This is a genomic window from Streptomyces sp. NPDC030021 (genome assembly GCF_055574035.1).
The window spans coordinates 56,759-114,429 of the sequence record NZ_JBVIAH010000025.1 but is presented as its reverse complement, the minus strand read 5'-3'; the positions used below and the strand labels follow the sequence as shown (position 1 = coordinate 114,429).

Sequence of the window (57,671 nt, the reverse complement as noted above, 5' to 3'; positions counted from 1 at the left end):
GGCGTGGAGAACGCCCGGCTGAGGTTCCGCGAGGACCTTCCGGAGGCACTGCGGGCGGGTTTCGCCCTGCCCGGAGCCGAGTACCCGGTCACGGTCCGGCTGTCCAACGCGAGCGGGGTCCGTCAGCCCGACTTCGCGCCCGATCTGCGCGGGGCGGCGCTGCGCGTCGAGGTGGGCCCCGGTGAGACCCACGATCTGCTGATGACGAGCTTCCCGGTCTCCCACGCCCGCGACGCGCGTGAGTTCGTCGCCTTCGCCAAGGCCATGGCAGGCGCCGACTCGCGGCTGCGCAAGGGGTACGCCCTGTTCCTCAAGCTGCCCCTGGCGGTCGGCTGGCCCACGGCCACCCGGATGCGGCGCAACATCGTCGCGGGAACCAGGCGCACGGTACGCAGTCTGGCGCTGGAGACGTACTGGAGCCGCGGCGCGATCCTGTGGGGCGACCGCGGACCGGTGCGTTACCAGCTGCGGCCCGCCGCGGACGCCCCGCCGGCCCCGGAGGCGTCGCGCACCGATCCCGACTACCTGCGGCGCGAACTCTCCCAGCGGCTGCGTCGGACGGACGTCGTCTTCGAGCTGTGCGTGCAGCGCTACGTGGACGCCCGGCGCACGCCCGTCGAGGACGGTGCGGCCGAGTGGAAGGAAGGTGACGCACCCCTCCTGCCGGTGGCCACGCTGACCGTCCCGCGCCAGGACATCCACACCGCCGAGGCCCGCGCCGGCGCGGCGCGGGTCGACCTGCTGGCGTTCAACCCGTGGCACACCTCGGAGGGGTTCCGCCCCCTGGGCAACCTCAACCGTGCCCGCAAGGCCGCCTACGAGGCCGGCAGCGCCCACCGGCTGGGCCGGCGCTTCCTGACCGTCGAGCCGCGGCGCAACACCCTGCTCGGTGCACCGCTGCGGGCCGGCTTCCGCACGGTCAACCGCTTCGTCCCGTGGCACCGGCTGCCCACCCCGCTCGGCCTGCTCAACCTGATGGCCTTCCGGCAGACGCTGCGGCGGCACAACCTCATCGACACCGAGGTCCACGAGGCGCCGCCCGAGGCCGGTCCGGTGGAGGCACCGCCCGACGAGGAGCTGCTGGTCAGGCGCAGTTACGACGGCTCGTACAACGATCTGTCGGCGCCGCGGATGGGCGCGGTCGGGGCGACGTTCGGCCGCACCATGCCGCCGGTCTACCGCCCGGACCGGTTCGACACGCCCAACCCGGTCACCGTGAGCCGGGAACTGCTCCGGCGTGAGGCGTTCATCCCCGCGACCTCGCTGAACATCATCGCCGCCGCGTGGATCCAGTTCCAGGTGCACGACTGGGTCAAGCACAAGAGGCTTCCGGTGGCCACCCGGAGCGTCGAGGTGCCGCTGCCACCCGGCGACACCTGGCAGAACACCCCGGGCGGACCGCGCGAGGCGGTGATGCGCTTCGGCGCGGACGAGGCGGTGCCCACGCCCGGCGACGGACGGCCGCCGATCGTGTTCGCCAGCGACGTGTCGCACTGGTGGGACGGTTCGGAGGTCTACGGCGGTGACCGGTCCGCCGCGATGGCGCTGCGTGAGCCCGACGGCGGCGCCGGCCTGCGGCTGGAGGAGGGACACCTGCCGAACGGCTCGAACGGCTTCCCGCGCACCGGGTTCACGGACAACTGGTGGCTCGGCCTCAGCGCCATGCACACCCTTTTCGCCCGTGAGCACAACGCGGTGTGCCAAGCCCTGCGGCACGAGTATCCGCGCATGGACGAGGACCGGGTCTACCACACGGCCCGGCTGGTCGTGTCCGCCCTGATCGCGAAGATCCACACGGTCGAGTGGACCCCCGCGATCCTCGCCACCAAGACGCTCGACATCGGCATGAAGACCAACTGGCAGGGACCGCCGAAGAACTGGCTCGACCAGCTGGGCGTCTGGCTGCTGGAGGCGAACGGGCGGCAGGGCATCCCGAAGACCCTGCCCGACCACCACGGCGCCCCGTACTCCCTCACGGAGGAGTTCGTCACCGTCTACCGGATGCACCCGCTGATGCCCGACGACTACGAGCTCGTGGACCACCGGTTCGGCCGCCGGCTCGACACCCTGGACTTCACCGCCCTCCAGGGCGCCGCGACGGAGCCGCTCATCCGCAAGACCGGGCTGGTGAACACCTTGTACTCGCTGGGCATCGCCCACCCGGGGGCGATCACCCTGCACAACTTCCCGCGCGCCCTGCAGGCGTTCCAGCGGGACGGGGAGGTGATCGACCTCTCCGTGGTCGACCTGGTGCGCACCCGGCGCCGCGGCGTCCCGCGCTACAACGACTTCCGGGCCGGCCTGCACAAGCCGCGGATCCGGCACTTCGAGGACCTCTCCTCCGATCCGGAGACGGTCGCACGGCTGCGGGACGTCTACCGCTCGGTGGACGACATCGACACCATGGTGGGGCTGTTCGCCGAGAATCCGCCCGCGGGCTTCGGCTTCAGCGACACCGCCTTCCGCGTGTTCATCCTGATGGCCAGCAGACGCCTGCAGAGCGACCGTTTCCTCACGGTCGACTTCCGGCCCGAGGTCTACACGCCGCTGGGCATGGACTGGATCGAGCGGGGCGGCATGTCGAGCGTCATCCTGCGGCACTGCCCCGAGCTGGCGGGCATCCTGCCGCGCGGGGCCAGCGCCTTCGCACCCTGGCGCCCGGTCGCGCCGGTCCGGAACGGCAGCGGCCGCGGCTGAGCGGGAGAGGGCCATGTCCACATCCGAGAACGCGGGCCACCCCGGCCTGGAGGACCTGCTGTCCCGTCCCCTGTGGCAGACGCTCTTCGAGCGGCGCACCCACCGGGTCAGCAGGGGCGCGTCCGTACCGGCCGGATCGATGAGCTACGACTCCCCGCACCGGCCGCAGCCGCTGGGCGAGCTGGAGGAGGCGGTGCTCATCGCCCTCACCGGCTCCTCGGGCCTCACCATGCCCGACCGGCCTTTCGAGGATCCCCGCGACCACCAGCCGATCATGGCCAAGCCGAACCTGAACATGACGGGCCGGACCGCGGGCAGCCCCGACAACGCGCAGGCCACCCACTTCTTCATGATCAACGACACGGGCACGTACTACCTGAGGAAGCTGCCGCCCGCCCCGGACCGTGCCTTCGGCCCCGACACGCTGATCGAACGCGCACGCCTGTCGAAGGTGCGGGTGCTGGACCACCGCCTGGACGTCGCCGCGGGGATGCGCGACTTCCCTGCGTACCTGGACTCCAACCGGTTCCTGTCCAACCTCCCGGGCACCACCCTCTTCCTGCCGGTGGTCGACCTCTCCCACCAGTACATCAACGCACTGATGTACCTGCTCACCCAGCCTGAGGGGGCCCGGCCCACCCTCGTCGACGACCGCAACTTCTACCGCCCGGCCGGGGTACGGAAGTGGGTGCGCAGCGGCTTCCTCAACCCCGCCGTCAAGCTGCCGCTCGGTTCCCTGGGGCCGATGCGCACCCAGATCGAGGCCGACCTGCTGCTGCAGAACATGATGCTGGCCGCGGACGCCATGGGACTCGGCGCCTGGATCCACGCGTCGATCAGCCCCCAGATCATGCTGGGCGACCCGAAGTTCTCGCGTGCGTACGGCCGCATGCTGGGCTTCGACTTCGCCACGCCGCGGTTCCGCCCCGCCGACATCCTGCGCTGGCAGGTACCGCTGCCGAAGTACGCCGGGCTGCGCTCCCACCCGGTGGGACTGCGGGCCGGCGGGGAACACCTCATCAAGAGCGCCTGCCCGCCCAACTACCCGTCGATGCACGAAGCCGTGGACGCCGTCGTCCGCGCCAAGTTCGGGGAGCGGGGCATCTACACCGACAAGGACCTCTTCGCCCGCATCTACAAGGACGACTACGCACAGCGGTACCTCACCGAGGCCAGTGAGTACGACCGCCAGGTGGTCGAATGCGCGCGGGACGTCTGCGTGTACATCCACGAGACCCACGGGCGCTTCCCGGCACACACCGACGCCATCCACGTACCGGGCATCTGGCTGCAGGCCCACCACGTCGAGTCCGAGTACTACGAGCGCTTCTTCCGGAACGGCCTGACCGACGCCCACCGCCGGCACGCCGTGCGCTGGGACGGACGAGGCGACGAGGCTACGGGGCCATGAGGGAGATCCGGTGAGAGTCTACGAGGCCATCGTCAAGGGGCTGGAAGGCATCGGCGTGCGGGCGGCCTTCGGCGGTGCCGGGGAGAACGCGGCCGGTCTGATGCTGGCGCTGAAGCATTCGCAGCTGATCCGGCCGATCATCACCCGGCACGAGCAGGCCGCGTCGTTCATGGCCTGCGGATACGCCATGTACACCGAACAACTGGGCTTCTGCTTCGCGACCGCCGGGCCGGGCGCGTTCAACCTGTTCTCGGGGCTGGCCGTGGCCATGTCCGATTCCTATCCGGTCCTCGCGGTCTCCGGGTACGCGAACATGCAGTGGCGCGGATGGGGCTCGCTCAACGAGACGTCGGGGCTGAACCGCACGCCCGATTCCCAGGCCATGTTCGCGGCCACGACCAAGAAGTCCTTCCTGCTCACCGACATCGCCGACACCTGCGACGTCCTCGAGGAAGCGGTCAACACCGCGTTCGAGGGAAGGCCCGGTCCCGTGCACATCCACGTGCCCGAGGACCTGACCCACCGCGGTGTCGAGGTGACGGACTTCCGCCCGCTCAGGCTCGACGTACGGCCGGTGCTGCCGGACCCGGCACGGGTGGCGGAGATCGCGGCGGTCCTGGCGGACGCCCTGGCGCGGCGCAAGCGGATCGTGGCGCTCGTCGGCTTCGGTGCGGTGCGCAGCGGGGCGGGCCCGGAGGTCCAGCGGCTGATCGAGCGGTTCCAGATCCCGCTGCTCACCACCTTGGACGGCAAGGGCATCGTGTCGGAGGGGCACCCGCTCGCGGTGGGCGTCTTCGCCGACAGCGGCCATTCCAGTGCGTGGAAGGCCTTCCGTGAGGCCGACGTCGTGCTGTGCGTGGGCAATTCCCTCAACCAGCACGCCACGTTCAACTACCGCGCGGACCTGTTCGAGAACAAGCTGCTCATCCATGTGAACATCTCCGAGGGCGAGTTCCACAAGGCCTACCGGCCCGACCACACCCTGTTGTCCGACGCGCGCCCCGCCGTCGCCGCCCTGGCCGACGAGCTGGAGCGGCTGGTCGGTGAGGTACCGGCGGTCGAGGTCGACGGCCGGGACTACGAGGCCCGCAGGATCCACCACCTTCCGGGGAAGATCCACCCCGGCGAACTCGCGCAGTCGATCGGGCGCATGCTGCCGCCCGGGGGTGTGCTGCTCGCGGACGCGGGCGCCCATCTCGCGTGGCTCGGGTACTACGTGGAGCTCGAACAGGGGCAGAACTTCCGCAAGGCGGGCTCCTTCGGGCCGATGGCCGGGCACGTCAACGGAGCCATCGGCCTGAAGGTCGCCCACCCGGACCGGACCGTCGTCGTCGGGTGCGGCGACGGATGCTACTCGCTGTCCGGGTTCGAGCTGATGACCGCCGTCGAGCACGAGATCCCCGTCATCTGGGTCATCTTCAACGACGGGGAGTTCAAGCTGATCAAGCTCTTCCAGCTGGTCACGTACGCCGAATCCGGTCTGGTCGAGTTCCGGAACCCGGACTTCGCCGCGTACGCCCGCGCGTGCGGCGCGGACGGGTACCGGGTGGAGACGCTGGAGGAGTTCGAGGAGGCGTTCCGCTCGGCCCTGGCCTCCGGCCGGCCCTCGCTCATCGACGCGAGGATCACGCGCTGGGCCGTGCCGCACTACAGCCCGTCGCCGGACGGCGTGATCGACGGTCTCGTCGAGACCGTCGAAGCACGTTTCCGGGACTGACGGCACGCCAGGGGTGTCCTGCCGGTCAGGCCGGGCTCGGGGGCGCCTACGATGCCGGTATGGATCAGCAGGCGAGGCGCGCGATGAGGCCCCTCGTGCTGCGCTCCCACCTCCTGCTGGTCCTGGCCGTGCTGGTGGGCCTCGTGGCCATGCACGGCCTGGGGCCAGGCACCGTTGCGGCCTCCGCCGCCGCACCCGGGTGCGCGGCCGCCCACGGGACGGCCGTCGCGCACGGCATGCCTGCCGCCGGCGAGCACGCGATGCGGCACGACCCCGCCGTGCGGGCCGGTGAACCGGGCGGCGACGGAAGCGGCGGACACACCCAGCACGCGGACGCGACCTGCGCCGCCACGGGTACGTCGGGCGCCCCCGTCCTGCCCTCCCCGGCCGCCGCCCCGAGCGGCGTCGCGGCCGTCCCGGTCCTCGGTGCCGGGATCGGCGTGAGCGGTGCGGTCGGCGGACGCGCGCCACCGTCCCTGAGTGAATTGCAACTCCTGCGCATATAGGGCGGCCCGAGCACTCGGACCGGTCCCTACCCCGGCACGCCCCGACGCGCGCGTGCCCTCACCGCAGGAGCAGCACCATGACCAGCAAGCGTTCCCTGATCCGCCGCGCCACGGCCGTGGCCGCGGCCGCCACCGCCGCACTCGTCCTCACCGCCTGCGGCGGCAACGGCGACGGCTCCGGCTCGGCCCACGACGAGCACGGTTCCTCCGCCTCGCCGTCCGCGTCCGCCCCGGCCCGGCAGGGCGACCACAATGCCGCCGACACGGTCTTCGCCCAGGGGATGATCCCCCACCACCGGCAGGCCGTCGAGATGGCCGGCCTCGCCGCGGCCCGCGCGGAGTCCGCCGAGGTGAAGAAGCTCGCGGAGGAGGTCAGGAAGGCCCAGGATCCGGAGATCAAGACCCTCTCCGGCTGGCTGGCCTCCTGGGGCGAGAAGATCCCGGCCGCGGGCGGGGACCACGGCGGACACGACATGTCCGGCATGATGGCCGCCGAGGAGATGCAGCAGCTCACGGCCTCCTCCGGCAAGGCGTTCGACACCGCCTTCCTCCAGATGATGGTCAAGCACCACGAAGGCGCCGTCGCCATGGCGAAGACCGAGCAGACCGACGGCGCGTACCGGCCCGCCCAGGACATGGCCGCAGCGATCATCACTTCCCAGAGCGCGGAGATCGCCCGTATGAACACCCTTCTCGGCAAGAGCTGACCGGCTCGGCCGCTCCGGTGCGGGCAGCCGGCCCCGGCTGCCCGCATCCCGCCCGTGCCGGCGCAGGCCTGTCAGGGCAGGGGATGATCATCGGGCGGGTACCGGTACGACCGGGGGCGCGGCTCCATCCGGGCCACCACCTCCGCGAGCCGCCCGCAGAGCTGCTTGATCTCCTCATGCGTCCTGTCGCGTTCGGTGATGACGGCCGCGAGAAGGAGGGCCGTCAGCGCGGTCGTGCCGTTGAAGGCCTGGAGCGTCACCATGTTGGTGAAGACGTCGCCGCCCACGAACGGGCCGCTGTCGCCGTCGGCGGCCAGGACCGCCAGCGTCACCACGGCGAGCGCACACGGCGCCGCGCCGGCCAGCCGGAAGCGGAAGGCCGCCGAGATCAGGAACGGGGAGACGAGGAAGAGCAGGTTCGAGTCGCGCGTGCGCGTGGCCAGGAGCGTGACGAGGACCGTACCGAGCGCCAGCGCCACCGCCTCGCACCATCGGCCGATTCCGGCATCCGACGGCCACCGGGCCTTGCGCAGCACGAGCAGGAAGGGGGTGACGACAAGGATTCCCATCGCGTCACCGGTCCACCACACCGACCACGTCGGCCAGAAGTCGGCCGCATCCAGTGCTCCGGAGAGGACCAGTACCCCGCTGCCGATGGTCGAGCTGACCGACATCCCGGCGAGCGCGCCGAGGAAGACCAGTGCCAGTACGTCCCGCAGGCGGTCCAGCTCGTTCCGGAACCCGGCTCTGCGCAGCAGCAGACAGGCGCAGACCGGCGCGAGGGTGTTGCCCGCGGTGATGGCCAGTACGGCGAGCAGTGACGGCCCGAGGAACACGTTGACCAGGAACGCGCCCAGCGCGATGCCCGGCCAGACGCGCAACCCCATCACGAGCAGGGCGGCCAGGGCGACGCCGGTCGGCGGCCACAAGGGGGTGACCTGGTCACGCACCAGCTGTTCGAGAAGGCCGATCTGTGCGGCCCCGTAGTAGACGGCCGCGACGGCGAGGATGCGCAGCACGGTGGACCCGAGACGACCCCTCTCCGTGCTGCCCACGACAGCAGTCTGCGCTCGGATCCCGCTACCGGCGACCCAGTGGCCCCTGCGGCTCCGTCGGTCAGGCCGGCTCCTGGGGGCCGTCGTAGCGGACGACGAGGACCGCGGCGTCGTCGCGGTGTCCCGTCAGGTCGGCCACTTTGACGACGGCGGAGGCCAGTACGTCGGGATCGGCGTCGAACCCCGCGCGCACGAGTCTGGCCACCTCGGCCAGACCGGACTCCATCGGGTATCGGGGGCCCTCCACCACTCCGTCGGTGAGCAGGACGAGCACTCCTGCCTCGGTCAGCCGCCGGTGGGTCACCGGGTACCGCTCACCCGACACGATGCCCAGCGGCGGCCCGCCGCGGTCGAGTGCGATGCCGTGACGGCCGCCGGCCGTGGCCCAGACCATCGGGACGTGGCCCGCCCTGGAGACGGTCAGATCGCGGCTGACCGGGTCGAAGCGAAGGAAACAGCACGTCGCGAAGAGGCCGCACCCCATGCCGATCAGCAGATCGTTGGCGCGGCCCAGTACCTCTCGGGTATCGCTCGTCGTCTGCGCGAGGGCGCGCAGGCTGGTGCGCACCTGTCCCATGAAGGCGATGGCCTCCACGTCGTGGCCCTGCACGTCGCCGACCGTGAGCCCCAGCGACCCGTCGTGCATGACGAAGGCGTCGTACCAGTCGCCGCCCACCTCCAGACCGCCCCGTGAGGGGGCGTACCTGGCGGCCAGCCGCAGCCCGGGCAGCTGTGGCAGCCCGGGCGGGAGCATGTGACGCTGCAGAGCCTCGGCCAGCTCTACCCTGGCCCGCTGGTACTCGATCCGGTCCAGGGCCTGATCGACGAGCTGCCCGAGAGCGACCAGCAGGTCCTGCACATTGTCGGGCTGCTCGGGACGGTGTCCGCGCATGACGGCTCCTGGCTCTCCCACAGCCTCCTCACCTCACCCTAGCCGCTGCCCCCGCACGCCTCCACAGGGGTGATCTCAGGACCCGATCTCGAACTCGGGCGCCCGCTGGCTCTTGAGACAGGCGGTGTTCGGCGCGGCCGGGTCGTCGAAGAACGAGACGGTGATCTCCTGGGCGCACTTCGAGGTCGCGAACACCACGTGCGGCTCGTACGGGACCGTGACGACCTTGGCCTTGGGCAGCGTCCGGGCGACGTACGGCCCGTTGTCCGCCCCGGTCTGGGAGTCGAACCCGCCCGACAGGGCGAGGGTGGGGATGTCACCGCGCGTGACGTCCCGGATCGAGGGCGACGCCGGGGGGACGTTCCAGGCGTCGCAGTCCGGGCGGAGGAAGGTGAGCTGCGGAGCCTGCGCCTGCACCGAGCGGGGGAACGTCGGGAAGGCTTCCTGTCCGCCCCGGAGCGCCTCCTCCTGGCTCTCGTACGGGGTCCACTCGCTGCAGAAGACGCCGTAGACGAGACCGTGCGCAACCCTTCCCATGGCCTGGGGGCTCAGCTTGCCGCCCGCCCACTGCTGCGCGATCCGCTGCGGCTTGCCGTGCGCCAGCTCGTCGAGCGCGGCGGGCACCTGGGGCGCCACGTGGGTTGCGGAGGTCATCCAGTTCACCAGGGCTCCGCCGTCCAGGACGACCTTCACCGGCTTGTCGCTGCCGGGGAGGGTGACGGTGGTGGTGACCGGCTTTGCTTCGAGTTCGCGGACGAGGCGGTCGAAGGTGGCCGACAGGTTCGGATAGCGCTTGTTGCACGCCGGCTGGTCCGCGCAGGCCTTGAACAGGCCGTCGAAGCCCTGCCGGGCGCTGCTCCAGGTCGATGCCGAACCGGACTTGGAGGGCGGCAGTATGCCGTCGATGCCCACCGAGCGGAGCCCCTCGGGGTGCAGGCGCATGTAGACCAGCGCGAGGTGGGTGCCGTAGGAGATCCCGAAGAGGTTCCACTGCTTGATGTCCAGCGCCTTGCGCAGGTCCTCGTAGTCGGCGGCGCTCTCGGTGTCGTTGTAGGCGCCGAGGTCGATCCCGCGGGCCGCCAGTCGGTCGCGGCAGGCCTTCGTGGCCTCGACGTGCAGGCGTTCGGTGGACGGAGCGTCGTAGACGAGGCCGACGGAGCGTGCGTTGAACTCGTCGATGTTGGGGCACAGGAGATCCGGGTCGGCCGAGTACGTACCGCGCTGGGACATGAAGATCACGTCACGGTCGCGGTTCAGGCCGCCGTCGATCGCCATCTTCGCCTCCCCCACGGCGTCGTCGCCGGGTCCGCCCGCGAGCCACACGATGGGGTCGGATTTCGGCTTGTCGGTCGCGGCGGGCACGATCGCGACACCGAGGTCGATGGTCCGGCCGTTCGGTTCGGCGCGGTTCTCGGGCACGGTGAGCGTTCCGCAGCGGGCCTCGTCGAGCGCCTCGATCGGTTCCGGCGTCCTCGGGCAGGGGCCCGGTTCGAAGCGGGCGTCACCCACCGTACGGGCGACCGTGCCGATGGGCGCGTCGGGGCCGGCGCTGGTGTCGGTGCGGGACTGCGCCTGGGCGGGTGCTGCGAGCAGGCCGGTGACGAGGAGACCGGTCACCATGCCGGCCGAGGTGGCCAGGAGCCGTCGTGCGGTGCGGCGCCGACAGGGCGCCAGGTGGAGTGCCATGTGCCCTCCCGGTCAGTTCGGGTGATCGTGAACGGTTCGGGCTCGCGGCCGGGTTTCCGTCGCCGAGTTCGCCGAGCGCCGCCGGGATGTTGCCGATCCCCGCCTTCAGCATGAGCTGTTGCGCCGGTCGTCGAACGTGTCGCCACCGGGGCCGCCCGCCATGAACACCCCAGGGTCCTGGGCCGGTTTCGCCGGTGCGACGGCCGGCTGACCGGCGGACGGGACGGTGTGCTGTGGCATGGGTTCTCGTTCCTGCGCCGCCTTGCGCGGCGGCTGCCCCGCCGGGCCGGGCGGCAGCGGTTCGGACGGAACGCTCGCTCTCGACGCTACCGGGTGGGCCGTACGCGCGCACGCGGAGCGATCAGCGGCCCGCGGTGGCCAGGGCGAAGGGCCCGCCGATGGGCTGCTCCGTCCAGATGGTCTTGCCGGTGCTGGTGAACCGGCAGCCCCAACGGTCGGTGAGCTGGGCCACGAGGAACAAGCCCCGCCCGCCCTCGTCCGTTTCCCGGGCACGACGCAGGCGTGGCTGGGTGCTGCTGGGGTCGGACACCTCGCAGACGAGCACCCGGTCGCGGATCAGCCGGAGCCCGACCGGCCCCCCGGCGTAGCGGATCGCATTCGTGACGAGCTCGCTGGCGACGAGTTCCGTCACGAAGCCCAGGTCGTCCAACTGCCAGTCGGACAGCTGGCCCACCACCAGCTCGCGCGCGTGCGCGACGAGCGAGAGGTCGGCTTCGAGTTCCCACTCGGCGACCTGGTCGGACGAGAGCGCGTGGATGCGGGCGAGCAGCAAGGCGGCGTCATCGACGGGCTCTTGAGGCCGCACCCCGTCGAAAACGGTCCGGCTGAGCTCGTCGAGCGGCAGCCTCGGATCGGCTCCGGCGAACGAGCCCCGCAACCTCTCCATCCCCTCGTCGATGTCGCCGCCCCGGCTCTCCACCAGTCCGTCCGTGAAGAACGCGAGCATGCTGCCGGGCCGTACGCCGAACTCCGTCACCTCGAACGGCACTCCGCCCACCCCCAGCGGCGGCCCCGGCGTCACCCCGAGGAAGACCGGTTCCCCGTCCGGCGGCAGCAGGACCGGCGGCGGATGTCCCGCGGCGGCAGCCGCGCACCGGCCCGCCACCGGGTCGTAGACGGCGTACAGGCACGTCGCTCCCAGCACCGCCGGCTCCGAGCGCTCCGTGCGCTCCGAGCGCTCCGTGCGCTCCGAGCGGGACTCGCCGGCCATCTGCTCCTCGGAGAAGCCGAGTACCAGGTCGTCGAGATGCGTGAGGAGCTCGCCCGGATCCAGATCGAGGTCGGCGAGGGTCTGCACCGCGGTCCGCAGTCGCGCCATGGCCGCGGTGGCGTCGAGGCCGTGGCCGACGACATCCCCGACGACGAACGCGACGCGCAACGACGGCAGGGGGATCACGTCGAACCAGTCTCCGCCGACGCCCAGGCCGCCGCCCGCCGGCTGGTAGACGCCGACCGTTTCGGCGGCGGCGGAGTCCAGGGCCGAGCGCGGCAGCAGGCTCCGCTGCAGGGCCACCACCGACCGGTGTTCCCTGGTGTAGCGGCGCGCGTTGTCCACGCCGAGTGCGGCCCTGGACACGACGTCCTGCAGCAGTGCGGCGTCCTCCTCGCCGAACGCGGAAGGCAGCTGACTGCGCCAGACCGTGACGCAGCCGAGGATCAGGCCTCGCGCGTAGAGCGGCATGGCCACGGAGGAGTGAGCTCCGCTCGGGACGAACAGCGGCAGGGCCTTCGGATCCACGCCGAGCTTCGCGCGCAGGACGGCGACGTCCGGCACCAGCACGGGCAGCCCCTTCATGAGGGGACGCATCAACGTACTGTCCGTCACGGGAGGAAGCGCCTCTCCCACCGCCAGGAGGTCCTCGGCGGATATCTCCGGGCTCTGCGCGGCGGCGGTCCGGCGCAGACGGACGTCGCCGCTGCTGTCGAAGCGCGGGGGCTCGTCGCCCACCAGCACGTTCTCGGCGATGTCCACGGTCGCCAGGTCGGCGAAATCGGGGACGAGCAGATCCACCAGGGTCTCGGCCATCTCGATCACGTCCAGGGAGGTGCCGATGCCCGCGGCGGCGGCCTGGGAGAGCGCCGTCCGGCGTCTGCGCGCGTCTCGCCCGGCGGCCTCCTCCGCCGTTTCCGCCGGGGTGACCAGGACGAGCCACTGCGTACCGGCGCCGGAGTCGCCTGGAGTGCGAGCGGCGAGGCGGACAACCGTGCAGACCAGCGGGACCTTCGGGCCCGCGTGATCGCCACCCGGAACGGTCATCGGGTGCCCGGCCGGTCCGGCATCCGTTCCGGCGCGCGGCAGCATCCCCAGCAGGGGCACACAGGTCCGGCCCGGCGAGCATTCCAGCAGCGTCGCGGCCCGCTCCGAACGGGCGATGACCACGCCTTCGTCGTCCAGGACGACCGCTGCCGTGTCGCTGGCGGAGGCCGAGGCCGGCCCTGGGCCGCGATGCTCCGGTTCACGCATGTCGCCTCCACGCACCGTGACCTTCAGTATCGTCCCCGAGCGGAGACCCGGCGACCCGCAGCACGCGTCTTCGCCGGGCAGGGAGCGAGGCCGGGGCCTGGAGGGGGTGTCCCTCCAGGCCTGCGTGTCAGGACGGGAGCCATGACCGCCAGGTGGCTTCGTTCTGCTTCACCCAGCGGCCGGCCGCTTCCTGCGGTGACAGCTTCTCCTCGGCGATCATCAGGGCGACGTCGTTCTGCATCTCGGTCGTCCACCGGAACTTCTTCAGGAAGGCGGCGGCGTCACCTCCGCCGTCCGCGAAGCGGGCGTTGAGGAACTTCTGCAGCGGCGTGTGCGGGTACGCGCAGGCCACCTTCTGCGGGTCGGCGTCACAGCCCTCCTCGTAGGCGGGCAGCTTCACCTCCGTCATCGGGACCTTCTCGAACAGCCACTGGGGCTTGTACCAGTAGCTCAGGAACGGCTTCTGCTCCTTGGCGAACTGCCTGATCTGGGTGATCTGAGCCGCCTCCGATCCCGCGAACACGACCTGGTAGTCGAGGTCCAGGTTCTTCACGAGGGCCTTGTCGTTCGTCACGTAGGACGGGGAGCCGTCCAGCAGCTGGCCCTTGCCGCCGCTCTCCGCGGTGCGGAACTCGGCTGCGTACTTGTTCAGGTTCTTCCAGTCGGTGACGTCCGGGTGTTCCTCGGCGAAGTACGTCGGCACGAACCAGCCGATGTGGCCGGTCACTCCGAGGTCGCCACCCCGCGCGATCGTCGCCTTGTCGCCGACGTACCGCTTCTCCTGCTCGGGGTGGCCCCAGTCCTCCAGGATGGCGTCCACCCGGCCCTGGCTGAGCGCGTCCCAGGCGGGTACCTCGTCGATCTGGACGGTGTCCACCCGGTAGCCGAGCTCGTGCTCCAGCAGGTACTGGGCGACGGCGACGTTGGCCTGGGCGCCCACCCACGACTGCACGGACAGTGTCACCGTGCGGGAGCCCTTCGCGTCGGCGTACGGGGAGGCCTGGCGGGTCATGTCGGCGGCGCCGCAGCCGGTGAGGGCCGTCAGGGCGACGGCGAGGCCGGCCGCGAGTGCGGCGCGGCGGGTGCGTCGTGCGTGAGCCATCTCAGGCCCCCTTTCCGGCGGGGTCGCGGCGTTCTGTCGGCTGGGTGACGCGGTCGAGCATCAGGCCGAGGCAGACGATCGCCGCGCCGGCCACCAGACCGGTCGCCAGGTCGCCCTGGGCGAGGCCGAAGACCGCGTCGTAGCCGAGCGCGCCACCCCCCACGAGGCCGCCGATGACGACCACGGCGAGGACCAGCACCACGCCCTGGTTGACGGCCAGCAGCAGCGCGGGCCGTGCCAGCGGCAGCTGGACCTGGAGCAGTTGCTGCCGTCCGGTCGCGCCCATCGAGCGCGCGGACTCCAGCGCGGCCGGGTCCACCGCGCGCACGCCCTGGGCCGTGATCCGCACCACCGCGGGCAGCGCGTAGACCACGGCGGCCGCGGCGGCCGGGGCGCGGCCCACGCCGAAGAGGGCGACGACGGGGATCAGGTACACGAACTGCGGCATCGTCTGGAAGACGTCGAGCACCGGACGCAGCGCGCGCCCCAGGCGGGTGCTGCGGGCCGCGGCGACGCCGAGGGCGAAGCCGATCAGCAGGGTCACGGTGACGGCGGCCAGGACCTGGGACAGGGTGTCGAGCGCCGGGTCCCAGACGCCGAGGACACCGATCGTGGCCATCGCGAGGACGGCGGTCGTGGCGGTGCGCCAGGTGCCGATGAGCAGGGCGAGTACGCCGACGGTCAGCAGGACCGCCCACCAGGGCAGCCACTGCAGTCCGTCGCGCAGGGGGTTGAGGACCCACGTGGTGAAGTGCCCCGCCCAGTCCGCGGTGCCGCCGACGAGGGGCACTCCGGAGTAGAGGTGGGCGGTCATCCAGTCGACCGTTTCGTTGACGGGCGCGGCGATGTCCACCGTCCACGCAGCGGGCCAGGAGAGCCCGTCGACGAGGCGGCCGCCGACGACGACCGCGGCCGTCAGCAGGGCGGCGACGGACCGGACGAGCCCGCTCCGGGGGGTCGCAGGGGCGCCGATCCGCTCCCCCGCCGCGGCGGTGACCCGGTCCAGCACGATGGCGAGCAGCACGATCGGCACACCGGCGGCGAGCGCGGCGCCGACGTCGACGGAGGCCAGCGCCTGGTAGACGCGGTCGCCGAGACCGCCCGCGCCGATGACGGACGCGATCACGGCCATTCCCAGCGCCATCATGATCGACTGGTTGACGCCGAGCAGCAGTTCCTTGCGGGCCAGCGGCAGCCGGGCCGTCAGCAGCCGCTGCCTGCCGGTGGCGCCGAGCGAGGTGGCGGCCTCCACGACGCCGGCGTCGGCGTCGCGCAGCCCGAGCGCGGTGAGGCGGGCCATGGGCGGGGCGGCGTAGACGACGGTCGCGAGGACGGCCGCAGGCACGCCGATGCCGAAGACGAGGACGACGGGCAGGAGGTACGCGAAGGCCGGCAGCACCTGCATGGTGTCCAGCACGGGCCGCAGGATCCGGTGCATACGGTCCGACAGGCCGGCGGCCAGCCCGAGGAGACCTCCGAGCAGCACGGATGCGGCGACGGCGACCACCATCAGGGCGAGCGTCTGCATGGTGGGCACCCACATGCCGAGCAGTCCGCACACGGAGAAGGCGGCGCCGGAGGTCAGCGCGAGCCGGACTCCCGCCACCCGCCAGGCCAGCAGAGCGGCGGCGGCGGTGACGCCGGCCCAGCCGAGGGCGAGCAGCACCAGGTACACGGCGCGGACGGACACGACCACGATGTTGCTGACGTGCCCGAAGAAGTAGAGGAAGAGCGGGTGGCCGTCGCGGTTGTCGATGATCCAGTCACTGGCGTGCCCGAGCGGTGCGGACAGGTCGGCGGAGAGCGACGCCGGCCAGTTTCCGGCGCCCAGGAGTACGCAGCCGAGGACGAGCGCGAGCGCCGCGCAGACGCCGATGAGCCGAGCGCGGTGGTGCGCGAGCGTGCGCAGCACACCGGGTCCACCGTCGGTGGGGGTCGTGGTCGTGGTCGTGGTCGTTGGGGCCGGAGGAGCGGGGGTGGCGGTGGTGGTCATCGGCCCCACCGCCGGGCGTCGGCCGGCACCGCACCGGCGCCGGCACCGGCGCCGGTCGTAACGCACGGCGGCGGCCAGGTCGTATGGCCGTACATCAGGCCACCGCCTTCCCGGTCGTGGCCGGGACCCCGGCGACGACACCGAGGAGTCCCGCGTGGTCGACCACCCCGAGGCACCGGCCGTCCTCGACGACCCGCGCGTTCTCGCCGGTACGGGCGACGGCCTCGATGGCCTCGTGGACGGTGGCGCTCGGGGCGAGCGCCGGGCCGGCCTCGGAATCGTCGGCGCGTGCCGGGCGCATCGCCGAGCGCACGGTCAGCACCTGCTCGCGCGGCACGTCCCGGACGAAGTCCCTGACGTAGTCGTCGGCGGGGGCGCCGACGATCTCCTCCGGCGTGCCGAGCTGCACGATCCGGCCGTCGCGCATCAGCGCGATGCGGTCGCCGAGCTTCAGTGCCTCGCTCAGGTCGTGCGTGATGAAGACCATCGTGCGTCCCTCCTCGCGGTGCAGGCGTACGACCTCCTCCTGCATGTCCCGGCGGATGAGCGGGTCCAGCGCGCTGAACGGCTCGTCGAACAGCAGGACCTCGGGGTCCACGGCGAGTGCGCGGGCCAGACCCACGCGCTGCTGCTGGCCGCCGGACAACTGGCCCGGCCTGCGGTGCTCCAGGCCGTCCAGGCCGACCTTGGTCGCGAACTCGGCCGCCCGGTCCCGCCGTTCGCCGCGTCGCACGCCCTGGATCTCCAGCCCGTAGGCGATGTTGTCGAGCACCGTCCGGTGCGGGAGCAGCCCGAAGTGCTGGAAGACCATGGCCGCCCGGTGCCGGCGCAGCTCGCGGAGGCGGCCGGTGTCCATGGACAGCACGTCCTCGCCGTCGATGGAGATCGTGCCCGAGGTCGGTTCGATGAGCCGGGTGAGGCAGCGTACGAGCGTGGACTTGCCCGAGCCCGACAGGCCCATGACGACGAAGACCTCGCCCTTGCGGACGTCGAAGGAGACGTCGCGGACGGCGGCGGTGCAGCCGGTGCGCTCGCGCAGCTCGGCAGCGCCGAGTGCCCCGAGCTCCTTGTCGGCGGGCACGCGGTCCGCCTTCGGACCGAAGACCTTCCACAGGTCGCGTACGGAGAAGACGGGCTCGGCGGAGGGCTGCGGCCCGGTCGCGGTGCGCGGCTGAGTGTGCGGTGTCGCGTGCGGCGTTGCGTGCGGCGTTGCGTGCGGCGTTTTCATCGGGTGGTTCCTCCCAGCAGGTCGGCGCATTTCTCGCCGACCATGAGCACGCCGATCATGGGGTTGACGGCGGTCATGGTGGGGAAGACGGACGCGTCGGCTATCCGGACGCCGTCGAGGCCCCGGATCTTCAGATCGGGCGAGACGACGGCGAGTTCGTCGTCGTCGGCCCCCATCCGGCAGGTGCCGGCGGGGTGGTAGACGGTGTGCGCGACCTGGCGGGCGTACGCGCTGAGTTCCTCGTCGGAGGTCACCTCGGGGCCCGGGCACACCTCCCGCTTGAGCCAGCCGGCCAGGGGTTCGCTCGCCGCGATCCGCCGGGCGATGCGGATCCCGTCGACGAGGGTCCGGGCGTCGTAGTCGTCCTCGTCGGTGAAGTACCGGAAGTCGAGCGCGGGCTTGACCTGGGGGTCGGCGCTCGTCAGGTAGAGCCGGCCGCGGCTGCGCGGCTTGGGGATGTTCGGGGTCATCGACACGCCGTGCGCGGGCCGTTCATAGCCCAGGCGCTCCGGATTGTCGGTGAAGGGGATCTGGTAGAAGTGGAACATCAGGTCCGGGCCCTCGGCCCCGGGGTCCCGGCGGACGAACAGTCCGGCGTCGGAGTCCATCGCGGAGTTCTCCGGGATCGGCCCGTGCGTCTCCCACACGATGACCGACTCGGGGTGGTCGAGCAGGTTCTCCCCGACGCCCGGCAGGTCGTGCACGACGGGGATGCCAAGGTTCTCCAGGTCGGCGCGCGGCCCGATGCCGGAGTGCAGCAGCAGGCGCGGGGTGTCCACGGCCCCGGCGCACACCAGGACCTCGCGCCGGGCGCGTACGACGTGCTCCGCGCCCTCCTTGGTACGGATGTGCACGCCGGTGGCGCGGGTGCCCTCCAGTTCCAGCCGGAACGCCCAGGTCTCCAGAGCCATGTGCAGGTTCGGCCGGTCCAGGAAGGGGTGCAGATAGGCGACGGAGGCGGACGAGCGCTTGTTGTTCTCCGGGTGGTAGGCGAGGTCGAAGAAGCCGGCGCCTTCGTCGAAGGGCCGTCGGTTGAAGCCCTCGATCCGCGGCACGCCGAGCGCGGTCTGCGCCGCGTCGACGAAGTCCCGGGCGATCGCGTTCCGGTCGGCCTCGCCGACGGGGACGATGTTGTTGCGCAGCCGGGCGAAGTAGGGATCCATGGCCTTCGCGTCCCACCCGTCGGCGCCGGCCTCGGCCCACTCGTCCCAGTCGGAAGGGAGGGGTTTGAAGGCGATGAGGGTGTTGTGCGAGGAACAGCCGCCCAGCACCCGCGCACGGCTGTGGCGGATGTGCGAGTTGCCCCGGGGCTGCTCGGTCGTGGGGTAGTCGTAGTCGAGCTCACCGCCGAGCAGGCCCATCCAGCGGCGCAGGGTGAGGACGTCGTCGCGGCCGACGTCGCTGGGGCCGCCCTCGATGACGGCGACGCTGACGTCGGGGTCCTCGGTCAGCCGGGACGCGATGACGGATCCGGCGGTGCCGCCGCCGACGACGACGTAGTCGTACACGTGGTGGTCGTACACGTGGTGGTCGTTCATGCTCAGCCCTTCGCCGTCGTCGTGCCTGCGAACCAGCGCACGGGGCGCGGAGCGAGGTTCTGGTAGATGTGCTTGGCCTCGCGGTATTCGGCAAGACCGCCGGGGCCCAGCTCACGGCCGATGCCGGACTTCCCGAAGCCGCCCCATTCCGCCTGCGGCAGGTAGGGATGGAAGTCGTTGATCCAGACGGTGCCGTGCCGCAGCAGGCCGGCGACCCGCCGGGCCCGGTGTTCGTCGGAGGTCCACACCGCTCCGGCGAGGCCGTACTCGGTGTCGTTGGCGAGGGCGACGGCCTCTTCCTCCGTGCGGAAGGTCTCCACGGTGAGGACGGGGCCGAAGACCTCCTCGCGGACGACGCGCATGCCGCGGTGGCACCGGTCGAGGACCGTGGGCCGGAAGAAGTAGCCGGGGCCGGCCGGCCTCCCGCCGCCCGCGCGCAGGACCGCGCCCTCGGCGAGGGCGGAGGCCACGTACGCCTCGGTCCGCGCCACCTGGGCCGCGGAGACGAGCGGGCCGCACTCGACACCCGCGTCGGTGCCGCGTCCCAGCCGGATCAGTTCGGCCCGGCGGGAGAGCTCGGCGACGAAACGGTCGCGCAGCGGCTCCTCGACGATGAGGCGGGAGCCGGCGGAGCAGACCTGGCCGCTGTGGATGAAGGCGGCGTTGAGCGCCTGGTCGACGGCGGTGTCGAAGCTGTCGGGCGTCGAACAGGCGTCGGCGAAGACGACGTTGGGGTTCTTGCCGCCCAGTTCGAGTGCGACCTTCTTGACGCTGTCGGCTGCCGACCGGGCGACCTTGGTGCCGCTGACGAGACCGCCCGTGAACGAGACGAGGTCGACATCGGGGTGCTCGGCCAGCCGGGCGCCGACCGTGTCGCCGGGGCCGGTGACGACGTTGGCCGCGCCGAGCGGAAGTCCGGCCTCCAGGAGCAGTTCGATCAGTACGACGGTGGTCAGCGGGGTGATCTCGCTGGGCTTGATCACGAAGGTGTTGCCGGCGGCGAGCGCGGGCGCGATCTTCCAGCTGGCCTGGAGCAGCGGGTAGTTCCACGGCGTGATCAGGGCGCAGACACCGACCGGCTCGTGCACGACGACGCTGCGGATCTCGTCCGAACCGGCGTCGACGACCCGTCCGCCACCCTTTTCGTCCTCCACGAGGTCGGCGAAGTAGCGGAAGGCGTCGCGGACGCAGTCGACGTCGACGCGGCCTTCCTCCAGCGTCTTGCCCGCGTCCCGGCTCTCCAGGGCGCCGATCCGCTCGCGGTCGCGCTCCAGCAGTGCGGCGACCCGGCGCAGCAGGGCGGCCCGCTCGGCGACGGGCGTACGAGGCCAGGCACCGAAGTCGAACGCGGCGCGCGCCGCGGCCACGGCGTCGTCGGTGTCCAGGACACCGCCCTCCGCCACGACCTCGAAGGGGGTCGCGTCGACGGGGTCGATGATCTCGCGCGTGGCCCCGGACAGGGCTGCGCGCCACTCTCCGCCCACGTGGATGGTCTGCTGTGCTGCCGTCACGGTACGTATTGCCTTTCGTTCCTTTGAGTCCCCCTGTCGGTCAGACCGACTTGATCCGGCCGCCTGCCCCGACTCCCGAGACCCATGCGCAATGCATTGCGGAGAGTGTTCTGCTTCACTCGCAAAAACGCCCGAAAAAGGGACATAGGGCACGACTCTTCGGCGCGCGGACGTCGCACCGCAGCGGCTCAGGGCCGTGGAGGTTCCGGGCTCACCCGTTCGGAGTACGGCACCCGCAGGGCGGCGGGGCAGGAGTTTGCACAGGTCGGGATCGTCAGGAGCGGGGTGCGCAGGGGGTGGGGCGGATCCGCCCTCAGGCAGCGCGCCGGGGATGCCGTTTACCTGGCAGCACGTTTCCGTGCGAACAGGAGGAGGAGCTCATGGCCAAGCAAGGCAGGACGAAAACCGCCTCGCCCGGAGCGGCGAGGGCGAGGGCGAACCTGGAACGGGCCGTCGCCGACATCGACCGCGTGCTGGGGCTGCAAGAGATCCGGACCGGCCGGGGTGGCGGCGCCGTGATCGCCGGCTTCCAGAGCACCCAGTCGATCGGTTGCAGCACCTACAGCGTGGCCTGCAACCCGGTGTAGATGTGATTCCGGAAATTGAGCACGTTCGCCGGGGCCGCCTGCGGCGCCCCGGCGGATGAGCACCCGTGGAACAGCAGGCGGCCATGGCCGCCCACCACCTCTTCGGCCTCGTCGACAACCGGCACTACGAGCCGTTGTCCCGCCGGGCCATCACCCCGCAGTACCGCGACGCCCTTCAGCGGCTGCTGCCGGACACCTGGGCTCTGGAACGCGGTGACGTGTGGCTGCACGCCCGGATGGTGGCGGGAGTGCCGGGCGTGGCGGGTGTGCCGGGCGCCTCTCGGCGGACGACCCCACCGCCCACCCAGGGCTTCAAGATCCACGTCTCCTCCGCCCCCGCGCACACCCTGCGGCTGTTCGATCTGGTCGTACCCGTATGCGTGGAGAACGGCGTCGAGTTCAAGGCCGCCGCCGATCCGGTAATGCTGGGCGTGATCAACTCGAAGACCCAGGAACGCGGTTTCTCGGGCAAGTTCATGACGATCTACCCGCCCGACGAGGACGTCTTCGTCGGACTGATCGAGACCCTGTACCGACGGACGGCCGACGAGGAGGTCGAGGGCCCGTACATCCTCTCGGACCGCCGCTACCGGGACAGCAAGGTCCTCTTCTACCGGTACGGAGGGTTCCGGCCACCGCGGCGGCTCAACATCGACGGCACGCAGAGCACGTTCCTCGTCTCCCCCGACGGCACGTACGTGGCCGACGAGCGGCTGCCGTACTTCCGGCTGCCCCCTTGGGTCCGCGACCCCTTCGCCGGGGAACCGGCGGAGGATTCCACGGCGCGCCCCGCCGGTGAACCGGCCGCCACCCTCCTGAACGGCCGCTACCGCATCGAGGGCGCCCTGACGTTCTCCAACGCCGGCGGTGTCTACCACGGCACGGACGACGTCACCCGCAAGCCCGTCGTCGTGAAGGAGGCCCGGCGCCTCACCAACTGCTGGACGTCCGGGGAGCGCACGGTCGACTCGGTCGACATGCTGCGCCACGAGTACGACGTACTGCGCCGGCTGGAAGGCCTGGAGTTCGTTCCGCGGCCGGTCGACCTCTTCCGGGAGTGGGAGCACACCTTTCTGGTCGAGGAGCGCGTGGAAGGCATCGCGTTCCACGACTTCTGGGCACAGGACGACGTCATCCTCGCGCCGTACATCCGCCGGGAAGGCCGGGTGGAACGGTTCGTCCCGCGCTTCCGCGAGGTCGCCGGCCGCCTGATCCGCATGGTCGAGGAGGTGCACGCGCGCGGAGTGGTCCTCGGCGACCTGTCGCCGAACAACATCCTGATCGACACCGAGACGCTCCGGATGTGGTTCATCGACTTCGAGAGCGCGGTCCACGAGGACGACGAGGCGGCGCTGCTGACCTACGGCACGCGCTGGGGCACCCCCGGATTCCTCCACCCGGACCGTGCCTCCCGGGACAGGCTCCTTCCCTGCGACGACTGGTACGCGGCGGCCATGCTCCTCTACAGCAGCGTCGTGCCCGCCACCGCGTTCTTCGCCCTCAACCCCCTTGCGCAGGACCTCTTCCTCGACGAACTCGTCGCCCTGGGCGTCCCCGCCCAGGTGAGGTCCGTCGTGTCGTGCCTGACCGCCGGCCGGGTGGACGAGGCGAAATCCGTGCTCGCCGACTGGGAGGACGGGTGACGCCATGACACCTCTGACGAGCGACACCCTCGCGGCCGAGGGCGGTGCCCCGGCCCACCCGGACGCGGAAGTACGGCGCACCCTCGGCGGCATCGCCGACACCCTGCTCCGCACCTACGACGGCCGGCGCACCGACCGCCTCTGGCCCGCGGACTACACGGTGTTCACGACGAACCCGCTCAGCGTGGCCTACGGCGCCTGCGGGCCGGCCCTGTTGCTCCGTTCCCGGGCGGGCACCGAGGGGCCCGCCGCCGCCCTGCCCGCCGAGGTGACCGCCTGGATGCTGGGGCAGCCCCTCGGCACGGACACCTATCCGCCCGGGCTGTACGTCGGGCTGGCCGGGATCGCCTGGGCCTTCCACGATCTCGGCTGGGAGGACAGGGGCGAGGCGGTGATGGAGATGCTCTACGGATCGCCGCTGCTGTACGACGAACCGGGCATGTTCCTCGGGGTCGCCGGGTGGGGGCTGGCCTCCCTGCGCTTCCACGCGAGGACCGGGAAGCAGGTCTACCTCGACCGCGCCGTGCAGGCGGGGGAACACCTGCTCAGGACCGCGCGGCAGGAGGACGGCACCTGCCACTGGCGGTCCTCCCACGACAACAGCGTCCACTACGGGTACGGGTACGGGGCGAGCGGCATCGCGCTCTTCCTCCTCCACCTGCACCTGACAACGGGCGACGCCCGCTTCCGGTCGTACGCCGTCCGCGCCCTGGAGTTCGATCTGGCCCATGCGAGCGAGAGCGGTCTCGGCCTGCAGTGGCAGCGGGTCCAGGACGACCCCGTCGTGTACCCGTACTGGATCCACGGAGGCGCCGGCGTCGGCAGCGTGCTGGTCCGGTTCCACGACCTGCTCGGCATCGAGCGGTACGGCGATCTCGCGCGCCGGGTGGCGGACGACACCTTCGTCAAGTACTCCTACAGTCCCGGCCTCTTCGAGGGTCTGGCCGGAATCGGCGAGTTCATGCTGGACATGTACTCCTTCACCGGCGAGCGCGCATACCGGGACAGGGCTCGCGACATCGCCGGAACCATCCTGTGGTTCAGGGTCGAGAACGAGGACGGCATCGCGTTCCCCGGCCGCTGGCTCAACCGGATCGCCCACGACTACGCGACCGGCTCGGCCGGCATCGGCCTGTTCCTCTCCCGGCTCGTGTCCCCGGGCGAGCGCCCCTTCGTCGACCTCCGGCGGCCCTGAGTCCGGGGCCCGCCTGCCCGGCCCGGTGGGCGGCCGACGCGCCCCGCACCGTCGGGCCTCCGCCACTTGCCGACGATCGGCTCCAGCACCACGGAACCGGGCAGCGCGCCGCGGCCATGTCGTGGGCGTAGACCCCGGGCCGCACCCGGAAGAACCAGTTGCCGGCGGCGACGAAGGTGTGCCGGCAGGCCCGACGCCCCGGGCTCGGGGAGGGGGTGCCGGGCTCCGCGGGACCGGCTCCCGTTCCGGTGTGCGGCCCTCCGCCCTCATGGTGGATCGGGTCGACGGAGACGTGATGTCCGGCCACACCCGGATTGCCCCTGCGGCAGTCGCCCCTGACGGAATGTCACTCCTAGTGGGCTCATGTCTCCCGGAGCGGTGCGTACGCCTCGGGTTCGAGGCCGAACGTCCAGGCCACGCCCTGGCGGGCGGTCCGGGTCGTCGGCGGGACCCGCAGCCAGTAGGTGCGGCGGGTGCCGTCGGGCTCCGGCGTCGAGTTGACGACCTCCACCATCACGACGGCCTCGTCGTCCGGCATGGGTATGCGCCACAGGACACCCGTCTCGTCCCGGTGCACGGGGGCGGCACCCGACTCCCGCAGATAGCGGTCGTACCCGTAGAACTCCAGCATCACCCGGCGCAGTTCGGCATTCTCCTCCTCCCGGATCCGCTCCGGCGTCAGCGTGCCCAGTCCGGCGAGGAATTCGGCCGGGACGGGCATGCCCCGCCACGCGTACAGCGCGAACCCGTCGGGGAACGCCAGCGCCGGGCCGTCCCCTCGGTCCAGCCTGCCCGCCTCGTCGCGGTGCAGCTCCACCGGGCGCTCGCACAGCACGGCCAGCCGTTCGTAGGGCCACCACCAGCCGGCCGAGCGGGCCAGGACACCGAGTCCGTGCAGGGGTGTGCCCTCCCCCGTGTCGAAGGCGCACAGCCAGGCCGCGTCGTGCTGCCCGAGCACCGCGTCCAGGAGCAGCAGGCGCAGCGACCGCTCCGCGGCCGCGGGGGCGGTGGCCCCGGCCGTCAGCTCCTCGACGAGACCGCTGCGGACCCGTTCCGCCAGGCGTTCCGTGTTCTCCCACAGGCGGCCGCCCGTCGCGCTCCAGTGCCGCCCCCAGCCCTGCGGGCCGAGCCTGTGCTGCGCGCGGTCCCGTTCGGCGGCCCACGGCGCGCTGCGCACCGCCTCCCGTACGCCGCGCCCGCGCGCGGCCGGCCCGCACGGCCCGTCGTCCCCGCCGAGCAGGCGCACCGCCTCCCGGGGCGAGTCCGCCCAGACGATCCGCTCCGGCTCCGCCAGGCCCGCGGCCCGGTACGCCAGGCGCACCCCGGCCTCCGCGGCCACGCGGTCGGCCGGCCCGGTGGCCGCCGCGGCCGCCCTCCACACGTCGATGTCCGTCAACACGATCCCGCTCCCCCACTGTCCGACACGCTGTCAGTCCGCCACGATCCGTACCGCTCCGGGCAGGTACTCCCGCTGCCGCACGACCCGGTACCAGCCCTTGGGCAGAGGTATCGCGGCGTGCTCCTCGTGCACCACCCGCCCGCCGTCCGGGAGATGCAGCAGCAGCGGGCCGAAGACCCCCGGTTCGCGGACGAGCCGCCCGGGCCCGAGCACGGCGTGTGCGTGCCCGGTGACCTCGCCCAGCGCGAGGACCATCCGGCCCCGCCCGTCCCGCGGCTCCTGTTCCGCGTCGGCCGCGTGCGGCGGCACCGCCGACTCGTCGAGCGGCACGATGAGCACGTCCCCCTGCCGGTACATGGGTGTCCCCTTCCCCCACGCGCCGCCCGGTGCGCCGCGTTCTTCTCCGAAGGTAGGGGGCGGGTCTGACAACGGCCTTCCACCCGCCCCGCACCGTCCCCGCACCGGCCCTGCCTCGGCCCCTGTCAGTGCGCCTTGGTACAACTTGCAGCACATCGGACGCGACAGGCGAGGAACGGCGGGCACCCCATGAGTTACCCGAGACACCTGACGGAATCGTGCGGGCTGCCCGTCTTCGATTTCCCGAGCCCGGGGGACGCGGAGACGACCCCGCTGCCAGCGGCGGACGCCGTCGCGTGGCGGATCTCCAGCGACAGCTACGACAGCGAGGAGAGCTGGACCGAGGCGTTCGCCCGGTTCGCCGCCGCGGTCGACACCACCGTGGTTCGCGCGATCGTCGTCGGCTCCTGGGAGGAGGCCTACGAGAGCGGGCCCGAGGAGATCATCGGCGCCCTTCTCGACGCACGCCCCCGCCTGCCCGCCCTGCGGGGCCTGTTCCTCGGGGACATGGAGTCCGAGCAGTGCGAAATTTCGTGGATCAGCCAGAGCGACGTCGGCCCGCTCCTCGACGGCTTCCCGGAGCTGGAGGAGTTCGGCGTGCGCGGCGGCTCCGGGCTGGTCTTTCCCGCCGTCACGCACCACAGGCTCCGCTCCCTGACCGTCGAGACCGGCGGCATGCCCGCCGAGGCGGTCCGCGGCGTCGCCGCCAGTGACCTGCCCGCCCTGGTCCACCTCGACCTGTGGCTCGGCACGAGCAACTACGGCGGGGACGCGGCGATCACCGACATGGCGCCGATCCTCGACGGCGACCGGCTGCCGCGCCTGCGTCACCTGGGCCTGCGCAACAGCGACATCCAGGACGAGATCGCCACGGCCGTCGCGTCCGCTCCCGTCGTCGCCCGCCTGGAGACCTTCGACCTGTCCATGGGCGTCCTCACCGACCAGGGAGCCGCCGCCCTGCTCTCCGGACAGCCCCTGACGCACCTCAAGAAGCTGGACCTGCACCACAACTACCTCGGCGAGCCGCTGCGCGAGCGCCTCCAGGAGGTCCTGGGCGGCGCCGGCGTCACCCTCGACCTGAGCCGCGGCCACGCCGACGAGGACGAGTACGACGGCCGCACCTGGCGCTACGTCGCCGTCGGCGAGTAGCGCGCGGGTCATGACGGACCACGCACCACCGCCGCGCTGGGCGGTCGTCGGCAATCCGGAGAACCGGCGCGTCGCCCTGTTCTCCGGGGCGGTGCGCGACGCCGGGCTGCCCGCTCCGCGCGTCGTGCCCTGGACGGACGTCCTCGGCGCGGGCGGCGCCGCCTTCGCCGCCGACGAGATCGTGCGGATCGAGTCGCCGGGGGAGAACGCCGAGGTCGACCGGCTCCTGCGCGGCGCCGGGGACCTCACCCGCGTGGAGGGCGGGGCCCGCTGGTACGCCGCCTTCACGGCGGCCGTCCGGTCGCTGACCGGCGGCCTGCGCCTCGACGACCCCGACGAGCTGGCCGTCCTCTTCGACAAGCGGCTCTGCCACGAGGTCCTCGCCCGCGCCGGGGTGCCCGTTCCGCCGTCGCCGACCTCCGGCGGCGACGCCCCCGTACGCGGCTGGGACGACGTACGGGCCCTCATGGCCGCGCACGGCATGCCGCGGGTGTTCCTGAAGCCGGCCCACGGGTCCTCGGCCTCCGGTGTCGTCGCCGTCGAGACGGCCGTCGGGGGCCGGATCAGGGCGACCACCTCCGCGGAGAGCGCGGAGGGCGGCCGGCTGCACAACTCCCTGCGGGTACGGCGCCTCACGCGCGAGCCGGAGGTCGCCGCGCTGGTGGATGCCCTCGCCCCCGACGGACTCCACGTCGAACGCTGGTGGCCCAAGGCCTCCCTCGGGGACGGGGCGGCCGACCTGCGCGTGGTCGTCGTGGCCGGCCGGGCCACCCACGCCGTGGTCCGCACCAGCCGGACCCCCATGACCAACCTCCATCTCGGCGGCCGGCGCGGCGACCTGGCCGCCGCGGTCCGCGCGGCGGGCCCCGCCTGGGCCGAGGCCCTGCGGACCTGCGAGCGGGCCGCGGCCTGCTTCCCGGGCACCCTGTGCGTCGGTGTCGACCTGCTGCCCGCGGTCGGCTGGCGCCGGTTCGCCGTCGCCGAGGTCAACGCCTTCGGCGACCTCCTGCCGGGCCTGACCGGGCTGCCCGGCAGCGGCGCCGAGGGCCAGGACACCTATGCCGCGCAAGTGGCCGCCGCCATCCGAAGACACGTACAGCACCACCCCACGAGGAACCACCGTGCACCCGCCTGAGACCCCAGCGCTCCCCCTCCCGCTCCCGCTCCCCGACATGAACGAGGTCGTCGGCCGCGACGACGTGCTCCTGATCACCCTGGACACCCTGCGCCACGACGTCGCCGTCGAACTGGCCGCCGCCGGACGCATTCCGAACCTGGCCCGGCACCTGCCCGGGGGTGTCTGGGAGGAGCGGCACGCCCCGGGCAGCTTCACCTACGCCTCCCATCAGGCGATGTTCGCCGGCTTCCTGCCCACCCCCGCCCGGCCCGGCCCGCACCCCAGGCTGTTCGCCGCCCGCTTCGCCGGCAGCGAGAGCACCGCCGGCCGCACGTACGTCTTCGACACCCCCGACCTGGTGTCCGGTCTCGCCGCGGCCGGGTACCGCACGGTGTGCGTCGGCGGCGTCGGCTTCTTCAACAAGCAGGGCGCGCTGGGCGGCGTACTCCCCGGCATGTTCCAGGAGAGCCACTGGGAACCGGCCTTCGGTGTCGCGTCGCCCACCTCCTTCGAGGCACAGGTCGAGCGGGCCGAACAGGTCGTCGCCGCGCTCCCCGCCGACCGGCGGCTGTTCCTCTTCGTCAACGCCTCGGCGCTGCACCAGCCCAACTGGTTCCACCTCGCCGGCGCCACCGCCGAAGCGGGCGACACGCGTGCCACCCACGCCGCCGCCCTCGAATACATCGACCGGCACATCGGCCGGCTGTTCACCGCCATGAGCTCCCGCCGCCGCTGCTTCGCCATCGTCTGCTCCGACCACGGCACCACCTACGGCGACGCCGGCTACACCGGCCACCGCCTCGCCCACGAGGCCGTCTGGACCGTGCCGTACGCCCACTTCTTCCTGGAGCCGTCCGCATGACCGCCCCCGCCCCCGCGCCCGCCCCGCTCGCGCCCACCGCGCCGCCGCCGGGCAGCCCGTACAGCGCCTACGTGTACGCCTACCCCCACAAGACCGCCTACCGGCCGCTGCCCGAGCGGCCCGCCCTGCGGGACCTGTGGCACGGCGAACGCAAGGACGCCCTCTCCCTCTACCTCCACATACCGTTCTGCGAGGTCCGCTGCGGCTTCTGCAACCTCTTCACCCGCATCGGCGCCCCCGACGGGCTCACCGGCCGCTACCTCGACGCCCTGGAGCGCCAGGCCACCGCCGTCCGCGACGCCCTCGGCGACGACGGCCCGGTCTCCTTCGCCAACGCCGCCTTCGGCGGCGGGACGCCCACCTTCCTGACGGCTCTCGAACTGGAACGGCTCTGCGACATCGCCGAGCGGCGCATGGGCGCCGACCTGCGCGCCGTCCCGCTGTCCGTCGAGACGTCCCCGGCCACCGCCACCGCCGACCGGCTCGCCGTCCTCGCCGAGCGCGGCGCCACCCGTGTCAGCATCGGCGTCCAGAGCTTCGTCGCCGAGGAGGCCCGGGCGGCCGTACGCCCCCAGCGCCGCGCCGATGTCGAGGCGGCGCTCGGCCGGATCCGCGACGCCCGCGTCCCCGTCCTCAACATCGACCTCATCTACGGCATCGACGGCCAGACCCCCGCCACCTGGCGCACCTCCCTGGACGCCGCCCTCGCCTGGCGCCCCGAGGAGCTGTACCTGTACCCCCTGTACGTCCGCCCCCTCACCGGGCTCGCCCGGCGCACCGCGCTCACCGACCGGGCCTGGGACGAGCAGCGCCTGAGCCTCTACCGGCAGGGCCGCGACCACCTCCTCGCGCACGGCTACGAGCAGGTGTCGATGCGCATGTTCCGGCTCGCCGGTACGGCGCCCCAGGGCCCGGACGATCACGCCTGCCAGACCGACGGCATGATCGGCCTGGGCTGCGGCGCCCGTTCCTACACCTCCGCGCTGCACTACTCGTTCGACTACGCGGTCGACATGGGCGAGATCCGCGGGATCATCGACGACTACACCGCCACCGGCGACTTCACCCGCGCCGTCCACGGCCGTCCCACCAACGGCGACGAGGCGCGCCGCCGCCACCTCCTCCAGTCGCTGCTCCAGGCGCAGGGCATGCCGGTCGCCGACTACCGGGAGCGGTTCGGCGCCGGCCCGCACGAGGACTTCCCCGCCGAACTGGCCGCGTTCGCCGCCCGCGGCTGGCTCGACGAGGACGGCGCGGGCCCGCTCCTGCGCCTCAGCCCCGAGGGCCTGGCCCACTCCGACGCGCTCGGCCCCGAGCTGTTCTCACCGGCCGTACGGGCCGCGATGGCCGCCTACGAGGCCAAGTAGCCGCCGTGGACCTCACCCTGCTCTACCGCGGCCCGCTGGCCTCCTGCGACTATGACTGCCCGTACTGCCCCTTCGCCAAGCGGCGCGACACCACGGCCCAGCTGCGCGCCGACCGGGCCGCCCTCGAACGGTTCACCGGCTGGGCACGCTCCCGTACCGGGGAGGACCGGCTCTCCCTGCTGTTCACCCCGTGGGGCGAGGGGCTCGTCCGCTCCTGGTACCGCCGCGCCCTCGTCGACCTCTCGCACCAGCCGCACGTCGGCCGCGTCGCCATCCAGACCAACCTCAGCTGCCGCACGGACTGGCTCGCGGAGGCCGACCCGGCCACGCTCGCCCTCTGGTGCACCTACCACCCGGGGCAGACCCCGTACGACCGCTTCCTGGCCAAGCTGCGTGACCTCGCCGACCGGGGCATCCGCCACAGCGTCGGCATCGTCGGCCTCCCCGAGAACCTGGAACACGCCCGCAGGCTGCGCGCCGCCCTGCCCGCCCACGTCTACCTGTGGGTGAACGCGGCCGACGGCCACGGCTACACCGACGCCGAGGCCGGCCTGTGGACCGCCCTCGACCCGCTGTTCCCGTACAGCCGGCACCCGCACCGCTCGGCCGGACTGCCGTGCCGCACCGGCGAGTCGGTGATCTCGGTGGACGGCGACGGCACGGTCCGCCGCTGCCACTTCGTCCGCGCCGAGCTCGGCAACCTCTACGACGGCTCCTACCGGACGGCGCTCGGCCCCCGTCCGTGCCCGCTGACCACCTGCGACTGCCACATCGGCTACGTCCACCTGGAGACGCTGCCGCTCTACGACGTCTTCGCGGGCGGCGTCCTGGAACGCGTCCCGGCGGCCGGCCCACCCCTGATCCCCCTGCTCGGGCGGACCCCGGCTCCCGGCCCCACGGGAACGCGATAAACTTAGGCTCACCTAACTCTCGTCGCCGCTTGGAGACTTCATGCCCCTGGAGACCGTCTTCGCCGCATACGGGCTGCCTGGCGAGCCGGGGTCCGAGGAGTTCTGGGCGGCGGCCGCGGGGCCCGGGTCGCTGCCTGCCGAGGGCGGTGGCTGGACGACCCTGTTCCTGTGGCGGGGCGCCGCGGCCGACCTCGCCTTCGAGAGCTGGTCGGACGACGTGCCGTTGCGCCGCTGGCGCGCGACGGACTGCTGGTACGCCGAGGTCCGCATGCCCGCGCGGCTGTGGGTGACGTACCGGTTCCTCGTGGACGGCACGGCGTACGCCGACCCGTTCAACCCGGCCGGGGCGGGCGGGGACCGGTCCGTCGCCGCCACCCCGGACGCTCCGGCCCAGCCGCACTGGTCCGCCTTCGGGGCCGACGACGTGCTGCCCGTGCCGCGGACCCGGGTCCGCTGGGCGAGCGAGCGGCTCGGCGGGCGGCGGACCGTACGGGTCCATCCGGCGGGCGGCGGCGGACCCGTGGTGCTGCTGCTGGACGGGGACGACTGGCTGTACCTGCACCCGGCCATGACCGCCTTCGACTCCGCCGTCGCCGGTGGCGAGATGCCTCCCGTCACGCTCGTATTCCTGCCGACGAGGGACCGGGAGGCCGAGTTCGGGTGCCGGCCGGAGCTGTGGGAGGCGGTCCGGGACGAACTGCTGCCGCTGGTCGCGGAGTCCGGCGTACCCGCGGACGGGGACCGGCTGGTGGTCGCCGGGCAGAGCCTGGGCGGGCTGAGCGCGGTGTACGCGGCGCTGGAGTTCCCGGATCTGGTGTCCCGGGTCGCCTGCCAGTCGGCCTCGCTGTGGTGGACACCCGAGGCCGTGAAGTCGGCGGACCCGCTCGGCGGCCCGCTCGGCGGCTCCGTCGCCGCACGCCTGCGGGAGCGCCCCGACCTGTCCGGCCTGCGGATCGCCTTCGACGTGGGGGAACACGAGACGCGGATGCTGCCCCATTGCGAGCTGGTCGAGACCCTGGCCGAGCAGGCCGGAGCGACCGTGCGGGCCTCGCGGTCGGCGTCGGGCCACGACCGCGCGGGCTGGCGCCAGGCCCTGCTCCGGGACGTGGCCTGGGCGCTCGGCTAGGGCGTGTCTCCTGGATCGGGCCGGACCCCGCGAGCCCGGCCTGATCCGCGAGACACGCCCTGAGGGCCGTCCCGGGGGGTCAACGGGCCACCGCCAGGCAGTACTCCTCGTCTCCGGCGAGGAGGTTGCGGTGGGTGTCCTCGGCCGTGATGACCCCGTCGTCCAGGACGAGCACGCGGTCGGCGGCGTCCAGGAGGGCCGGGCTGCTGGTGATCACGACGGTGGTGCGGCCGCGGCGCAGCTTCGCGATGTTGCGTGCGATGAGCTGCTCGGTGACCGCGTCGACGGCCGTGGTCGGATCGTGCAGGACGAGGATGTCGGCGTCGGCGGCCAGGGCGCGGGCCAGGGAGAGCCGTTGGCGCTGTCCGCCGGAGAGGTTCGCGCCGCGGTCACGGACTCCGTGATCGAGTCCTTCGCGGTGGAGGGCGACGACGTCGGTCAGCATGGACGCCTCGACGGCCGCGTCGACCGTGCGGCTGGTGCCCGACGGGTCGATGTTCGTGCGGAGGGTGCCCGCGAAGATCTCCCCGTCGTACGGGTTCACCAGCATGTGCTCGCGGACCGCCTCGATCGACAGGGCGGCGAGCTCCTCCCCGCCGATCCGCACCGCTCCTTCGTACGCGTGTGGCGGAACCTTCACGGCCAGGATCGCGGCGAGGTCGGCCGCCGCACCTGGCTGGTAGACGGCGATCGCTACGAACTCGCCGGCCGGCACCTGGAACTTCAGGGCGCGCAAGGTCCCGTAGCGGACGCAGTCGACCTCCAGGCCACCGCCGGCGGCCGGGCGCTCCGGCCCGTGGGTGGCCACCGGGGGCGCGGCCAGCACCAGCGCCATGCGCTCGGCCGAAGCGCGCGCCATCATCACGTACTTGGGCATGTCCGAGAACAGCTTCAGCGGTTCCATGATGAACTGGGCGAGCCCCACGGCCATGACGAGCTCCCCGACGGTGATGTGGCCGTTGAAGGCGAGCCAGCCGGCCGTCAGGGTCACGCCGGCGGCGAGCGCCGCGTTCAGGGCCATGGCGGTGCCCGCGTACGCGCCGTTCACCCCGGCCACGGTGATCGCCTGGTGCTTGGCCTCCGTGCTGACCTTCCGGTAGGACCGGAAGGCCGCGTGGTTGCCGCCGAAGCCGTGCAGCGGGCGCAGGCCGGTGATCAGGTCGGCCACCTTCGCGCCCGCCCGGGCCACCCGGGCCTGCTGTTCGCGGGTGCTGGAGCCGATCCGCCGGGACATCACGCTCAGGACGGAGAGGATCAGGGCGGTGCCCATGATCACCAGCAGGCCGAGCCGGAGGTCGGCCAGTCCCAGCGCGACCGCCGCGACCAGCACGGCGACCAGTGAGCTGATCAGCAGCGGCACCACCTCGATGATGTCGGCCGTCTGGTCGGCGTCCTCGGTGGCGATGGTCAGCACCTCGCCGGACTTGAGGCCGGCGTCCCTGGCCACCGGCTCCAGCCCGCAGTCCGCGACCCGCACCCGCCAGCGGTGTGCCTCGGTCGTGTTGGCCTTCTGCAGGATGCGCATGCCGAACCGCCACGACAGCGACACGGTCGTGATGATCACGGCCAGGGCACCGATCGACAGGGCGAGCGCGCCGGGGCTGCGGTCCTGCATCGTGTGCTCGACGATCAGGCCGAGCGCGATGGGGAAGGCGGTCTCACCGGCCTGGTAGAGGCCCATGAGGACGGTGCCCCAGGTCATGGCGCCGATGTTGCGGCGCAGGGCGGTCTTGAGGATGTCGGACCCCGGTCGGGGCCGCTGCGTGTCAGGAGTTTTCATCGAGGTGGCGGGCAATCATTTCCGGGGTTCGCAGGGTGAACAGATCGCGGACCGTGATCACGGGACCGTACTCCCGGCGGAGGAGGCCGATCAGCCGCACCGCCAGCATGGAGTGCCCTCCCAGGGACACGAAATCACTCAACGCGCTCACCTCGTCGTCGTCCAGGTCGAGTGCTTCGGCGAAGAACTCGCACACGACGGTCTCGGTCCCGGTCTCCGGGCCGCGCTCCCCCGCCGTGGTCAGCGTGCCCAGTGGCCGGGCCTCCGGCAACGCCTTGGTGTCCGCCTTCCCGTTCACGGTCAGCGGGATGCGGTCGACCTGGGCGTAGTGCGTCGGGCGCAGGAAGTCCGGCAGCGCGGCCCCCACCTCGGCGGCGACCGCCGCCAGGTCGGAGCCGCCCGGGCCGCCGAGTACGAGGTAGGCGGCCAGCCGGTACGCGCCGTCGACCTGCGGGTCGGGCTGGGCGACCGCGGCGACGAACCGCACCGCCGGGTGTGCGGCGAACGCGGCCTCGACCTCGCCCGGTTCGACGCGGTGTCCGCGGATCTTGACCTGCTGGTCGGTGCGGCCCAGGTACAGCAGGTTCCCGTCGGGCCGCCGGGCCACCAGGTCCCCGGTGCGGTACATGCGTTCGCCGGGTGCGCCGAACGGGCAGGCGACGAACCGGTCGGCGGTCTGGGCGGGCTGCCCGAGGTAGCCGCGCGCGATGCCGATGCCCGCCACGTACAGCTCGCCGGGGACTCCGTCCGGCAGCGGTCGCAGCCACGGGTCCAGGACGTACACGTCCGTGTTGTCGATGGCCACGCCCACCACCGGGTCCTGGCATTCGAAGGTGCCGACGCCCAGGGTGTTGATGGTGTATTCGGTGGGGCCGTACAGGTTGTAGCCGGCCGTGCCTTCGGTGTCGGCGAGCCGCTGCCACAGGGCCGGGGTGACGGCCTCGCCGCCCAGCAGCACCAGGGCGGGCCGCCTCTCGGGGTGGTCGAGCAGTCCCTCGGCCACCAGCTGCTGCGCGTAGGTCGGGGTCACGTTGATGACGTCGATCCCGTGCTCCAGGCAGTACTCGACGAGGCGGGGGGCGTCGCGCCGCAGTTCCTCGTCGCAGATGTGCACCTCGTGGCCGTCGGCGAGCCAGAGCAGTTCCTCCCACGACATGTCGAAGGCGAAGGACACGGTGTGGGCGATGCGGAAGACCCGGTGGCCGTGGTCCGCCAGCACCGGCTCGAAGATCCGGCGCTGGTGGTTGATCAGCATGTTGGTGAGCCCGGCGTACTCGGTCACCACGCCCTTCGGCCTGCCGGTGGATCCGGAGGTGTAGATCGTGTACGCGGGGTGGCGCAGGCGGTCCGGGTCGTCGGGTGCGAAGGTCACGAACGGGTCGGCCTCGGGGAGGGGCCGGTCCAGTTCGATCAGGTCGCCGGTCAGCCGGGGCGAGACGGCGCTCACGGTGAGGGTCACGTCCGGGCGGGCGTCCGCGACGATGGCGGCGATCCGCTCGTCCGGGTGGTCCAGCTCCAGCGGCACGTACGCGGCGCCCACGCGCAGTACGGCGAAGAGCGCGACGATCGAGTCGAGGGAGCGCGGGACGGCGAGGGCCACCGTCGTCCCGGGTCCGATGCCGCGTGCGGCAAGCACGCCCGCCAGCTCCCGGCTGCGGTCGCGGAGCCGCTCGAAGGTCATGGTCCGGCCGTGGGCGACGAGCGCGACCCGCCGCGGATCGCGGTCGGCCGCCACGTCGAACCGGTCGACCACGGTGTCCGTGCCGACCTCCGTGCGCGCGGCGGGCACCGGCTCGGGGCCCGCGCCCGGCAGCGTGCCCACGGGCCCGGTGGAGCGGGCCAGGTCCCCGAGCAGGTCCAGGTAGTCGTCGAGGAGCTTACGGGCGGCCGCGGTGTCGTGGTCGCGGTACTCCAGCTTGACCGTGAGCCGGTCGCCGGGGGTGACGACCCAGGTGAACGGATAGTGCGTGGAGTCGTCGGCCCGGACCGCGGTGATGCCGTGCCGGGTGTTCATCTCGGCGAACGCGTCCATGTCCAGGAAGTTCTGGAGCACGAACAGGTTGTCGAACAGGGTGTCGTGGCCGCCGGCCCGCTGGATCTCGCCGAGTCCGAGGTGCTCGTGCTCCATCGCCTCGACCCGGGCCGCCTGTACGGCCGTCAGATAATCCCGGACGGAGTCGTCCGGCCGGGCCCTGGTCCACATGGGCACCGTGTTGAGCAGGACACCGACGACGTCGGAGAGGTCCTCGCCCTCGCGGCCGGAGACGGTCACACCGAACACGGCGTCGGCGCGGCCGGTGCGGGCGCCGAGCAGGAGCCCGAACGCGCCGGTCAGCACCGAGTTGAGGGTGACCCCGTACGTCCGGGCGACGTCCCGCAGCAGCTGCGACGCTTCGGCGGAGAGCGTGTGCACGAGTGTCCGCGGCAGGTCGTCGACCAGGGCCGGCGCCGGTCCGGCCAGCAGCGTGGGGCCGGGGAGACCGGCCAGGTGCTGCGCCCAGAAGCGTTCCGAGACGGCCGGGTCCCTGGCGTCGAGCGCCCGGGCGTAGTCCTCGAAGCTCGCGGTCGCCGGGGTCGCGGGCGTCAGCGTGCCCGCGAGGGCGTCCTCGTAGGCGTCGAACAGGTCCCGCAGCACGATCTTGCGGGACCAGCCGTCCCACAGCAGCAGGTGGTAGCTGAGGAGCAGGCCGTCGCGGTCGCCGGGCAGCCGCACCACGGTCAGGCGGATCAGTGGCGGCTCCCCCGGGTCGAATCCGGTGTCGCGGTCGCGGGCGAGCAGGGCGTCGACCTCCGCCTCCGTCGCGAGGCCGACCGTACGGACGCCGACCCGCCGGCCCGCGCCCAGGACCTGGACGGCCCTGCCGTCGTCGTCGGTGGTGAAGCCCGCGCCCACGACCGGGTGCCGGGCGATCACCCAGGCCATCGCCTCGGCCAGCGCGTCGGTGTCCAGGCGCCGGTCGAAGGTGAACCAGCTCTGCGCGACGTAGTGTCCGGCCGGGCCCGCCAGCTGCGCCTGGAAGAACAGGCCGCGCTGGAGCGGGGTGACCGGCGCGGTGCGCTCGGCGGTCGCGGAGGCGACCGCGATGTGCTCCAGGGCGGCGAGCCAGTGCTCGGCGATCTCGTCGGGTATGCCCTCGGCGAGGGTGAAGACCGCGTGCAGGCTTCCGGTGGCCGCGTCGGTCCAGGCGTTGACCTCGACGGCGTACGGGCTGCCCTCGTCGGCGCCGGTGAGGTGGAGGGCCTGCGACTCGCCGCCCCGGCCGAGGTAGTTGAACAGCACCTGAGGGCGGGCGGCGAGCAGCGGGGCCGTCTGCGGGTTGAGGTACCGGAGCCCGCCGTACGCAATGTGCGCGCGCTCGTCCGGCTGGCGTTCGGCGGCCTCGCGGGCCGCGGCGACGGGGTCGGTGTGCGCCGTGAGGCGTACCGGGGCGATGGCGGTGAACCAGCCGACCGTACGGGTGTAGTCGTGGTGTGCCGATGCCGGGACCCGGCCGTGCCGCTCCAGCTCGATCGCCAGATCGGTGGGCGAGGGCTGGATGCGGGTGAGCGCGGTGCGCAGCGCGCCGCACAGCAGCTCGGTGAGGCCGACGCCGAGTGCGGCGGGCGCGGTACGTGTCACCTGGTCGCTGATCTCGGGCGGGAGGACGACGGTGGCCTCGCGCGGCCGCTCGGCCACGGGCAGCAGCGGGGGTGCCTGGAGGGTGGTGATCCAGTGCCCGAGGTCGTCGGTCTCGTGGGCCGACCGGTCGGCCAGTGCCTGCGCGTACTCGGCGTAGGAGGTGGTCGGCGGCGCCATCGGGTTCCCGCGCAGGGCGGTGGCGATGTCGTCCAGCAGGATCAGCCAGGAGACGGCGTCGACGGCGAGGTGGTGCACGGTGACCACGAGGGTCCGGGTCGCCTCCAGCCAGGAGAACGCGATGACGTCCCCGGTCTCGGGGTCGAGCCGTCCGGCGGCTTCGTCCGCCGCGGCCGTCGCGTCGGGCGCCTCGCTGCGTACGACGGTGACCGTGCGGGCGGGTTCGGTGCGCAGGGCCCACACCCCGTGCTCGGTGCGCAGCCGCAGCCGCAGGGCCGGGTGTGCGGCGACGGCGGCGTTCGCGGCGCGCTCGGCGTCGGCGTGGCCGGTGCCCTCGGCCGCGACCAGGAACCGGGCCTGGGCGAACCGGGCGAGGGATCCGCCGAGTTCGCGCCGGCGCAGGATGATCGGGGTCGGGGTCAGCGGGCCGTCCTCGCGGGGCGCGGGTACGGGTGCGGATGCGCCGGGCGCCGCCGGGGGCGGGGTGCTCGTCGCCAGGTGCTCGGCGAGCGCGCGCGGGGTCCTGAGCAGGAACACGTCCCGGGGGGCGATCGCGAGGCCCAGGGCCCTGGCCCGGTTGACGACGGTGATGGCGAGGATGCTGTCGCCGCCGGCCCGGAAGAAGTCGCTGTCGCCGTCGACGGCGGTGCCGGGCAGGGTCTCGGTGAAGATGCCGGCCAATGCGGTGAGCGCGGAGCCGGTCGCGGCAGCCGGTGCGTCGTGCGACGCGGCGCGGGCGGTCAGGACCTTGCGGTCCAGTTTGCCGTTGACCGTCAGCGGCAGGGCGTCGACCGGCAGGACCAGGCCGGGCACCATGTGGACGGGCAGCTTCGAGGCCAGCAGGCCGGCGAGGTCGCCAGGCACCCGGCCCACGACGTGCGCGACCAGGTGGTCCGCGCTGTCGGCCACGGTGACGGCCACGTCGACCACACCGTCGAGTTCCCGGATGGCGGACTCCACCTCACCGAGCTCGATGCGGAAGCCCTTGAGCTGCACCTGGTCGTCGGCGCGGCCGGTGAACTCCAGCTCGCCGGCGAGCGTCCGGCGGGCGAGGTCGCCCGTGTGGTACATCCGGGAGCCGTCGGCCGCGAACGGGTCCGCAACGAACCGGCCCGCGGTGAGGGACGGGCGCCCCAGGTAGCCGAGGGAGACCTGGTCGCCGGCGACGTAGATGGCGCCCACCCGGCCCGGCGGGACCGGCCGGAGCCGGTCGTCGAGCAGGTAGGTGACCAGTCCGGGGATCGGGCCGCCGATCGGGCTGACGTCGTTGCCGGGGCGGAAGTCCTCGTCGGTCAGGACCCGGTGTGTGACGTGCACGGTGGTCTCGGTGATGCCGTACATGTTGACCAGCTCGGGCGAGGCCGTCCCGTACCGCTCGACCCAGCCGCGCAGCCGCCCGGGATCCAGTGCCTCGCCCCCGAAGATGATCCGGCGCAGGGTGGTGGCGGGCTCATCCGCGTGCCGGTCGGCCTCGATGAACTGGTAGAAGGCCGACGGGGTCTGGTTGAGGACGGTCACCCGGCGCTCGCGCACCAGGCGGTGGAAGTCGACGGGTGAGCGGGTCAGTCCGTACTCCGGCACGAGCAGCTCGGCGCCGTGCGCCAGCGCGCCCCACAGCTCCCACACCGCGAAGTCGAAGGAGTACGAGTGGAACTGGACCCACACGTCGTGCGGGCCGAAGTCCATGGCGGGCCGGGTGTTCGCGAGCAGGGTCACCACACTGGAGTGCGGGACGACGACGCCCTTGGGCCTGCCGGTCGACCCGGACGTGTAGATCACGTACGCGGGATCGTGCCAGTCGGCCCCGGGCCCGTCGGCATCCCGGGCGGCCTGGGCGTCCCGGGCCACCGGGTCGCCCTGCGGCGGCCGCTCCCCCTGTACGAGCACTCGGGCCGGTACGCCCGCCCGGGCCAGCAGCCGCGTGAAGCGGTCCCGGTGCTCCGGGTCCACGAGCACGACCTGCGGAGCCGCGTCGGTGAGGATGTACTCCAGGCGTCGGTCCGGGTGCGCGAGGTCCAGCGGTACGTACGCACCGCCCGCGGTGACGACGGCGACGAGGGCGACGACCTGTTCGAGGGAGCGCGGGACGGCGACGGCGACCCGTTCGCCCGGCCGGACACCGGCGGCGCGCAGGGCCCGGGCCAGCTCGTCCTTCGCGGCGGCCAGTTCACCGTAGGTCAGTGACCGGCTGCCGCCGTCGAGGGCGCACCGGGTGACGGCGGTGGCGGCCGGATCGCGGCGCGCGGCGGCGTCGAAGAGTGCGCCCAGCGTCGTCGGGGTGATCCGTGCGGGGGGCCGGGCGCCGGTGGGAGCCAGGTCGTCGACGAGGTCGTCCGGCCGGGTCAGCAGGCCGGTGAGGGTGCGGGTGAAGGTGTGCAGGATCGTCCGGGCGGTCGGCTCCCGCACCAGCGCGCCGTCGTGGATCAGGTTGAAGCGGGGGCGGCCGTCGAGCGCGCGCTCCACCACGAGGGTCAACGGGTAGTGCGGCGCGCCCTCGTTCACGATGTCGCCGATGACGAGCGTGTCCCCGGGTCCGCGCAGGCCCGCCACATCGGTCGCCACGTCGAACACCACCAGGGTGTCGAAGAGCGGGCCGGATCCGCTGAGGCGGCTGATGCGCGCCAGGGAGACGTACTGGTGTGCCAGCACCGCGCTCTGGTGGTCCCGAACCGAGGCGAGCAGGTCGCTCGCCGTGGTGGTGGCGGCCCACCGGGCGCGCACGGGGATCGTGTTGATGAACAGACCCACCATGTCCCCGATGCCGGGTACGTCGGCGTCGCGCCCGGACACCGTGGAGCCGAAGACGACGTCCCTGCCCTGCAGGAGGCCGCCGAGCGTCGCCGCCCAGGCGCTGTGCACGGCCACGCTGAGCGGGACGCCGGCGGACCGGGCGGCCTCGTCGATGTCCCCCTCCGGCGAGGTGGCGGTGTCGGCGAACCGGTCGGACGGCGTGTGCCCCTCGGCGACCAGCGAGGGGCCGGGGAGCCCGGCGAGCTGTTCGCGCCACACCCGGTCGCTCTCGTCCTCGTCGCGTTCGGCGAGCCGGCGCACGTAGTCGGTGAAGCCGCCGAGCGGGTGCACGGTCCCCGGCGCGTGGTACTCGGTCAGCAGCGCGCGGAGCATCGGGGGCACCGACCAGCCGTCGGCGATGATGTGGTGCACGGTCTGCACCAGGACGCTGCGGGCGGGGCCGGTGCGGATCAGCGTGTACCGCATCAGCGGGCCGCTCGCCAGGTCGAACCCGGCGCGGCGGTCCCGCTCGGCGTGCTCGCGGATCTCCTCGTCGGTGGTGCCGGGGCGGTCCAGGGTGGTGAACGGGGCCTGGACCCCGCCCTCCAGTACGGAGACCACGCGGCCGTCGGCGAGGGCCGTGAACCGTGCGGCCAGGTTGGGGAAGAGCGTGAGCAGGCGGGTGGCCGCCGCCGCGAGCCGGTCGGCGTCCACCTCTCCGTCCAGGGTCAGGAGCTGCTGCTCGACGTAGCTGCCCGCGGAGTCGTCGTCGAAGACCGAGTGGAAGTAGAGGCCCTCCTGGAGCGGGGTCAGCGGCAGGACGTCCCGCAGCGCCGGACCGTCCAGCTCGTCGACGTCGGCCTGGGTGAGCGCCGGCATGGCGAAGTCGCCGGGCGAGTGGCCACCCAGGCCGAGGGCGGCCAGGTCGAGTGCGGCCAGTGCGGCCAGTCCGGCCAGGGCCTCGCGGAAGTAGCCGCCGATGGTCTCGATGTCCTGGTCGGTGAGCAGCCCGTCGGGCCAGGAGAGGGTGGTGACCAGTTCGTACGCGCCGCCGGCCGAGGCGGGTTCGGCGATCGCGTTGAACTCCAGGGCGCGCGGAAGCCGCATCCCGGGGTCGCGCTTCTCGCCCAGCTGACCGGTGGTGTGCGCGAGTTCCCAGTCGCCTGAGGATCCCGCGTCGAAGCGGCCCAGGTAGTTGAAGAGCACCTGGGGGGCGGGCGCGTCGAACGAGGTGTCGGCCAGGTAGCGCAGGGCGCCGTAGGAGACGCCGTTGCCCGGCACCCGCGCGAGGTCCTCCTTGACCGCCTTGAGCGCGGCGACCAGGTAGGCGGGAGCCGTGAGGTCGGTGGCCGCGCCGGGGTCGACGGTCACCGGGAACAGGGTGGTGAACCAGCCCACGGTCCGTGACAGTTCCGGCTCGAAGCCGGCGGAGTCCGCCACGTGGCGTCCCTCGCGGCCGTGGCCCTCCAGTTCGATGTGCGCGAACGTCTGGTCCTGCCCGAGGTCGCGGCGCCATCGGGCGAGGGTGACGGCGAGTGCGGTCAGCAGCACGTCGTTGACGCCTGCGTGGAACCTCGCGGGGACCTCGCCCAGCAGCGCGGCCGTGACGTCGGGGCCGGCCGAGAGGGTCGTCGTGCGTTCCCGGGCGACGGTGTCGGCCGCGGACAGCGCGCGCCGGCCCAGCGGGGCGTCCGTCCCGGGCAGGGCGCGCCGGAAGTGGGCGAGGTCGGCGTCGAACCCCGCGCGCGCCAGGAGCTGCGTCCAGCGCCGGAACGACGTGCCCACCGGGGGCAGGTCGATCGGCGCTCCCGAGACGTACCAGCGCCATGCCGTGGAGAGGTCCTCCATCAGGATCCGCCAGGACACGCCGTCGATCACCACGTGGTGGGCGACCAGGACCAGCTGGCGCGCCTCGCGGCGCCAGACGGCGCGCAGCATCACGCCGTCGGCCGGGTCCAGCCCCGCGGTGGCGAGCGCGACGCACTCGTCGAGCGGCCGGTCGCTCTCCTGCCATCCCGCTACGGCCCGGTCCGCCTCCGGGATCTCGAAGCTCCAGCGCTCGCCCCGCACCAGCTTGGCGCGCAGCATGTCGTGCCGTGCGACCACGGCGGTGAGGACGGCGTCGAGCGCGTCGGCCGTCAGGTTCGCCGGGGTGTTCAGCACCACCGACTGCACGAAGCCGTCGACGGCGTCCGTGGTCGCGCCGAGCCACTGCACGATCGGCGATCCCACGACCGTGCCGGTGGCGACGTCGCCGTGGTCCACGGCGGCCGCTTCGCGGTCCGCGACCGCCGCCAGCGCGCCCACGACGCTGTGGGTGAAGATCTGGCGGGCCGTGACGTGGAGGCCCGCCTCGCGCAGGGCGCTCAACAGGGAGATCGCCAGGATGCTGTCTCCGCCGAGCTGGAAGAAGTCCTGGTCGACGCCGACCGCGTCACGCCGCAGCACCGCCGCGACCGCCGCGCACACCAGGCGCTCGTTCTCGGTGACGGGCGGGGCGAGCGCGCCCGCGCCGGCCTGGGGCTCCGGCAGCGCGCCCCGGTCGAGCTTGCCGTTGGCGGTGAGCGGGAACTCCTTCATCACGACGATGTGGGCGGGCACCATGTACTCGACCATGTGCCCGGTGGCCCACTCCTTGACCTCGTCGGCGCGCAGGTCCTCGCTCCCGGTGGCGGGGATCACGTAGCCCACGAGGTAGGTGCCGCCGGCGGTGTTCTTCTTCGCGACGACGCAGGTGTGGCGTACCGCAGGGTGCTCGGCGAGGCCTACCTCGACGTCCTCGATCTCCAGGCGCATGCCGCGGATCTTGATCTGATTGTCGGCGCGGCCGAGGAAGTCCAGGGATCCGTCGGGGGCGAAGCGGGCGAGGTCACCGGTCCGGTACAGCCTGGATCCGTCCGTGGCGAAGGGGTTCGCGACGAACCGGGAGGCCGTCAGGCCGGGCGCGCCCGCGTAGCCGCGCCCGAGCAGGAACCCTCCGACGTACAGCTCGCCGCCGACCCCGACCGGGACCGGGCGCAGTTCGTCGTCGAGGACGTACAGCTGGGTGTTGGGGTTGGCCTTGCCGATCGATGTCGACAGGCGTTCCGCGGCGCCCCGGTAGATGACGTGCGAGACGCCGATCGTCGTCTCGGCCGGGCCGTAGCCGTGGTACATGGGTATGCCGAGCCGGGTGCGGAAGCGCTCGTACAGCTCCGGGGTCAGCACCTCGCCGCCGCACCACACGTGCCGCAGGCTGTCCAGCCGTCCGGAGTCGCCCGCGATCTCCAGCAGTACGTCCAGCATGGACGAGACGAGGTAGGTGAAGGTGACGCGCTGCTCGGCGATCACGCGCAGCAGGTGGTGCGGGTCGCGTTCGCCGCCGGGGCGCAGGACCACCAGCCGGCCGCCGCACACCAGCGGCAGGAAGATCTCGTTGATGGAGATGTCGAAGGACAGCGGCGCCTTGAACAGCGACGCGTCGTCGTGGCCGAAGCCCAGGATCTCCTCGACCTGCCACAGCAGGCGCTCGCTGATGGCCTCGTGGCGGATCATCGCGCCCTTGGGCCGGCCGGTCGAACCGGAGGTGAAGATCACATAGGCCAGGGCGTCGCCGGGGACGGTGACCCCGGTCCCCTCGCCGGGGTAGGAGCCGAACCGCCAGTCGCCGAGGTCGACGGGCACGGCTTCCGGTTCGTCCGGGGCGTGTTCGCCGGAATGGTTGAGCTGCAGGACGACGCGGGCGTCGGCGATGACGACGGAGCGGCGCGCCGCGGGCCACTGCGGATCGAGCGGTACGAACGCGGCTCCCGCCTGGAGCACGCCGAGCAGGCCGATCACCATGGCGGCGGAGCGGTCGAGGGAGATGGCGACGACCTGTTCGGCGGTGAGGCCGCGTTCGATCAGGTGGTGGGCCAGCTGGCCGGAGAGTTCGGCGGCCTGGCGGTAGGTCAGCGAGCGGTGCTCGTCGACGACGGCGACGGCGTCCGGCCGCAGGCGTGCCTGCTCGCGGAACATCTCGACGACGGTCGGGCGGATCCGGTCCGCCCCGGTGTCGTTCCACTCGGCCAGCGTCGCGAGCCGCTGCGCGACGCCGGAGGGGCCGATGGTGGAGAGGGGCCGGTCCGGGAAGTCGGCCAGGTCGTCCAGGGCGAGCTGCGCGTCGGCCGGCACGACGCCTTCCGGAAGGGTGATGCTCCGGCCGGCCGGGCCGTCCGGGCCGTCGAGGCCGTCCGTCCCGACCTCCCAGCCGGCCGTTCCCGCACCGCCGTTGTCCGCCCAGCCGAGGACGTCGGCGAAGAGGGTGCCGGGGGTGAGTTCCAGGCCGTCGGGGCTCTGGCCCGTGGCCCAGTAGGCCAGTGCGACGGCGCACGCCCGGGCGACGGTCGTGTCGCTGTAGTCGCCGGATCGCCGGCGCACGTCGGCCAGGCGGGTGGGAGAAAGCAGCACGAGAGGAGCGGTCGATTCCGTCATCGAAGGCTCAACGCCCTTTCCAGATCGATATGTTGGCCCAACCGAAAAAGTGGGCGGCCTAGCTGCCTTCGCGCCAGGCCCGCCACAGTCGTGCGTAGCGGCCGCCCAGGGCCACCAACTCCTCGTGCGTCCCCTGCTCCACGACGCGTCCGGCGTCCAGTACGGCGATCCGGTCCGCCGCCATCGCCTGGGTCAGCCGGTGTGCCACGAACAGCGTGGTCCGTCCCGCGCACGCGGCGAGCACGGCCCGTTCCAGCTCGGCCGCGCCCTCGCTGCCCGCCTCCGCCGTGGACTCGTCGAGCACCACGACGGGGGTGCGGCCCAGCACCAGCCGGGCCAGGGCGATGTGGGCGACCTTGGTGACGTCGAGGCGTTCGCCGCCCTCGCCGACCAGGGTGTGCAGGCCGTCGGGCAGCGCGTCGACCCAGCCGTCGGCTCCGACCGTGCGCAGGGCGTCCATCAGCCGGCCGTCGGTCGCCTCCGGTGCGGCCAGGCGCAGGTCCTCGGCGAGCGGTCCGGAGAAGACGTGGGTCTCCTGCGTCAGGATGCTGACCAGGGCCCGCGCCCCGGCCTCGTCGAGACCGGCGAGGTCGGTGGACCCTATGCGCACGGACCCGGTCTGCGGGGTGCCGATACCCGCGATCAGCGCGGCCAGGGTGGACTTGCCCGCGCCCGTCGCCCCGACCAGGGCGAGCGAGGTGCCGGCCGGGATCGTGAGGTCGACGTCCCGGACGACCGGATCCTCGGAGTCGGGGTAGCGGAACGTCAGCCCGCGCACGGTCACGGGCACGGGGTCCGGCGGGTCCGCCGCCTCCGCCACGGCCAGGGCGCCCACCAGCCGGTCCTCCGCGTCCTCCTCCAGCACTCCGACCAGGCGGGTCAGGCTCGCGCCCGACTTCTGCGCCTCGTCGAAGGTGAACATGATGGAGCCCAGCGGGGTGAAGAGGCGGTGGAAGAGCAGCGGGGCCGCGGAGACCTCGCCGAGGGTGGCGGCGTCGGCCTCCAGGAGGGCGTACCCCACCACGATGATCAGGACCAGCCCGATGAACTCGGCGCGGTTCTCCCGGCCGACGAACCGGCCGAAGAGCCGGAACACCTCGATGCCGAGGTCGCGTACCCGCCACGACTCGCGGGTGACCTCCTCGCGGACGGCCCCTTCGAGGCGGTACGCCCGGACCGTGTCTATCCCGTTCAGCCCGCTGATCAGGGCCTGCGCGCGGTCGGCCTGGGCCGCCCGCTGCTTCTGGTAGAGCGGGGCGGAGCGGGGCAGGTACCAGCGCAGGGCCAGCCCGTACGCGGGCAGCGCGCAGGCACCGGCCAGACCGAGCCGCCAGTCCAGGCCGAACATGCCGATCGTGGCGATGACGACCAGCACCCCGGCCGAGAACACGGTGGGGACGGCCGTCCTGATGCCTTTGGACAGGACGGCCACGTCGTCACCGACCCGGGAGAGCACGTCCCCCCGGCCGACCTGCTCGACCCGGGCGCTCGGCATCCCGAGCACCGCCCGGACGGCGCCTTCGCGCAGCCGGGCGAGCAGGTCCGCACCGAGGCGCCCGATGAGGTAGGTCGACAGGGCGGTGGCCGCGGCGCCGAGCAGCGCGGCGGCCACCATCAGCACCCCGGTCGTGACCAGGATCGAGCGCGGTCCACCCGCGACCACCCCGTCGACGACCCGGCCGAGCAGGAGCAGCGGGAGCACCTGGAGGGCCGCCCCCGCCACCGTGGTGAACACGGTGGCGAAGGTCAGCCACGGCACCTCGCGGCAGTGCGCCGTGACCCAGCGGGTGGCCTCGCGTCCGGTCGTCGTGCGCAGGGTCGACGGGGCGACGGGCGTGGCGGTGAGGCTCACACCTGGCCGACCGACTTGACGAGTTCGTCGATGGCGTACGGCAGGGAGAGCAGGGTGCCCTGGGACATGGCCGCGCCGACGGCCGGGCCCTCGCTGTCGAGGAGGTAGGAGACCTTGCCGTTCTTGACCGCGTTCAGGTTGGTGAACAGCTGGAACTTCTTCAGCGCTTCCTGGTCCGCCTTGTCGGCGATGACGAAGATGCGGTCGACGTCGACGAGGTCCATGCGCTCCGGGGAGAGCGTGGTGTAGAACTTGCCGTCCGCGATCTTGTCGATCTCGGTCTGGCCCTTGTAGCCGATGCCCGTCACCAGCCGGCCGCGCACGTCGGTGGTGGTGAAGGGGGCCACCGAGTCCTTGTACCAGGACAGGGGGACGGCGGTCTGGTTCGCGAAGTCGGGGTGCGTCTTCCTGGCCGAGTCGAGCTTGTCCTGGATGCCCTTCACCAGTTCGGTGCCCTTGGCCTCCTGGCCGAGCGCCTTGGCGATGTGGACGGCGTTGTCCTGCCAGGAGGCGCTGAACGGCTCCTTCTCGGCCTTGGTGCGGCCCACCGTTGGGGCGATCTTGGTGAGCTTCTCGTAGGCGGCCTGGTCGATCTCGGAGTACACGGCGATGATCAGGTCCGGCCGCAGGGCCGCGATCTTCTCGTAGTTCGGGCCGGCGTCACCGTTGTTCATGATGACCTCGGGGCGGGCGTCGCCCCACTTCTCCTTCACCCACGGCCACTGGGTGTTGATGTCGGGAGAGGTGCCCGGCGGGTTCGGATACTGGTCGACCATGCCGACCGGCTTGATGCCGAACGCCAGGATGGCCTGGTCGTCGGTGTACCCGACCGAGACGACCCGCTTGGGAGCCTTCTCGACCTTGGTCGATCCGAAGGCGTGCTCCACGGTGACCGGGAAGGTGCCCCCGGCGGCCGGGGCGCCGTCGCTCTTCTTGTCGGCCTGGTCCGCCGAATCGGAACCGCATCCGGCCAGGAGGCCGACACCGAGGGCCGCGGCGGAGGCTCCCGCCGCCAACCGCTGCCAGGGCTTCAAACGTGTCGTTCGATGGAAAAGCATCCGAAATCCCTTGCTTTCGTGCCGTCCATTGCAGTTCCGCCCGAGGGCAGCCAAACCCTACCGCGCTCAAGTGAGGCTAGCCTAGCCTTACTTGCGGCGTAACTTTGTTTGATCTAGGGGGTGTCTTGTCGGTCGGGCCGGATCAGGGAGCAGTGTCCGGTGCGTGCGATCGCACGGCCGAGGAGGGAGTCGACGCGGAGCGTCGGCGACCGACGAGAACGCGGCGAGCGAGCGTGCCGGGCGCCGCGAGCCCGGCCTGACCGGCAAGACACCCCCTAGGGGGTGTTCACGTGGGCGCGGCCGATGGGGACGACGAGCGGGCGGTCCCCCACCGGGTCGTCGATCACTTTGGCGCGCAGCCCGAACGCCTCGTACAACAGCTCGGCGGTGATCACGTCACGGGGGTGCCCCTGCGCAAGGATCGAACCGGCCTTCATCACGATGAGGTTGTCGCTGTAGCGGGTGGCCAGGTTGAGGTCGTGCAGCACCAGCACCACGGTGCATCCCGACTCGTGCAGGTCGTCCACGAGGTCGAGCACGTCGATCGCGTGCGCCAGGTCCAGATAGGTGGTCGGCTCGTCCAGGAGCAGCAGGTCGGTGCCCTGAGCCAGCGTCATCGAGATCCAGACCCGCTGCCGCTGCCCGCCGGACAGGGCGTCGACCGGGCGGTCGGCCAGGTCGGACACCCCGGTCATGGCCAGGGCCCGCGCCACGACGTCGGCGTCGTCGGAGGACCACTGCCGCAGCCAGCTCTGGTGCGGATGGCGGCCCCTGGCCACGAGGTCGGCCACCGTGAGCCCCTCCGGCGCCACCGGAGCCTGCGGCAGCAGGCCGAGCTTCCTGGCCACGTCCCGGGTCCTGAGCCGGCCGATGTCCTCGCCGTCCAGCACGACCGATCCGCTGGTCGGTTTGAGCAGCCGGGACAGGGTCCGCAACAGGGTCGACTTCCCGCACCCGTTGGAGCCGATGATCGTGGTGATCACCCGCGGCGGGATCGACACGTGCAGGTCGTCGATGACGACCCGGCCGCCGTACCCGACGGTGACCCCTCTGGCCGCCAGCCGTGCGGCCTCGGCCCCGTCGGACTCGATCCCGGCGATCTGCGATACGGCCACAACTCCCCCTGAAGTAGGCATGTCTGAAGGGTCTGAGGGTCTGATGTCTGACGGTCTGATGTCTGACGGTCTGTGGGTCTGCGGGTCTGCGGGGATGTCGGCTAGCGGAGGTTGGCCCGCACCAGCAGATGGATGAGGAAGGGGCCGCCGATCACGGCGGTCACCACGCCGACCGGGAGGGTGATCGGCAGGGCCGTACGGGCGACGAGGTCCGCGCCGATCAGCAGCAGGGCTCCGACCATCCCGGAGGCCGCCATCGGCGGTGTCGGGCACTTCGCCAGCCGCATCGCCACCTGGGGCGCCACCAGCGCGACGAACGGGACCGGGCCGGCCGCGCTCACCGCCACGCCGGCCAGCAGCACCGCGCACAGCAGCAGCACCGCCCGCACCCTCGTGTACCGGACGCCCAGGCCCGCGGCGACGTCGTCACCGAGGTGCAGCGGCTTGAACTGGAAGGCGACCACCGTCACGACGGCCATCAGGGCGAGGGTGCACCACAGCGCCACACCCACGTCGTCCCACGACCGGTTGTCCAGCGAGCCGACCAGCCAGGCCTGGGCCCGGGCCACGTCCCTGATGTCGGCCGTGACCAGCAGCCAGGTCGTGACCGCCTCCATCACGGCGCTCACCGAGATGCCGATGAGGATGAGCCGGAAACCGTCGATCCCGCGCCGCCACGCCAGGAAGTACACGAGGAGCCCCGTGCCGAGGCCTCCCGCGAGCGCCGCCCCGGACAGGCCCACGGAGTTGACGACCGCCGTGGCGGTCCCGCCCGACACCGTCACCAGGAACACCGCGACCGCGCCGGCGCCCCCGGTGATCCCCAGGATGTCCGGGCTGGCCAGCGGATTGCGCGCGATCGACTGGGTGATCGCCCCGGACACCCCGAGCGCGACACCCACGACGAGCCCGGCCAGGGCGCGCGGCATCCGCAGGTCCATGATCACGAACTTGTCGACCTGCTCGCCCCCGCCCACGACCGTGGCCATCACCCGCGACAGGCCGATGGGGAAGTCCCCCACACCGATGGACACGCAGAACACGAGGAAGGTCGCCGCCGCCAGCAGCAGCGTGACGCCCACGACCCACGGTCGCCATACGAACGAGACGGGGCCGAGCCGTACGCCCGGCGTCACCGATGCCAATGCCTTCACCCCGGTCCCGGTCATGCGCTCTTGAACTTTCCGCGCCACACCAGGGCCGCGAAGAACGGGGCTCCGAGGAGGGCCACCACGACCCCCGCGTCCAGCTCCCCCGGCCGCACCAGCAGGCGCCCCGCTATGTCGCAGACCAGCAGGACGATGGCGCCGAGCAGGCCCGCGTACGGCACCAGCCAGCGGTAGTCCGGCCCGGTCAGGTACCGGGCCATGTGGGCCACCATCAGGCCGAGGAAGGCGATGGGGCCGCACGCCGCCGTAGCGGCTCCCGCGAGCAGGGTGACGGCGGCGATGCCGATGGTCCGGCTCAGCACGATGTTCACCCCCAACCCCCGCGCGACGTCGTCGCCGAGGTTGAGCAGGTTGAGGGCGGGCAGCGTGATCAGCGCGAGCACCAGCCCGACGGCGACGAACGCGAGCACCGGCCGGATGACGTCGAACCCGACACCGGCCACGGAGCCCGCGTTCCAGAACCGCAGGGCGTTCAGCGAGGCCTTGTCGGACAGCGCGACCGCCGTGGTCATCGCGGCGAGGAACACCGTGACCCCTTGTCCGGCCAGTGCGAGGGTCAGCGGGTTACCTGCCCCCCGGCCGATGCTCGCCAGTCCGAAGACGACGACGCCGGCGACCGCGGCGCCCAGGAAGGCGAACCAGACGTACTGGAGCGGGTTGGCGAACCCGAACAGGGCGATCACCAGCACCACGGCGAAGGAGGCACCGGAGTTCACGCCCAGCAGGCCCGTGTCGGCGATCGGATTGCGCGTGTACCCCTGGATCAGCGCTCCACCGACCCCCAGGGCCACGCCCGCCACGACCGCGAGCACCGTGCGCGGCACCCGTACGGTCCGCACGATGAGCCGTATCTCGGTGAGCCGCTGGTCGGGGTCCGGCGCCGCCGACAACCCGCGCCACACCTCGGCGGGGGTCAGCGCCCGCGCGCCGACGGCCAGGGACACCACCACGGCGGCCACGAGGACCAGCACCAGGGTGACCGAGCCCACGACCCGCCGCCGCCGGGCCTCCGTCACGCCCCTGGGCACGGGGCGTTCCACTGCAATGGTGCCCATGTCGCTCTACGTCATCCCTTCGATCCACCACCCGGACGGGTCGGCACGCCGACGCAGCCGCGACCGAAACTTAGGCAAAGCTAAGCTGATTCCCTGGCGCGCTGTCGATAGACAAAACGGACACGCAGGAGTGAGAGGCCACCAACTCGCCCTCAAATATGTACTGTTGATCGATTAGATTAGCCTAACCTTACTTCACCTGATCGGCGCCGCACAAACGCGGCCCGGCCGATGGCCGGGGCGCGCTCCGGTCCGCGAGGAGTCGGGGCCGTCAGGTGTGCAGGCGGCTGTTGGGGCCGTCCTGGTCCCCGGCGCTCTCGTCGTTGAACCAGTAGTCCCCGGCCGCCAGGTACCGGAAGGAATGGGTGCTCTTGCTGGGCAGCTCGACGGTCACGGCGCGCTTGCCGTCCTTCCGGCGGGCCAGGGTGTGGACACCGGGCTGCCAGTCGTTGAAGTCGCCCACCACGCTGACCGGTCCCGGCGGGGTGTCGACGGGCAGGATGAAGGTGACCTCGGTGCGGTCCTTGCGCAGTTTGCGCTCCAGCATGGTGAGCTCCTGACAACGGCAGTGGGGGTGGTACGCCGCCCATAGTCGGCGGCGGACGCACCGGACGCACCCCGGCGCCGCCACTCCCACCGCGGACCCACTACATCGAGTGACCCGCGGGCACGCAATGTCACCCTGCGTGTCGACGCTGCCGGGATGCCGTCCCCTCCGCTCCTGTCAAGGTACGAATGGCCGGGACTACGGCCTCGTCCCGCCTCCGGGCACGGTGGATACCGACCTTCCTGCGCGAGAGCAGGAACGAATCGCCGTCCGTACCGGAGGCATCCATGTTCCGCCGCGCAGGGGCCTTCGTGACCCGTCACCCCCGACTCGTCCTCGTCGGCGCGCTCGTCTTCCTCGTCCTGTCCGTCCTTTTCGGCATGGATGCGACCGGACGGCTGAAGACGCAGGGATACGACGATCCGCGGTCCGAGTCCAGCCGCGCCGCGCACCTGGCCGCCGAGCGCCTGGGCGCCTCCCCGAACCTGGTCCTCGTGGCCCAGAGCCGCAGCGGTTCCGTGGACGACCCGCCCGCCCGCGGCGCGGGCGAGGAGCTGACCGGAAAGCTCGCCGCGCAGCCGCACGTGAGCGCCGTGACCTCGTACTGGACCGGCGGCGCGGCGGAGCTGCGCAGCCGCGACGGCCACGCGGCGATGCTCGTCGCGTACGTGGACGGCGAGGGGGAAGAGCTCGCGGCGCGGGCCGAGCGGCTGCGCGCGGAGCTGGCCACCCCGGCCGACGCCGGGAAGGCCCTGACCGTGCACGTCGGAGGGAGCGCCCTCGTCGACGCCGAGCTCCAGGACATCTCGGAGTCCGACCTGAAGCGGGCCGAGTCCGTCGTCCTGCCGGGCACCCTGATCCTGCTGGTCCTGGTGTTCGGCAGTGTGGTCGCCGCGGCCCTGCCCCTGCTGATCGGGGTCCTCGCCATCGCCGGGACGCTGCTGGTCCTGAGCGTTCTCGGCAGCGTCACCGACGTGTCCGTGTTCGCGCTGAACCTCACCACGGCGCTCGGCCTGGGGCTGGGCATCGACTACGGACTGCTGATCGTCTCGCGGTTCCGGGAAGAGCTCGCCGCCGGATTCCTCCCGAGTACCGCCGCCGTGCGGACGGTGCGCACCGCCGGCCACACGATCGCCTTCAGCGCCGCGACGGTCTCCGCCGCGCTCGCCACCCTGCTGGTGTTCCCGCCGTACTTCCTGCGCTCCTTCGCCTACGCGGGCATCGCCGTGGTGGCGATCGCGGCGGTGAGCGCCGTGACCGTACTGCCCGCCCTGCTCGCGCTGCTCGGGAAGCGGGTGAACGCCTGGGCCGTGCCGTGGCGCCGCAAGGCCCGCTCCGGCTCCCGGTCCGGATTCTGGGAGGGGCTGGCGCGGATCGTCGTACGCCGCCCGCTGATCGCGGCGCTGCCGGTGATCGGCCTGCTGGTGCTGCTCGCCGCGCCCTTCGCGCACGCCGATTTCGCCACCCCCGACGACCGGGCACTGCCGTCGAGCGCGTCCAGCCGGCAGGCCGGCGACCTGGTGCGCGACCGGTTCGACATGAAGGGATCCGGCGCGCTGACGGTCGTCACCACGGGCGACGCCTCCCCGTCGGAGCGGGTGGAATACGCCCGTCGCCTGTCCGCGTTCCCGCAGGTCGCCCAGGTCGTGGGACCCGACGGCGGCTTCCGGTACGGGGCTCGGGCAGCGGTCTCCGGATCGGCCGCAGCCGCCACCCGGCCCGCCGCGGACGGCCCGGTCCGGCTCTCCGTGGTGCCGCTGGTCGACCCCCAGTCGCACGCCGCCCAGCAGCTCGTCCACGACATCCGCGCGATCCCCGCCCCTGCGGGGACCGAGGTCCTGGTCGGCGGACCGAGCGCGGTCCTGGTCGACGCCAAAGCGACCGTGGGCGACCGGATCCCGCTGGCGCTCGCGCTGATCTCCGTCACCACCTTCGCGCTGCTGCTGGGCTTCACGCGCAGTCTGCTGCTGCCGCTGAAGGCCATCGCGCTGAACGCGCTGAGTCTCGCGGCCGTCCTCGGCGCCATGGTGTGGGTCTTCCAGTCGGGTCATCTGCACCAGCTGCTCGGCTTCACTCCGGGGCCCCTCAGTACGACCATGCCGGTCCTGCTGTTCTGCATCGTCTTCGGACTCTCGGTGGACTACGAGGTGTTCGTCCTCGCGCGCATCAAGGAGGCGCACGAAGCCGGGCAGGACAACGCCCGTTCGATCGTCACGGGCATGGCCCGCACGGGCGGCATCGTCACCACCGCCGGGGCGCTGCTCGCCTTCACCCTCCTGAGCTTCGGCACCTCGCAGGTGTCCCTGCTGCAGTTCTTCGGGATCGGCGCGGGCCTCGGCGTCCTCCTCGACGCCACGCTCGTACGGGGGGTCCTCGTACCGGCGCTCATGCGCCTGGCCGGCGGCCTGAACTGGTGGGCGCCGCGTCCCATCCGGCCCAAGGAGCCGCTCCCGGCGTCCCGTCCGCCCCCGGCCCCCGTCCGCAGGTGTCCCGCGGCCCGGCCGGCCCTGCGGTCCCCGGCCCGCGCGCGCCACTGACCACCGGCCCGTACCCGTACCCGTACCCGTCCCCTCCCCCGTAACCGTCCCCACCTCACGACAAGGAAGAACTCCCATGACTGACATCGCCATCACCGGACTCGGCTGCCGCTTCCCCGGCGCTCCCGACATCAGCGCCTACTGGAAGCTCCTGCTGAGCGGGGAACGGCAGTTCTCCGCCGTGCCGAAGGAGCGCTGGAACCATGAGACCTTCCACGAACCCGGCAATCCGTCGGCCCCCCATGCCGCGTACACCGACCAGGTCGCCTTCCTGGACGACGTGGACCACTTCGACGCCCTGCATTACGGCGTGCCGCCCGCGCGCGCCCGGGCCATGGACCCGCAGCACCGGCTGCTGCTGGACGTCACCCGCGAGGCCCTCGACGACGCGGGGCTGGGCCGGGGCGACTTCGACCGGGAGAACACCGGGGTCTTCTGCGGCATGTCGGTGTCCGACTACAAGGACCTCATGTCGGCCCCCATCCGGGCCATCGCCCTGGCCGAGGACGCGGGGCAGGCCGCGGCGGACACCGGCGGCCTCCTCGACGCCGTCAAGGACCACGCGGGATCGCTCGGCACCGTGCAGGCCTTCAGCCTGCCGGGGAGCCTGCTCAACATGGCCCCCGGCACCGTCAGCCGGCACTTCGACCTCGGCGGGCCGAGCTTCACCGTCGACGCCGCCTGCTCCGGCTCGCTCGTCGCCCTGGACCAGGCCATGGCCCAACTGCGCCAGGGCAGCTGCCGGATCGCCGTCGTGGGTGGCGTGTACCTCAACCTCACCCCCGACAGCCTGATCGGGTTCTCGACGCTCCGGGCCCTGTCCGCCACCGGGGTGTGCCGCCCCTTCGACGAGGGGGCCGACGGTTTCGTCCTCGGTGAGGGCGCCGGTGCCGTCGTCGTACGGCCGCTCGCCGACGCGCTCGCCGCGGGCGACCGGGTCTACGCGGTGATCAAGGGCGTCGGCTCGGCCAACGACGGCGCGTCGCCCGGGCCGCTGGCGCCCGCGCCCGAAGGCCAGCTGCGCGCCATGCGCCGGGCCTACGACGACGCGGGGGTCACCCCGTCCTCGGTCGGCTTCCTGGAGGCCCACGGGACCGGTACCGCCACCGGCGACCGCGCCGAGGTCGAGGCGCTGCGCCGGCTGCGTACCGAGTACCCCGACGACGACCCCTCGCTGTGCTACGTCGGCGCGGGCAAGGCCCTCATCGGACACTCGCTGTCCGCCGCGGGCATCGCCGGACTGATCAAGACGGCCCTGGTCGTCCACCACCGGACGATCGTTCCGCAGCCGAAGACCGCCCCGCACCCGGGGCTGGGCATCGACGCCGCGGGCCTGCGTCTCGCCGACACCGCACGGCCCTTTCCGGACTCCGGTACGTCGCTCCGGGCCGCCGTCAGCTCGTTCGGCTTCGGCGGGACGAACGTCCACGTGGTGCTGGAGGAGCGGCCCGCCCCCGCCCCTGCTGCCAGCCGTCTCCCGGAACGCGCCGGGGACGCCGGGGACGCCCGGGACACCGGCCCTCAGCTCGTCCTGCTCTCGGCCGGCAGTCCCGAGCTCCTGGACCAGCACATCGGCGACGTTCTCGACGCACTCGACACGGCGGACCCCGCCCCGCTGGCAGCCGTGGCCCACACCGTGGGCTCCCGCCGGCCGCTGACGGCCCGGCTCGCGATCGTGGCCGACGACACGGAGGCCTTCGTACGGCGGCTGCGCCACGCCCGCGAACAGCTCGTCGAGGGCGAACGCGGCGACCTCGGGGACGACGCCTTCGCCGCCGACGCCCCGCTGCCCGCCGAGCGGCGCCGGCTCGCCTTCCTCTTCCCCGGTCAGGGCAGCCAGCGGCCCGGCATGACGCGGGACCTCTACGAGCGGTTCCCGGGCTTCCGGGCGACCGTCGACGGCCTCGGCGCCGCGGCCCGCGAGGCCACCGGCTTCGGCATCGGCGACCTGCTGTACGGCGAGGCGGCGACCGCCGGGGTCGACACCGAGGAGAGCGGGCGCCGGCTCGCGTCCACCGAGGTGTGCCAGCCGCTGCTCGGGACCGTCCAGATCGCCGCCACCCGGCTCCTCGCCGGCTTCGGCATCGCGCCCGATCTGGTCCTCGGTCACAGCGTCGGGGAGTTCGCCGCGGCCGCGGCGGCCGGCGCGCTCACCGACGAGGACACCGTACGGCTGCTGGCGCACCGGGGTGCGACCCTCCGGGAGGCCGAGAGCGGCCTGCGCGGCGGGATGCTCGCCGTACAGACCGACAAGGAGACCTGCCGCCGGCTGGTGACCGGCATCGACGACGTGTGGCTCGCCTGCTTCAACCAGCCGCGGCAGGTCGTGGTCAGCGGTACGCCGGAAGGGCTCGACGCCATGCGGCAGGCCTGCGCCGAGGCCGGGGTCGTCACGGTGGCGCTCGACGTGTCGAACGCCTTCCACTCGCCGCGGCTCGCCGCCGCCGACGAGAAGATGCGCGCGGACCTCGCCGACCGCCCCGTCACCAGCCCCGTCCTGCCGTTCGTCTCTTCTGTGAACGCGGCCGTCTGCGGCGATCCCGAGAGGCTGCGCGAGCTGTGGGCCCGGCACGCGTCCGCGCCGGTCCAGTTCGGCGATGCCGTGCGCACCGCCTACGACCAGGGGGCTCGTGTCTTCCTCCAGGTGACCGGCGGCAACTCGCTCCTGACCTCGGTCCGCCGCAACGTCACCGACCACGGCGACGTCCACGTCGTCCCGGTCACGGGGGTGGAACCCGACGGCGGCCGGAGCTTCGTCCGGGCCCTCGCCCGGCTCGCGGTCCTGGGCGCCCCGGTCGACCCGCGCGCCCTGGTTCCCCAGGAGGAGCGCCGACTGCTCGACCTGCCGGTGGCGAAGCTCGCCACGCAGTCCTACTGGGTGCCCCGCCGCCGCGTGGGGACGACGGGCACCTCCGCCCCCGCCCACCAGCCCCAGCCTCGGCCCCGGCCCGTATCCCCCGAGGAGATCGCGATGAACGACTCGCCGCTCCACCCGATGGACGAACTGCTCCAGCTGGTCCAGCAGCAGACGGCGCTGCTCGCCCGCCTCGCCGAAACCCTCCCCGGGCCGGACCCGGCCACGGAGGCGGCGCTGCTGGCCCGCCTCGCCGAGACCCTCCCCGAGCGGAACCGGGCCGCGGAGGCCGCCGCCCCGGCGACGGCCGAAACCACCCCGGTGCCCGCGGACGCCCCCACGGCCCCCACGGCGCCCGCCGAGCCCGCCGACGAGGAACCGGCGCCGCCGGCCGGGGACATCACCACGGTCACGGAGTCCGTGCTCGCGCACGTGGCCCGGGTCAGCGCGTTCCCCGTCGCCCATCTGCGCGATGACCAGCTGCT

Annotated in this window: 35 protein-coding genes (2 of these 35 running past the window's edge); 16 read left to right on the top strand and 19 right to left on the bottom strand. The window is 72.7% G+C overall.

The window, feature by feature from the left end; all coding sequences use genetic code 11:
- From ACZ4YL_RS35425 to ACZ4YL_RS35405, 5 genes are all read left to right on the top strand, one after another.
- Positions 1-2,697, top strand: the 3' portion of a protein-coding gene (locus ACZ4YL_RS35425; protein WP_468122033.1) for a peroxidase family protein. Its footprint begins 165 nt before the window's first position; 2,697 of the gene's 2,862 nt are visible here — the last part of the coding sequence; its start codon lies beyond the left edge, outside the window; its stop codon occupies positions 2,695-2,697.
- 13 nt (positions 2,698-2,710) lie between these two features.
- Complete coding sequence (locus ACZ4YL_RS35420; protein WP_468122031.1) at positions 2,711-4,108, top strand: hypothetical protein; 1,398 nt, start codon at positions 2,711-2,713, stop codon at positions 4,106-4,108.
- 10 nt (positions 4,109-4,118) lie between these two features.
- A complete protein-coding gene (locus ACZ4YL_RS35415; RefSeq protein ID WP_468122030.1) occupies positions 4,119-5,825 on the top strand; it encodes a thiamine pyrophosphate-binding protein in 1,707 nt (568 codons plus the stop codon).
- A 59-nt stretch (positions 5,826-5,884) separates the two neighbouring features.
- Positions 5,885-6,331 (top strand): DUF6153 family protein, encoded by a 447-nt coding sequence (locus ACZ4YL_RS35410; protein WP_468122028.1) that lies wholly within the window; start codon positions 5,885-5,887, stop codon positions 6,329-6,331.
- Positions 6,332-6,408: 77 nt separating this feature from the next.
- Positions 6,409-7,038, top strand: coding sequence for a DUF305 domain-containing protein (locus tag ACZ4YL_RS35405; RefSeq protein WP_468122027.1), 630 nt, complete (start codon positions 6,409-6,411; stop codon positions 7,036-7,038).
- Between the two features lie 71 nt (positions 7,039-7,109).
- On the opposite strand, the gene ACZ4YL_RS35400 is transcribed toward ACZ4YL_RS35405, so the two are convergent.
- From ACZ4YL_RS35400 to ACZ4YL_RS35360, 9 genes are all read right to left on the bottom strand, one after another.
- The gene (locus tag ACZ4YL_RS35400; protein ID WP_468122025.1) at positions 7,110-8,093 is read right to left on the bottom strand and encodes an MASE1 domain-containing protein; all 984 of its coding nucleotides are present in this window, start codon (positions 8,091-8,093) and stop codon (positions 7,110-7,112) included.
- Between the two features lie 61 nt (positions 8,094-8,154).
- Positions 8,155-8,985: a PP2C family protein-serine/threonine phosphatase gene (locus tag ACZ4YL_RS35395; protein WP_468122023.1), complete on the bottom strand. Its 831-nt coding sequence runs from the start codon at positions 8,983-8,985 to the stop codon at positions 8,155-8,157.
- 75 nt (positions 8,986-9,060) lie between these two features.
- Positions 9,061-10,671 carry an alpha/beta fold hydrolase gene (locus ACZ4YL_RS35390; RefSeq protein WP_468122022.1) on the bottom strand — a complete coding sequence of 537 codons (1,611 nt, stop codon included), beginning with the start codon at positions 10,669-10,671 and terminating at the stop codon, positions 9,061-9,063.
- A 361-nt stretch (positions 10,672-11,032) separates the two neighbouring features.
- A complete protein-coding gene (locus ACZ4YL_RS35385) occupies positions 11,033-13,156 on the bottom strand; it encodes an ATP-binding SpoIIE family protein phosphatase (protein ID WP_468122020.1) in 2,124 nt (707 codons plus the stop codon).
- A 127-nt stretch (positions 13,157-13,283) separates the two neighbouring features.
- Complete coding sequence (locus ACZ4YL_RS35380; RefSeq protein WP_468122019.1) at positions 13,284-14,258, bottom strand: ABC transporter substrate-binding protein; 975 nt, start codon at positions 14,256-14,258, stop codon at positions 13,284-13,286.
- Position 14,259: 1 nt separating this feature from the next.
- Positions 14,260-16,251, bottom strand: coding sequence for an ABC transporter permease subunit (locus ACZ4YL_RS35375; RefSeq protein WP_468122017.1), 1,992 nt, complete (start codon positions 16,249-16,251; stop codon positions 14,260-14,262).
- A 94-nt stretch (positions 16,252-16,345) separates the two neighbouring features.
- Complete coding sequence (locus ACZ4YL_RS35370; protein ID WP_468122016.1) at positions 16,346-17,479, bottom strand: quaternary amine ABC transporter ATP-binding protein; 1,134 nt, start codon at positions 17,477-17,479, stop codon at positions 16,346-16,348.
- Entirely contained in the window at positions 17,476-19,017 is a 1,542-nt protein-coding gene (locus ACZ4YL_RS35365) for a GMC family oxidoreductase (protein ID WP_468122014.1), read from the bottom strand. Before ACZ4YL_RS35365 ends, ACZ4YL_RS35370 begins: the two co-directional genes overlap by 4 nt.
- A gap of 2 nt (positions 19,018-19,019) precedes the next feature.
- Positions 19,020-20,528, bottom strand: a complete 1,509-nt coding sequence (locus tag ACZ4YL_RS35360; RefSeq protein WP_468122012.1) for an aldehyde dehydrogenase family protein — start codon at positions 20,526-20,528, stop codon at positions 19,020-19,022.
- A 380-nt stretch (positions 20,529-20,908) separates the two neighbouring features.
- Here ACZ4YL_RS35360 and ACZ4YL_RS35355 point away from each other — a divergent pair, with 380 nt between their 5' ends.
- The 3 genes from ACZ4YL_RS35355 to ACZ4YL_RS35345 all read left to right on the top strand — a co-directional run bounded on the left by ACZ4YL_RS35355 (position 20,909) and on the right by ACZ4YL_RS35345 (position 23,953).
- A complete protein-coding gene (locus tag ACZ4YL_RS35355) occupies positions 20,909-21,115 on the top strand; it encodes a hypothetical protein (RefSeq protein WP_468122010.1) in 207 nt (68 codons plus the stop codon).
- A gap of 65 nt (positions 21,116-21,180) precedes the next feature.
- Positions 21,181-22,758 carry a class III lanthionine synthetase LanKC N-terminal domain-containing protein gene (locus tag ACZ4YL_RS35350; protein ID WP_468122008.1) on the top strand — a complete coding sequence of 526 codons (1,578 nt, stop codon included), beginning with the start codon at positions 21,181-21,183 and terminating at the stop codon, positions 22,756-22,758.
- Positions 22,759-22,762: 4 nt separating this feature from the next.
- Entirely contained in the window at positions 22,763-23,953 is a 1,191-nt protein-coding gene (locus ACZ4YL_RS35345) for a lanthionine synthetase C family protein (protein ID WP_468122007.1), read from the top strand.
- 361 nt (positions 23,954-24,314) lie between these two features.
- Here the strand turns inward: ACZ4YL_RS35345 and ACZ4YL_RS35340 are convergent, their stop codons facing one another.
- Together ACZ4YL_RS35340 and ACZ4YL_RS35335 are read right to left on the bottom strand one after the other, a co-directional pair.
- Entirely contained in the window at positions 24,315-25,349 is a 1,035-nt protein-coding gene (locus ACZ4YL_RS35340; protein WP_468122041.1) for a DUF6745 domain-containing protein, read from the bottom strand.
- Between the two features lie 33 nt (positions 25,350-25,382).
- On the bottom strand, positions 25,383-25,709 hold the full coding sequence (locus tag ACZ4YL_RS35335) for a hypothetical protein (protein ID WP_382537094.1): 327 nt from the start codon (positions 25,707-25,709) through the stop codon (positions 25,383-25,385).
- 189 nt (positions 25,710-25,898) lie between these two features.
- Between ACZ4YL_RS35335 and ACZ4YL_RS35330 the strand changes: the two genes are divergently transcribed.
- From ACZ4YL_RS35330 to ACZ4YL_RS35305, 6 genes are read left to right on the top strand one after another with little or no spacing between them, the layout of a single operon-like run.
- Positions 25,899-26,858, top strand: a complete 960-nt coding sequence (locus tag ACZ4YL_RS35330) for an STM4015 family protein (RefSeq protein WP_468122005.1) — start codon at positions 25,899-25,901, stop codon at positions 26,856-26,858.
- Between the two features lie 10 nt (positions 26,859-26,868).
- On the top strand, positions 26,869-27,993 hold the full coding sequence (locus tag ACZ4YL_RS35325) for an STM4014 family protein (RefSeq protein WP_468122004.1): 1,125 nt from the start codon (positions 26,869-26,871) through the stop codon (positions 27,991-27,993).
- Positions 27,994-28,030: 37 nt separating this feature from the next.
- Positions 28,031-28,837 carry an STM4013/SEN3800 family hydrolase gene (locus ACZ4YL_RS35320; protein WP_468122003.1) on the top strand — a complete coding sequence of 269 codons (807 nt, stop codon included), beginning with the start codon at positions 28,031-28,033 and terminating at the stop codon, positions 28,835-28,837.
- Positions 28,834-30,204, top strand: coding sequence for an STM4012 family radical SAM protein (locus tag ACZ4YL_RS35315; RefSeq protein ID WP_468122002.1), 1,371 nt, complete (start codon positions 28,834-28,836; stop codon positions 30,202-30,204). Before ACZ4YL_RS35320 ends, ACZ4YL_RS35315 begins: the two co-directional genes overlap by 4 nt.
- Positions 30,205-30,209: 5 nt before the next feature.
- On the top strand, positions 30,210-31,115 hold the full coding sequence (locus tag ACZ4YL_RS35310; RefSeq protein WP_468122001.1) for an STM4011 family radical SAM protein: 906 nt from the start codon (positions 30,210-30,212) through the stop codon (positions 31,113-31,115).
- Positions 31,116-31,155: 40 nt separating this feature from the next.
- A complete protein-coding gene (locus tag ACZ4YL_RS35305; RefSeq protein ID WP_468122000.1) occupies positions 31,156-32,241 on the top strand; it encodes an alpha/beta hydrolase-fold protein in 1,086 nt (361 codons plus the stop codon).
- 79 nt (positions 32,242-32,320) lie between these two features.
- Here the strand turns inward: ACZ4YL_RS35305 and ACZ4YL_RS35300 are convergent, their stop codons facing one another.
- The 8 genes from ACZ4YL_RS35300 to ACZ4YL_RS35265 form a co-directional block, all read right to left on the bottom strand.
- Complete coding sequence (locus ACZ4YL_RS35300; protein ID WP_468121999.1) at positions 32,321-34,021, bottom strand: ABC transporter transmembrane domain-containing protein; 1,701 nt, start codon at positions 34,019-34,021, stop codon at positions 32,321-32,323.
- A complete protein-coding gene (locus tag ACZ4YL_RS35295; RefSeq protein ID WP_468121998.1) occupies positions 34,008-44,999 on the bottom strand; it encodes an amino acid adenylation domain-containing protein in 10,992 nt (3,663 codons plus the stop codon). The genes ACZ4YL_RS35300 and ACZ4YL_RS35295 overlap by 14 nt, the downstream gene beginning before the upstream one ends.
- Before the next feature lie 58 nt (positions 45,000-45,057).
- The gene (locus tag ACZ4YL_RS35290) at positions 45,058-46,851 is read right to left on the bottom strand and encodes an ABC transporter ATP-binding protein (RefSeq protein WP_468121996.1); all 1,794 of its coding nucleotides are present in this window, start codon (positions 46,849-46,851) and stop codon (positions 45,058-45,060) included.
- On the bottom strand, positions 46,848-47,909 hold the full coding sequence (locus ACZ4YL_RS35285) for an iron-siderophore ABC transporter substrate-binding protein (protein WP_468121994.1): 1,062 nt from the start codon (positions 47,907-47,909) through the stop codon (positions 46,848-46,850). Before ACZ4YL_RS35285 ends, ACZ4YL_RS35290 begins: the two co-directional genes overlap by 4 nt.
- Before the next feature lie 275 nt (positions 47,910-48,184).
- Positions 48,185-49,045 (bottom strand): ABC transporter ATP-binding protein, encoded by an 861-nt coding sequence (locus ACZ4YL_RS35280; RefSeq protein ID WP_468121993.1) that lies wholly within the window; start codon positions 49,043-49,045, stop codon positions 48,185-48,187.
- Between the two features lie 80 nt (positions 49,046-49,125).
- Entirely contained in the window at positions 49,126-50,193 is a 1,068-nt protein-coding gene (locus tag ACZ4YL_RS35275; protein WP_468121992.1) for a FecCD family ABC transporter permease, read from the bottom strand.
- Positions 50,190-51,248 carry a FecCD family ABC transporter permease gene (locus ACZ4YL_RS35270; RefSeq protein WP_468121991.1) on the bottom strand — a complete coding sequence of 353 codons (1,059 nt, stop codon included), beginning with the start codon at positions 51,246-51,248 and terminating at the stop codon, positions 50,190-50,192. Before ACZ4YL_RS35270 ends, ACZ4YL_RS35275 begins: the two co-directional genes overlap by 4 nt.
- 271 nt (positions 51,249-51,519) lie before the next feature.
- Entirely contained in the window at positions 51,520-51,795 is a 276-nt protein-coding gene (locus ACZ4YL_RS35265; protein WP_030384091.1) for an isoamylase early set domain-containing protein, read from the bottom strand.
- Between the two features lie 311 nt (positions 51,796-52,106).
- Here ACZ4YL_RS35265 and ACZ4YL_RS35260 point away from each other — a divergent pair, with 311 nt between their 5' ends.
- Together ACZ4YL_RS35260 and ACZ4YL_RS35255 are read left to right on the top strand one after the other, a co-directional pair.
- Complete coding sequence (locus tag ACZ4YL_RS35260; RefSeq protein ID WP_468121990.1) at positions 52,107-54,332, top strand: MMPL family transporter; 2,226 nt, start codon at positions 52,107-52,109, stop codon at positions 54,330-54,332.
- Between the two features lie 76 nt (positions 54,333-54,408).
- Positions 54,409-57,671, top strand: the 5' portion of a protein-coding gene (locus tag ACZ4YL_RS35255; protein ID WP_468121988.1) for a type I polyketide synthase. The gene runs 1,501 nt beyond the window's last position; 3,263 of the gene's 4,764 nt are visible here — the first part of the coding sequence; the start codon lies at positions 54,409-54,411; its stop codon lies beyond the right edge, outside the window.

Bases quoted from the DNA above. Each gene is read 5' to 3' on its own strand.
- ACZ4YL_RS35320 (WP_468122003.1), top strand. From the start codon at position 28,031: ATGAACGAGGTCGTCGGCCGCGACGACGTGCTCCTGATCACCCTGGAC.
- ACZ4YL_RS35410 (WP_468122028.1), top strand. From the start codon at position 5,885: ATGGATCAGCAGGCGAGGCGCGCGATGAGGCCCCTCGTGCTGCGCTCC.
- ACZ4YL_RS35385 (WP_468122020.1), bottom strand. From the start codon at position 13,156: ATGCGTGAACCGGAGCATCGCGGCCCAGGGCCGGCCTCGGCCTCCGCC.
- ACZ4YL_RS35355 (WP_468122010.1), top strand. From the start codon at position 20,909: ATGGCCAAGCAAGGCAGGACGAAAACCGCCTCGCCCGGAGCGGCGAGG.
- ACZ4YL_RS35395 (WP_468122023.1), bottom strand. From the start codon at position 8,985: ATGCGCGGACACCGTCCCGAGCAGCCCGACAATGTGCAGGACCTGCTG.
- ACZ4YL_RS35345 (WP_468122007.1), top strand. From the start codon at position 22,763: ATGACACCTCTGACGAGCGACACCCTCGCGGCCGAGGGCGGTGCCCCG.
- ACZ4YL_RS35330 (WP_468122005.1), top strand. From the start codon at position 25,899: ATGAGTTACCCGAGACACCTGACGGAATCGTGCGGGCTGCCCGTCTTC.
- ACZ4YL_RS35370 (WP_468122016.1), bottom strand. From the start codon at position 17,479: ATGAAAACGCCGCACGCAACGCCGCACGCAACGCCGCACGCGACACCG.
- ACZ4YL_RS35270 (WP_468121991.1), bottom strand. From the start codon at position 51,248: ATGGGCACCATTGCAGTGGAACGCCCCGTGCCCAGGGGCGTGACGGAG.
- ACZ4YL_RS35295 (WP_468121998.1), bottom strand. From the start codon at position 44,999: ATGACGGAATCGACCGCTCCTCTCGTGCTGCTTTCTCCCACCCGCCTG.
- ACZ4YL_RS35405 (WP_468122027.1), top strand. From the start codon at position 6,409: ATGACCAGCAAGCGTTCCCTGATCCGCCGCGCCACGGCCGTGGCCGCG.
- ACZ4YL_RS35300 (WP_468121999.1), bottom strand. From the start codon at position 34,021: ATGAAAACTCCTGACACGCAGCGGCCCCGACCGGGGTCCGACATCCTC.
- ACZ4YL_RS35420 (WP_468122031.1), top strand. From the start codon at position 2,711: ATGTCCACATCCGAGAACGCGGGCCACCCCGGCCTGGAGGACCTGCTG.
- ACZ4YL_RS35280 (WP_468121993.1), bottom strand. From the start codon at position 49,045: ATGCCTACTTCAGGGGGAGTTGTGGCCGTATCGCAGATCGCCGGGATC.
- ACZ4YL_RS35390 (WP_468122022.1), bottom strand. From the start codon at position 10,671: ATGGCACTCCACCTGGCGCCCTGTCGGCGCCGCACCGCACGACGGCTC.
- ACZ4YL_RS35275 (WP_468121992.1), bottom strand. From the start codon at position 50,193: ATGACCGGGACCGGGGTGAAGGCATTGGCATCGGTGACGCCGGGCGTA.
- ACZ4YL_RS35375 (WP_468122017.1), bottom strand. From the start codon at position 16,251: ATGACCACCACCGCCACCCCCGCTCCTCCGGCCCCAACGACCACGACC.
- ACZ4YL_RS35335 (WP_382537094.1), bottom strand. From the start codon at position 25,709: ATGTACCGGCAGGGGGACGTGCTCATCGTGCCGCTCGACGAGTCGGCG.
- ACZ4YL_RS35365 (WP_468122014.1), bottom strand. From the start codon at position 19,017: ATGAACGACCACCACGTGTACGACCACCACGTGTACGACTACGTCGTC.
- ACZ4YL_RS35325 (WP_468122004.1), top strand. From the start codon at position 26,869: ATGACGGACCACGCACCACCGCCGCGCTGGGCGGTCGTCGGCAATCCG.
- ACZ4YL_RS35305 (WP_468122000.1), top strand. From the start codon at position 31,156: ATGCCCCTGGAGACCGTCTTCGCCGCATACGGGCTGCCTGGCGAGCCG.
- ACZ4YL_RS35265 (WP_030384091.1), bottom strand. From the start codon at position 51,795: ATGCTGGAGCGCAAACTGCGCAAGGACCGCACCGAGGTCACCTTCATC.
- ACZ4YL_RS35315 (WP_468122002.1), top strand. From the start codon at position 28,834: ATGACCGCCCCCGCCCCCGCGCCCGCCCCGCTCGCGCCCACCGCGCCG.
- ACZ4YL_RS35380 (WP_468122019.1), bottom strand. From the start codon at position 14,258: ATGGCTCACGCACGACGCACCCGCCGCGCCGCACTCGCGGCCGGCCTC.
- ACZ4YL_RS35285 (WP_468121994.1), bottom strand. From the start codon at position 47,909: ATGCTTTTCCATCGAACGACACGTTTGAAGCCCTGGCAGCGGTTGGCG.